Consider the following 56,884-nt stretch of genomic DNA (forward strand, 5'->3'; position numbering starts at 1 on the left):
GCTCGACCTTGATCACGTCCGCGCCGAAATCGGCAAGGGTCTGCGCGCACCACGGGCCCGCGAGCACGCGGGTGAGGTCCAGCACGCGGATATGGCTCAGGGCACCCATCGTCGAATCGTCTCCTTTCATGGCTGACCTGCCTTGTCGGGCAAGGCCGATTGGCATGCCGAGCATCTTAAGGCGAATCGGCCGCGCGGGTGGCCCAGCCGGGCCGTCCGGATGGCCGAGCCGCTTTGCCGGCGCTTTGCCCGGAAGCCGGCCCCGATCCCGTATAATCGATCGTTTCCGAATCCATGCCGTCGCGCGCCCGTCAAGGGCGCCGGCGTTTTGAAGCCGTCTTTGCCAGACTGTCCCCGCACGCCATGAAAGCTGCCGAAATCCGCGAGAAATTCCTCAAATTCTTCGAATCGAAGGGCCATACGATCGTCCGCTCGTCGAGCCTCGTGCCCGGTAACGACCCCACGCTGATGTTCACGAACTCGGGCATGGTCCAGTTCAAGGACGTCTTCCTCGGCACGGACCCGCGCCCGTACTCGCGCGCCACGACGGCGCAGCGCAGCGTCCGCGCGGGCGGCAAGCACAACGACCTCGAGAACGTCGGCTACACGGCGCGCCACCACACGTTCTTCGAGATGCTCGGCAACTTCTCGTTCGGCGACTACTTCAAGCACGACGCGATCAAGTTCGCGTGGGAGCTGCTGACCACGGTCTACCAGCTGCCGAAGGACAAGCTGTGGGTCACCGTCTACCAGGAAGACGACGAGGCGTACGACATCTGGGCGAAGGAAGTCGGCGTGCCGACCGAGCGCATCATCCGCATCGGCGACAACAAGGGCGCGCGCTACGCGTCGGACAACTTCTGGACGATGGGCGACACCGGCCCGTGCGGCCCGTGCACCGAAATCTTCTACGACCACGGCCCGGACGTGTGGGGCGGCCCGCCGGGGTCGCCCGAAGAAGACGGCGACCGCTACATCGAGATCTGGAACCTCGTGTTCATGCAGTTCAACCGCGACGCGCAGGGCAACATGACGCGCCTGCCGAAGCAGTCGGTCGACACCGGCATGGGCCTCGAGCGTCTCGCCGCCGTGCTGCAGCACGTGCACAGCAACTACGAGATCGACCTGTTCCAGAACCTGATCAAGGCCGCCGCGCGCGTGACCGAGATCAGCGACCTCACGAACAACTCGCTGAAGGTGATCGCCGATCACATCCGCGCATGCTCGTTCCTGATCGTCGACGGCGTGATCCCCGGCAACGAAGGCCGCGGCTACGTGCTGCGCCGGATCGTGCGTCGCGCGATCCGCCACGGCTACAAGCTCGGCCGCAAGGGCTCGTTCTTCCACAAGCTGGTGGCCGACCTCGTCGCCGAGATGGGCGTCGCGTATCCGGAGCTGAAGGAAGCCGAGCAGCGCGTGACCGACGTGCTGCGCCAGGAAGAAGAGCGCTTCTTCGAGACCATCGAGCACGGCATGTCGATCCTCGAAGCGGCGCTGGCCGACGTCGAGGCGAAGGGCGGCAAGGTGCTCGACGGCGAACTCGCGTTCAAGCTGCACGACACCTACGGCTTCCCGCTCGACCTCACGGCCGACGTGTGCCGCGAGCGCGGGATGACGGTCGACGAGCCGGCATTCGACGACGCGATGGCGCGCCAGCGCGAACAGGCGCGCGCGGCCGGCAAGTTCAAGGCCGCGCAGGGCCTCGAATACTCGGGCGCGAAAACCACGTTCCACGGCTACGAGGACATCGCGTTCGACGACGCGAAGGTCGTCGCGCTGTACGTCGACGGTTCGGCCGTCAACGAAGTGAAGGCCGGCCAGGATGCGGTCGTCGTGCTCGACCACACGCCGTTCTATGCGGAATCGGGCGGCCAGGTCGGCGACCAGGGCGTGCTCGCGAACGCCGCGACGCGCTTCGCGGTGGCCGACACGCTGAAGGTGCAGGCCGACGTGATCGGCCATCACGGCACGCTGGAGCAGGGCACGCTGAAGGTCGGCGACGTGCTGCGCGCGGAAATCGACGCGCATCGCCGTGCCCGCACGCAGCGCAACCACTCGGCCACCCACCTGATGCACAAGGCGCTGCGCGAAGTGCTCGGCGCGCACGTGCAGCAGAAGGGTTCGCTGGTCGACGCGGAAAAGACCCGCTTCGACTTCGCGCACAACGCGCCGATGACCGACGACGAAATCCGTCGCGTCGAGCAGATCGTCAACAACGAGATCCTGGCCAACGCGCCGGGCATCGTGCGCGTGATGCCGTACGACGAAGCGGTGAAGGGCGGCGCGATGGCGCTGTTCGGCGAGAAGTACGGCGATGAAGTGCGCGTGCTCGATCTCGGCTTCTCGCGCGAACTCTGCGGCGGCACGCACGTGCACCGCACCGGCGACATCGGGCTCTTCAAGATCGTCGTCGAAGGCGGCGTCGCGGCCGGCATCCGCCGCGTCGAGGCAATCACCGGCGACAACGCGGTGCGCTACGTGCAGGAGCTCGACGCGCGCGTGAACGAAGCGGCGGCCGCGCTGAAGGCGCAGCCGTCGGAACTCACGCAGCGCATCGCGCAGGTGCAGGACCAGGTGAAGTCGCTCGAGAAGGAGCTGGGCGCGCTGAAGTCGAAGCTCGCATCGAGCCAGGGCGACGAGCTCGCACAGCAGGCCGTCGAAGTCGGCGGCGTGTACGTGCTGGCCGCGACGCTCGACGGCGCCGACGCGAAGACGCTGCGCGAAACGGTCGACAAGCTGAAGGACAAGCTGAAGAGCGCGGCGATCGTGCTGGCGGCCGTCGAAGGCGGCAAGGTCAGCCTGATCGCGGGCGTCACGCCGGACGCGAGCAAGAAGGTCAAGGCCGGCGAACTCGTGAACTTCGTCGCGCAGCAGGTCGGCGGCAAGGGCGGCGGCCGTCCGGACATGGCGCAGGCGGGCGGCACCGAGCCGGCGAACCTGCCGGGCGCGCTGGCCGGCGTGAAGGGCTGGGTCGAAGAGCGGCTCTGATCGTCATGCGACCGGTGCGATGCCGTTGCGCTGACGGCATCGCGTGAATGAAACAACGACCCGATCGGCGGATGCCGGTCGGGTCGTTTCGTTTGCGCACGTCGATCGATGCGGCGACGCGCGCACCGGTCAGGCCGTCACGATCGCCGGCGGCTTCGTCGTGTCGCCGGCCGGCCGCGCGGCCTCGGTGAGCGCATCGCGCAGCGCGGCGAGCGCCGCCGACGCATAACCCTGTCGCCACGCGAGCAGCGTGTCGATGCCTTCGAGTTCGGGAATCGTGTGCGCGGCGATGTTGCCGGTTTCCGGCTGCAGGTCGAGCACCGAACGCGGCGCGACCGCGACGCCGGCGCCGGCCGCGACGCACGCGACGATCGCATGGTACGAGCCGAGTTCGAGCACGCGCGCGGGCTTCATCCCGTGCGCCGCATACCATTGCTCGACGTACTTGCGGTACGTGCAGCCGCGCTCGAACGCGATCAGCGTCGGCAGGATCACGTCGCGCGGCGTGCGCACCGGCGGATGGCCGCGCGGCGTCAGCAGCACGAGATCCTCGCGGAAGACCGGCACCGTCTCGAACGTGTCGGGCAGCCCGCCCGGTTCGGGCGGGCGCGCGAACAGCGCGGCATCGATCTCGAAGTCGCGCACCCGGTCGATCAGCCAGCCCGTCGTGCCCGTCACCAGTTCGAGCGACACGTCGGGCCACGCGTGGTGATAGCGCGCGAGGAGAGCCGGCAGTCGGCTCGCGGCCGTGCTTTCCATCGTGCCGAGCCGCAGCCGGCCGCGCGGCGTGTCCTCGCGCACCGCGTCGCGCGCCTCGTCGGCGAGCGCGAGCAGGCGCTCCGCATACGGCAGCAGCGTCTGCCCGGCCGGCGTCAGCACGAGCCGGCGTCCGTCGCGCACGAACAGCGCGGCGCCGAGTTCTTCCTCGAGCTGCTTGATGCGCGTGGTGACGTTCGACTGCACGCGATTGAGCTTGGCCGCCGCGCGCGTCACGCCGTTCTCGCGCACGACCGCCCGGAAAATCGCCAGCGCGGCCAGGTCCATGATTCTCTCCGAGGGATGAGTCGATTCTTGATTATTCATTTTTCAAGAACGTTTGGTCAAGCTACGATGGCCGCATTCCGGTTTCCGATCCGGCCGGCGCGCTCAGTGCCGGCCGTTGCCGCCATGTCCCGCTTCGATGCCTCGACCGCCGCTGCCGGCGTCCTTTCGTCCGACCAGGCCGACCGCCTTGCCCGCGCGGCCGCGCTGGCGTGCATGGTCGGCCTCGCGGTCGTGCTCGGCGTCGGCCGTTTCGCGTTCACGCCGCTGTTGCCGCTGATGCTCGCGGACGGCTCGATCGGCCTGAAAGCCGGCAGCTGGCTCGCGTCGGCGAACTACGCGGGTTACTTCGTCGGCGCGGTCAGTTGCGCGGCGCTGCGCATCGCGCCCGCGCGGATGGTCCGCTTCGGGCTCGCGGCCACCGTGCTGCTGACCGCCGCGATGGGCGTCGGCCACCTGCTGCCCGTGTGGCTCGCGGTGCGCTTCGTCGCGGGCATCGTCAGCGCGTGGACGTTCGTGTTCGTGTCGCAGTGGGGATTGCGGCGCCTGGCCGAACTGCACGCGCCCGAATGGAGCGGGGTGATCTACGCGGGGCCGGGCGTCGGCATCGTCGTGACGGGGCTGATCGGCAGCGCGCTGGCCGGCCAGCGCGCGGCGTCCGGCTGGCTGGGCTTCGCGGTGCTGTCGGCCGTGCTGTCGGTGGCGATCTGGCGCACGTTCGGCACGGTGCCGCCACCCGCGGCACCCGCGGCGGCTGCCGCGCCGCATGCGGCCGCGGGCGCGACGGCAGCCTCGACGGCGCCGGCCGCCGGCGAGCGAAGCCGGCGCCTCGATGCCGCGTGGCTCGTCGTGCTGTACGGCGCGCCGGGCTTCGGCTACATCATCACCGCGACGTTCCTGCCGGTGATCGCGCGCGCCGCGCTGCCGGCCGGCTCGCCGTGGCCGGACCTGTTCTGGCCGATGTTCGGCGCGGCGCTGATCGTCGGCGCGATCACGGCCGCGCGGCTGCCCGGCCACTGGGACAACCGGCTGCTGCTCGCGGCCGGCTGCGCGACGCAGGCGCTCGGCATCGTGGCCGGCATCGTGTGGCCGAACGCGGCCGGCTTCTCGGCGGGCAGCGCGTTGCTCGGCCTGCCGTTCACCGCGATCACGCTGTTCGCGATGCGCGAGGCGCGGCGGCTGCACGGCGAGCGCGCGGCCGGGCTGATGGGCTATGCGACCGCGTCGTACGGGATCGGGCAGATCCTCGGGCCGCTCGTCGCGGCGCCGCTGGCCGCGCGTTTCGGGTCGTTCACGCCGGCGTTGTGGGTCGCGGTCGCCGCGCTGCTCGCGGGCGCCGCCGGCTTCGCGGCGACCGCCGCGAGCGCGCGCCGGCAACCCTGACGCCGGCGGGGACGGATCGTCTGCGGCGCGGGCAAACTCGCTAGAATGAAGCCTTTCCCGCGCCGAGCGGGTGCGCGGGCAGCCGGGAGGCGGCCGTCCGGCGCTCGCCAGATCCTCACCGATGACCACCGCCGACTACCGCTTCTGCCCGCGCTGCGCGAGCCCGCTGACCGAGCGCGCCGATCCCGAACATGAAGGCGGCCGCATCCGCCAGGCGTGTCCCGACGACACTTGCGGCTATGTGCACTGGAACAACCCGCTGCCGGTCGTCGCCGCGATCGTCGAGCTCGACGGCCAGATCCTGCTCGCCCGCAACGCGGCGTGGCCCGAGGGGATGTTCGCGCTGATCACCGGTTTCCTCGAAAACGGCGAGACGCCCGAGGACGGCATCGCGCGCGAGGTGTTCGAGGAAACCGCGCTGAAGGCCGAGCACGTGTCGCTCGTCGGCGTGTACGAATTCATCCGCAAGAACGAGCTGATCATCGCGTACCACGTGCGGGCGTCGGGCACGGTGTCGCTGTCGCCGGAATTGCTCGAATACCGGCTCGTCGATCCGCCGCTGCTGCGCCCGTGGCGTGCCGGTACGGGCTTCGCGCTTGCCGACTGGATGCGCGCGCGCGGCCTCGATGTCGAGTTCGTCGACCGGCCGGGGCAGTGACGGGCCGGCCTGCCCGCAGGGTGTCATTCGCCGCGCCGCGCGCGATCGCGCCGCGGCGTGGCGCTTCATGCCGGCGTGCCGTGCCGCACGGCCGCCGCGCGTCGTCCTCACCGTTTCCATCGTCCTGACCGCCATCGCCATGTCCGACAAGCCGCAGCCGCGTCCGCGCGACGCCTATCGCCACTTCCTGCCGATCACGACCCGCTGGATGGACAACGACGTCTACGGGCACGTGAACAACGTCGTCTACTACAGCTACTTCGACACCGTCGTGAACGAGTACCTGATCCGCGCGGGCGTGCTCGACGTCGAGCACGGGCAGACGATCGGGCTGGTCGTCGAGACACAGTGCAACTACTTCGCGCCGCTCGTGTTTCCGCAGTCGGTCGACGCGGGGCTGCGCGTCGTGAAGCTCGGCACGTCGAGCGTGCGCTACGAGGTCGGGCTGTTCGCGCAAGGCGCTGCATCGCCCGCCGCGCAGGGCCATTTCGTGCACGTGTACGTCGATCGCGAGACACGCCGCCCCGTGCCGCTGCCCGATGCGCTGCGCGCCGCGCTCGAGCCGCTCACGGCCTGACGGTTCGCGGTGCACGCGTTCGCGCTCCAGGCCTTCAACGGCCTCAGCTACGGCTTGCTGCTGTTCATGCTGTCGGCCGGCCTCACACTGATCTTCAGCGTGCAGGGCGTGCTGAACTTCGCGCATGCGAGCTTCTACATGCTCGGCGCGTATGTCGGCTACAGCATCGCGGCCCAAGCGGGCTTCTGGCCCGCGCTCGTGCTCGCGCCGCTCGCGGTCGGGCTGCTCGGCGCCGGCTGCGAACGCACGCTGCTGCGCCGCGTGCAGGCGCGCGGCCATACCAGTGAGCTGCTGCTGACCTTCGGTCTCGCGTACCTGATCGGCGAGGGCGCGAAACTCGCCTGGGGCCTCGCGCCGCTGCCGGCGCCGGTGCCGCGGCTGTTCGACGGCGCGCCGGTGAGCGTGTTCGGCCTCGCGTTGCCGCGCTACCGGCTGTTCATGATGGCGATGTCCGCGACGATGCTGGTCGCGCTCGGTGCGCTGCTGCGCGCATCGCGCCTCGGGCTCGTCGTGCGCGCGGCGCTCACGCATCGCGCGGCCGTCGAGGCGCTCGGCTACGACGTGCCGCGCGTGATGACGGGCCTGTTCGGCGCCGGCACCGCGCTCGCGGCGCTGGCCGGCGTGATCGGCGCGCCGCTCGCGGTGATCGAACCCGCGCTGGCCGAGACCGTCGGGTCGGTCGTCTTCGCGGTCGTCGTGATCGGCGGCCTCGGCTCGCTTGGCGGCGCATTCGTCGCGTCGCTCGCGGTCGGCTTCGCGCAGACTTTCGCGGCCGCGAGCGACACGTCGCTGCGCGACCTCGCGCAATGGATCGGCATCGCGTTGCCCGACCGCGTGGCCGCGGTGTCGATCGCGCAACTCGCGCCGCTGGTGCCGTACCTGCTGCTCGTCGCGGTGCTGGTCGCACGGCCGCGCGGGCTGTTCGGCGAGCGCGCCGATGCCTAGCCGCGCGTTCGCCGGATTCGCGCGCTGGGCGCTGTTCGCCGCGTGCTTCGTGCTGCCCGCGTGGCTGTGGCCGCATGGCGCGGTGCTCGGCTATCTCGCGCAGACGGCCGCGCTCGTCGTGCTCGCGCTGTCGTACAACCTGCAGCTCGGCACGACCGGGCTGCTGTCGTTCGGGCACGCGGCGTTCGCGGGCCTCGGTGCGTTCGCCGCCGCGCACTGGTTCAACCATCTCGGCGGCCCGCTGCCGCTGCTGCCGCTCGTCGGCGGCGTGGCCGGCGCGGGTTTCGGCTGCGTCGCCGGGCTGCTCGCGACGCGTCGCTCCGGCACCGCGTTCGCGATGATCACGCTCGGGCTCGGCGAATGCGTCGCGGCGGCGGCGTGGAGCGTGCCCGCGTGGTTCGGCGGTCTCGGCGGCGTGCCGATCGATCGCGCGAGCGGCGCGCCGTGGGGCAACGGGCAATTCGGCGCACCGGCGCACGCGTATGCGGTGATCGCCGCGTGGTGCATCGTCTCGGCGTGGGCCATGCACGCGCTGACGCGCACGCCGCTCGCGCGGCTCGCGAACGCGGTGCGCGACAACCCGGCGCGCGTCGCCGCGCTCGGCACCGATCCGCGCCGCGTGCGGCTCGCCATGGTCACCTGCGCGTCGTTCTTCGCGGGCATCGCGGGCACGTTGACGCTGATCGACATCGAAATCGCAACGCCCGACAGCGTGTCGATGGCGCGCTCGGCGACCGTGCTGATCGCCGCGGTGATCGGCGGTACCGGCGCGTTCTTCGGGCCCGCGGCCGGCGCCGCGGTGCTGACCGCGCTGAGCATCGGTGTCGCGGGCGTGTCGCGCGCGTGGGCGCTGTATCTCGGCGTGCTGTTCGTCGCGATCGTCGTGGCCGCGCCGCGCGGGCTCGCGGGCATCGCGCAGGCGCTCGTGCATGCGATGCGGCGCGATGCGCCGGCGCCCGAGCGGTGGCGCATGCTGTGCGCGCTCGGCGCGTGCGTGTTCTGGGGCGTCGCGATCGTCTGCGCGGGCGAGCTCGGTTATGCGTGGCGCTTCGCGCAGGACGACGGCACGGGCCTCGCGTTCGGCGCATGGGGCATCGACGCCGATACGCCGGCCGGCTGGGCCGTCGCGTGCTCGGCGGCCGGCATCGGCACGCTGCTGTGGGGCTGGCGCGCGCGGTTCGCGCGGGACGCGCGGGCCGGCAAGCGGGAGGACGTGCGATGAACGGCAATGCGATCGCGCTGCAGGGCGTCGTGCAGCGCTTCGGCGCGCAGACCGTGCTCGACGGCGTCGAACTGAGCATCGCGGCCGGCGAGCGCCATGCGTTGATCGGGCCGAACGGCGCGGGCAAGTCGACGCTGTTCGGCGTGATTGCCGGTGCGGTACGGCCGACGCGCGGGCGTGTCGTGCTGCACGGCGTCGACCTGCGCGGGCGCGGGCCCGTCGTCGCGAGCCGCCTCGGCGTCGGCCGCAGTTTCCAGCAAACGAGCGCGTTCGCGCGGCTGACCGTGTTCGACAACCTGCGTTGCGCGGCGCTGCATGCGCCGGCCGAACGGCGGCGCTGGTGGAACCGGCTGCGCGAATCGGCGTCGATCGATCTCGCGGCCGCGCGCGTGCTGCGCGACATCGGGCTCGAGGCGCGGCGCGACACGCCGGCCGCCGAACTGAGCTACGCGGAACAGCGCGCGCTCGATCTCGGAATCGCGCTCGCGAGCGGCGCCCGCACGCTGCTGCTCGACGAGCCGACGGCCGGCATGAGCCGCGCGCAGGCGGCGCGGATGATCGCGCTGATCCGCGCGACGACGCAGGGCCGCACGGTGCTGATGATCGAGCACGACATGGATGCGGTGTTCGGTTTCGCCGAACGCATCACGGTGCTCGTCCGCGGCGCGGTCGTCGCGACCGGTGCGCCCGATACGATCCGCGCCGATCCGCGCGTGCGTGCCGCGTACCTGGGCGAAGGCCGCGCATGAACGCACTGCTCGACATTCGCGGCCTGCGCGCGTGGTACGGATTGCAGCCCGTGCTCGACGGCGTCGATCTCGCGCTCGCGCCGGGCGAGACGCTCGCGCTGCTCGGCCGCAACGGCTCGGGCCGCTCGACACTCGCGAAGGCCGTGATGGGGCTCGTGCGCACGGCCGGGTCGGTGCGCATCGCGGGCGCCGAATGCGCGGGCGCGCGTACGTTCGAGATCGCACGGCGCGGCGTGGCTTACGTGGCCGAAAGCCGTGACGTGTTCCCGCTGCTGACGGTACGCGACAACCTGCGGCTCGGATTGCGCGGCGCACGCGGCCCGGCCGAACGCGCGGCGCTCGACCGCCTGTTCGACCGCTTTCCGCTGCTGGCCGCACGCGCGGACGTGAAAGCCGGGCGGCTGTCGGGCGGCGAGCAGCAGGTGCTCGCGTTGGTGCGGGCCCTGGCCGGCCGCCCGCGGGTACTGATCGTCGACGAGCCGGCCGAGGGGCTCGCGCCGCTCGCGGTCGACGAGGTCGGTGCCTGCCTCGCCGCGCTGCAGGCCGACGGCGTCGCGATCGTGCTGATCGAGCAGCGCCTGCAGTTCGCGCCGCGGCTCGCGCGGCGGGTCGCGGTGATGGGGCGGGGACAGATCGTCTACGACGGCGCGCTCGACGGTCTGGGCGGCGAGGTCGCCGACGCATGGCTGAGTGCCGGCTGACCGCGCGCGATCGATTGTTCGGCAAACGCCGCCAGTCAATTCGTGTCGGGCCGCTTTATCGCCGCCGCGACGCGCCGTACATTGCCAGTCATGCCGGTCGCCGCGGCAACGCGGCATCGGCGCCCACCATCGAATGTCTTCTGACCGAGGAATGAAATCATGAGCAAGCTGGCAAACAAGGTAGCGATCGTCACGGGCGCATCGAAGGGCATCGGCGCGGCCATCGCGAAGGCACTGGCCGCGGAAGGCGCATCGGTCGTCGTCAATTACGCGAGCAGCAAGGCCGGCGCCGACGCGGTCGTGAGCGCGATCGTCGAGGCGGGCGGCCGCGCGGTCGCGGTCGGCGGCGACGTGGCGAAGGCCGCCGACGCGCAGCGCATCGTCGATACGGCGATCGATACGTACGGCCGTCTCGACGTGCTCGTCAACAATTCCGGCGTGTACGAATTCGCGCCGATCGAGGCGATCACCGAGGAACACTACCGCCGGCAGTTCGACACGAACGTGTTCGGTGTGCTGCTGACGACGCAGGCGGCCGTCAAGCATCTCGGCGAAGGCGCGAGCATCATCAACATCAGCTCGGTAGTGACCAGCATCACGCCGCCGGCGAGCGCCGTGTACAGCGGCACGAAGGGCGCGGTCGACGCGATCACCGGCGTGCTCGCGCTCGAACTCGGCCCGCGCAAGATCCGCGTGAACGCGATCAACCCGGGCATGATCGTGACCGAAGGCACGCACAGCGCGGGTATCATCGGCTCCGATCTCGAAAAGCAGGTGCTCGGCGAGACGCCGCTCGGCCGTCTCGGCGAGCCGAACGACATCGCGTCGGTCGCCGTGTTCCTCGCCTCGGACGATGCACGCTGGATGACCGGCGAGCACCTCGTCGTGAGCGGCGGGTTGAACTGATCGCGCCACGCGCGGCATCGGCCCGCACGGGCCGGCCGCGCGGTTACGCGATCATCGCCAGCGCGTTCGCGCCGACGTGCCAGCGCAGGCTCTCGACGACGAGCGCGTGGTTGCGTTCGGACTCGAGTCCGGCGATCGTCATCGCACCGACGATGCCGGCGCCGGCGACGCGTAACGGTACGCCGCCGCCGTCGAGCGCATAGTCGTCGTCCGACAGCCCCTGCGACTGCAGCGACCAGCCGGCGTGCCGGAAGCGCGCGCCGACTTCGAGCGAGCTCAGGCCGAAGCGCAGCACCGTGTTCTGCCGGCGGCGGATCGCGTCGTTGTCGCGCGCGCCGCTGCCGTCGAGCGCGCAGTAGAACAGCGGCGCCTTGCCGACGATGCCGACCGCGATCGGCAGCCCGCGGCGCGACGCGATGTTGACCGCGATTTCCCCGAGCCGGCGCGCGACGTCGGCGTTGAAGCGCGGCAACGCCGTTTCGCGCGCGCCTTCGTCGAAGGGCGCGTGATCGAGGCGCGGAAAGATCGTCACCATGGCGGCTCCGTGTCGTCGCAAATGCGGATTGCGCGCGGGTATCGCACCGCGACGGGCCGCGCGCTCGCCCGTCTTGCGTTCAGCGCTTCGGCGCCGCGTCGATCATCCATTCGTGCGCCGGATCGTTCTTGAACGCCCATGCGCGGCTCGGCCCGGCCATCACGTTCAGGTAGTACAGGTTGTAGCCGTGCGGCGCGACGACCGGGTGGTAACCGCGCGGCACCATCACGACGTCGTGGTTCTCGACCGCGCACGCTTCGTCGAGGCTGCGGTCGTCCGTGTACACGCGCTGGAACGCGAAACCCTGCGGCGGATCGATCCGGTGATAGTAGGTTTCCTCGAGCGACGTCTCGTCGGGCGCCGCGTCGCGATCGTGCTTGTGCGGCGGATAGCTGCTCGAATGGCTGGCAGGCGTGACGACTTCGACCACGAGCAGCCGGTCGGCCGCCGGGTTGTCGCCCATCAGGATGTCGCACACGTAGCGCGTGTTGGTGCCTTGCCCGCGCACCGAGCGGCGCATCCGTTCGCCGTCGAGGCGTTGCACGGGCTTGTCGCCGCTTGCGTAGGGCGCGGTGCACAACGCGATTTCCGCGTCGCGCGTCGCGACCAGCGTGACGGTCTTGCCGCCCGGCACGTACAGGGCGTCCGGCGACACCTCTTCGAAGACGCTGTCGCGCTTGCCGAGCGCATCGTGGGTTACGCCGTCGACTTCGGCGCGCACCGTGCCCGTCAGCACGACGACGCACAGCTCGCGCGTGCCGGTGTCGAGCGTTTCCGTGTCGCCGGCCTTCAGGCGCAGCGCGCGAAAGCCGACATGCTTCCAGCCGGCCGACTCGGGCGTGACGTTGCAGATTTCGCGGTCGGCGGATGCCTTGACCAGCAGGGGAGAAATCGTCATGGGGTGGGGCTCCGCAATGGAAGGGGGCTCAAGCGCTCACGCACTCAACCGGTCGACGATCGCGCGCAGCGACGTGTAGCCCTTTTTCGCATACGCATAGCTCGGCGCGACGGCCGGATCCTGCTCGGCCTCGACGACGAGCCAGCCTTCGTAGCCGGCGTCCTTCAGCGTGCACAGCGTCGCGTCGTAATCGAGCGCGCCGTCGCCCGGCACCGTGAACGTGCCGTTGATCACGCCGTTCAGGAAGCTCCAGCCGTCGTTGCGCGCCTGCGTGACGACCTGCGGCCGCACGTCCTTGCAATGCACGTGCGCGACGCGCGACACGTGCTTCTTCAGCAGCGCGACGGGGTCGGCCGCGCCGCCGAAATACGCGTGGCCGGTATCGAACAGCAGGAACACCTTCGTCGGGTCGGTCAGCGCCATCAGCCGGTCGACGTCGTCGGGCGACTCGACGTACGCGCCCATGTGGTGATGGTAGGCGAGCTTGATCCCGTACGTGTCGAGCAGGTGCGCGCCGAACGCGTCGAGGCGTGCCGCGTAGCGCCGCCAGGCGTCGTCGTCGACGAAACGCGGCCGTTTCGCGACCGGCGTGTCGATGCTGCCCTGGATCGTGCCCGCGCATTCGCCGTAGACCACGACCTTCACGTCGTTGAACTGCAGCTTCGTCAGGTGCGCGCGGCAGCGCTCGATTTCGGCCGCGACCGCCTCGGCGTCGCTCATGCCCGGTTCGACTTCCGCGAGGAAGCCCGAATACCAGCCGGACACGCACACGAGGCCGAATTCGGCGAGCTTCGCCTTCAGTTCGGGGCCCGTCTTCGGAAACTTGTTGCCGAGCTCGAAGCCCGCATAGCCGATTTCGGCGCCTTCCTTCAGCGCCGTTTCGAGCGGCGTCTCGCCGCCGAGCGACGGCAGGTCGTCGTTCATCCACGACAGGGGATTGATGCCGATGCGGACGTTCCAGCTCATGACTTGCTTCCTTGGTTCGGAGGGTGTTCTTGTCGGGTGCTTTAGCGGGCGGCGGGCGCGGTCAGCGCCGCTGCCGGTTTTTCGCGTCGAGATACGCGCGGTGCGCCGCGTCGACGCCGGCGCGTGCGGATACCTGCGGCACCGCGACTTCCCACCACGCGCCGCCGTCGTCGGTCGTGCGCCGGTGGGTGGTGTCGATCACGAGCACCTGGCTCTTCCTCGCCGCGCGGGCGCGCTTCATCTCGTGGCGCAATTCGACGATGTCGCGCACGTGCACGGCTTCGGCGCCCATCGCGCGCGCATGCATCGCGAAGTCGATCGTCGAGCGTTCGCCGCCTTCGGGCACGCAGTCGTCGAGCATGTTGTTGAAGCTCGCGCCGCCGCAGTTCAGCTGCAGCCGCTCGATGCAGCCGTAGCCGCGGTTGTCGAGGATCACGACGATCAGCTTGCGGCCGAGCATCACGGACGTCGCGAGCTCCGCGTTGAGCATCATGTACGAGCCGTCGCCGACGATCACGATCACCTCGCGCTCGGGCCGGGCGAGCTTCGCGCCGAGGCCGCCCGCCACTTCGTAGCCCATGCACGAGTACGCATAGTCCATGTGATAGTTGCCCGGCACGCCGCTGCGCCACAGCTTGTGCAGCTCGGCCGGCAGCGTGCCGGCCGCGCAGACGACGAGGTCGTCGCGTGCGCTGTCGCGTCCCGCGTCGGCCGCGGAGTCGCGCACCGCGCCGATCACTTCCGCGTCGTACGGCAGCGTGTCCTTCGGGATGCGCGTCGTCAGCTCGGTCACGCGCGCGTTCCACGCGGCGGCCTGGTCGCGGTTCGCGGCCGTCCACGCGGGATCGGCGTGCCAGCCGGCCAGCGCGCCCGACAGCTGGCCGAGGCCCGTGCGTGCGTCGGCGATCAGTTGCCGGCCGCGTTTCTTGCCCGCGTCGAACGGCTGCACGTTCAGGCTCAGCAGCGTCGCGTCGCCGTACAGCGCATGCGAGCCGGTCGTGAAATCCTGCAGCCGCGTGCCGACCGCGAACACGACGTCGGCCTGCGCGGCCGCGCGGTTCGCGGCGGGCGAGCCCGTCACGCCGATCGATCCGAGGTTCAGCGGGTGATCCCACGCGAGGCTGCCCTTGCCGGCCTGCGATTCGGCGACCGGCACGCCGTGCGTGTCGGCGAACGCGCGCAGCGCGTCCCACGCCTGGCTGTACAGCACGCCGCCGCCGGCCACGATCAGCGGTTTCTTCGCGGCCTTCAGCACGTCGAGGGCGTCGGCGAGTTCGAGCGCGTCGGCCGGCGGCCGGCGCATCCGGATCACCGGCGGCGCGAAGAAATCCTCGGGCCAGTCGTACGCGAAGGTCTGCACGTCTTGCGGCAGCGCGAGACAGACGGGGCCGCACTGCGCGGGATCGGTCATCACCTGGATCGCACGCGGCAGCGCGACGAGCAGTTGCTCGGGCGACGTGATGCGGTCGAAGTAGCGCGTCACGGGCCGGAAGCAGTCGTTCGCGCTGATGTCGCCCTGTTCGAAATCCTCGACCTGCTGCAGCACGGGGTCGGGCAGCCGCGACACGAACACGTCGCCGGGCAGCAGCAACAGCGGCAGCCGGCCGACGTGCGCGAGCGCGGCGGAGGTCAGCATGTTGGTCGCGCCGGGGCCGATGCTCGACGTCGCGGCCATCATCCGCTGGCGGAAATGCGCTTTCGCGAACGCGACGGCCGCGTTGGCCATCCCCTGTTCGTTGTGCGCGCGGAACGTCGGCAGCCGGTCCCGCTCGGCATGCAGCGCTTCGCCGAGCCCGGCCACGTTGCCGTGGCCGAAGATCGCGAATACGCCGCCGCAGTACGGCAGGATGTCGGTGCGGCCGTCGGGTTGGACGACTTCGGCACGCAGGGCGGCCAGGTAGCGCACGAGCGCCTGGCTGACGGTCAGTCTCACGGTGTGGGTCATCGTCGGTCGATAGAGAGGAGTCGGGTGGTCGTCACGGGCACGGGCATCAGGCCGCGGCGGCGGCGCGCGCGGCCGCACGGCGGCCCAGCCATGCGTCGACCAGTTGCGTGAAGTTGCCGGCGACTTCGTCGATCAGCGCCTGGTCGTCGATGCGGCCCGCGAACCAGTTCAGCGACGCGTCGGCCCACAGCGTGCGCCCGACCATGAAGCCCTTGACGATCGGGTTGGTCGCCGCGCGGAAGCTGTCGACGAGGTATTGCAGCGGCTGGTTCAGCCCGAGGATCACCGCGCCGCGGCAATGCGGGTCGCGCTCGGCGATCAGCGCGGCGAGCCGCGTCCAGCCGTCCGCGCTCAGCGGCGTGAGCTTCCACCATTCGGGCTTCACGCCGAGGTTGTAGAAGCGCGCGATCGTGCGCAGCACCGCGTCGTCCTCGGTGCCGGCCGGCGTGACCGCGCGCGGCGGAATCATCTCGAGCAGCAGCTCGTTGCCGCTGGCGCGGGTGGCTTCCCACAGTTCCAGCACGCGCTGCTCCTGCTCGACGCGCAGGTCGACGTCGTCGTCGGGGTGGTAGTGGACGAGGCATTTCACGACCTGTTCGGTCGGCCAGTGCGTGAGCGACGAGCCGACCGAGCGCGTCTCGTCGAACCGCAGCGGCCGCGAGCCCGGCAGCTCGACCGGGCGGCCGACCCACCAGCCGCGCCCGGTGGCCGACGCGAGCGCGTCGCTGCCGTAGGCGCCGCCGTCGATCAGCACGCCGACGTGGCCTTCGATCCGGCGCTCGCGCTCGACCTGCTCGACCGCGCGCACGAGCAGGCGCTTCAGCGTCCTGATGCGCGCTTCGTCCGCGCCGGCCTGCACCGCGAGTTCGTAGAACTGGCTGCGGTGGTCGAACGCCATCACGCACAGGTCGTCCCATTCGCGGCGCGGCACCGTCACGCGATGCAGGTGCGCGAGCGTGCGGTCGGCATCGACCGCCGGATTGCGGCTGCCGTCGAACCAGTGCGCGAGTTCGGCCGGCGTCGGCATCGCGGCCGAGCATGCGTGGCGCGACACGACGATCGCGCCGCACGCATTCGCGAGGCGCGTCGATTCGGCCCAGTCGCGGCCGCGCAGCAGTCCCGACAGCAGGCCCGACAGGAACGCGTCGCCCGCGCCGAGCACGTTGAGCACCTCGACGCGTTCGCCGACGAACGTCGGCGCGGCGTCGATGCCGGCCGGAATGTCGCCTTCGATCACGCAGCAGCCGAGTGCGCCGCGCTTGACGACCAGCGTCGCGTTCGTGATCGCGCGCACGGCCCGCAGCGACCCGATCAGGTCGTGCGGCACGCCGCCCGCGATCAGGAATTCCTCCTCGGTGCCGACCAGCAGGTCGAATTCGCCGAGCACCTGCTGCAGCTGCCGCGTGACCTGCGCGTCCGGCACGTAACGGTTCTCGCCCGCGCCGCGTGCGGTCAGCCCCCACAGCACGGGCCGGTAGTCGATGTCGAGGATCCGCACGACGCCGTGGCGGCGCGCGTAGCCGAGCGCGGTCAGCGACGCTTCGCGCGTGCCCGGCGTCGACAGGTGCGTGCCGGTGATCGCCAGCGCCCGGCAGCCGGCGATGAAGTCCTCGCGGATCTCGTCGGCGCGCACGGCCATGTCCGCGCAGTTCTCGCGCACGAACAGCAGCGGGAACGTGTCGCGATCCTTCAGCCCGAGCAGCACCAGCGCGGTGAGGCGCTCGCGGTCGGTCTGCAGCTGGCTCGTGTCGCAGCCTTCGCGCTCGAGCGTCTCGCGCAGGAAGCGGCCCATCTGTTCGTCGCCGACGCGCGAAATCATCGCGGTCTTCAGCCCGAGCCGCGCGACGCCGAACGCGACGTTGCCCGACGAGCCGCCGAGATACATCTGGAAGCTGCGGGCATCTTCGAGGCGGCTGCCGTATTGCTGCGCATAGAGATCCACGGCCACGCGGCCGAGGCAGGCGAGATCGATGGGGCGGTCACTCGGAAAGTTCAGCTGGCTCATATCACGTGTCACGCTCGCGGCCGGCGGTCGACGTTGCCGGCGGATTGGGGGACCGATCCTCTGGCCGCACGCCGTGACGTGCGCTGCACGACGCGGGACTGCCTGCCGCGGGGAATCGGGCTACGGACGCAGTCTAGACTTTTTGGAAATCCAGTTCCCTAGGTGAAATCACGTAGAAATAAATTTCCAAATGTTCGAGGAAGTGATCTACAGTTCCATCCGGATGCTTCAGTCCGTATCGGACTCGGCCCGGCGGCGCGCAACGCGCCGTCTTCCGCCCCCCGGAGATGAGGAGACAGATTGATCATGAAGACCAAGCTGATGGCCGTCGCGGCCGCCGCGATCCTGGCTGCGCCGCTCGCGCATGCCGAGAAGATCGGCGTGACGATGGCGTCGTTCGACGACACGTTCCTGACCATCCTGCGCAACAGCATCGCCGATTCGGCGAAGAAGGACGGCGTGACCGTGCAGATCGAGGACGGCGGCAACGACGTCGGCAAGCAGTTGAGCCAGGTCCAGAACATGATCGCGCAGAAGGTCGACGCGATCATCGTGAACCCGGTCGATACCGACGCGACGCCGAAGATCACGAAGATGGTGACGGCCGCGAAGATCCCGCTGGTCTACGTCAACCGCAAGCCGGTCGATTTCGACAAGCTGCCGGCCGGCGTCGCGGTCGTCGCGTCCGACGAAAAGCAGTCGGGCACGCTGCAGGCGCGCCAGGTGTGCAAGCTGCTCGGCGGCAAGGGCGACATTCTCGTGCTGATGGGCGAGCTGTCCAACGAATCGGCGCGTGCCCGCACCAAGGACATCGAGGACGTGATCGCGACCAAGGACTGCGCGGGCATGAAGATCGTCGACAAGCGCGAAGGCAAGTGGAGCCGCACGCAGGGCCAGGACATCACGATGAACTGGCTGAGCTCCGGGACCAAGTTCGACGCGATCGTGTCGAACAACGACGAGATGGCGATCGGTGCGATCAACGCGCTGAAGGCCGCGCGCAAGCTGACGCCGAAGACGGTCGTCGCCGGCATCGACGCGACGCCGGACGGGCTCGCGGCGATGAAGGCCGGCGAGCTGAAGGTGTCGGTGTACCAGAACGCGATCGGGCAGGGCGCGCAGTCGGTGGCCGCCGCGCTGAAGCTCGCGAAGAAGCAGCCGGTCGACCGCTACGTGAACGTGCCGTTCGAGCTCGTGACGCCCGAGAACATGAACCAGTACGCCAAGCACTGACCGGCGGTCCGTTGAACTGCGCGGGCCCGGCATTGCCGGGTTCGCGCGCGCTTTGTCGAGGAACGTCCATGTTTACAGCCAGGGTCGCGCGCCCGATGGCCGGCGGCGATGCACCGGCCGCCTCGTCCGGCGGGTCGTCCGCCGCGCCGGCTTCTTTCGCGGCCGACTGCGTGCTCGAGGTACGCGGCGTCGGCAAGTCCTTTCCCGGCGTCGTCGCGCTCGACGGCGTGCAGTTCCGCGTGCGCCGCGGCACCGTCCACGCGCTGATGGGCGAGAACGGCGCGGGCAAGTCCACGCTGATGAAGATCATCGCGGGCGTCTACACGCCCGACCAGGGCGAAATCCTGATCAACGGCGAACCGGTCGTGCTGAACGGCCCGCTCGATGCGCTCGAGCGCGGGATCGCGATGATCCACCAGGAACTCAACCTGATGCCGTACATGACGGTCGCGGAGAACATCTGGATCCGCCGCGAACCGAAGAACCGCTTCGGCCTGATCGATCACGCCGAGCTGCGCCGCCGCACGGCCGCGCTGTTCGAACGGCTGTCGATCGACATCGATCCGGAAACCGACGTGCGCACGCTGACCGTCGCGAGCCGCCAGATGGTCGAGATCGCGAAGGCCGTGTCGTTCGACTCCGACGTGCTGATCATGGACGAGCCGACTTCCGCGCTGACCGACAAGGAAGTCACGCACCTGTTCCGGATCATTCGCCAGCTGCGCGAGCAGGGCAAGGGCATCGTCTACATCACGCACAAGATGAACGAGCTGTTCGAGATCGCCGACGAGTTCTCGGTGTTCCGCGACGGCAAGTACATCGGTACGCATGCATCGAGCAACGTCACGCGCGACGACATCATCCGCATGATGGTCGGGCGCGAGATCACGCAGATGTTCCCGAAGGAAGCGGTGCCGATCGGCGACGTCGTGCTGTCGGTGAAGGATCTCTGCGTCGACGGCGTGTTCCGCGACGTGAGCTTCGAGCTGCGCGCGGGGGAAATCCTCGGCGTCGCGGGCCTCGTCGGCTCGGGGCGCTCGAACGTCGCGGAGGCGCTGTTCGGCGTCGTGCCGGCCACGTCGGGCGAGATCCGGATCGACGGCAAGCCGGTGCGGATCGCGACGCCCGCGCAGGCGATGAAGCACGGGATGGCGTTCCTCACCGAGGACCGCAAGGACAGCGGCTGCTTCCTGAATCTCGACCTGCTCGCGAACATGGAAGCGGCCGTGCTCAGCCACCGCTACGTGAAGTTCAATTTCGTGCAGCAGGCGCAGCTGAAGCGCGATTGCGAGGAAATGAGCCGGATGCTGCGCGTGAAGTCGCCGGGGCTGCACGAGGCAATCCAGAACCTGTCGGGCGGCAACCAGCAGAAGGTGCTGATCGGCCGCTGGCTGCTCACGCAACCGCGCATCCTGATCCTCGACGAACCGACGCGCGGCATCGACGTCGGCGCGAAGGCCGAGATTCACCGGCTCGTCAGCGCGCTCGCCGGCAAGGGCGTCGCGGTGCTGATGATCTCGTCGGAAATGCCGGAAGTGCTGGGAATGAGCGATCGCGTGATGGTGATGCACGAAGGGCGCATGACCGGCATCGTCGATCGCAAGGACGCCGACCAGGTCCGCATCATGGATCTCGCGTCGCGCTGAGCCGAAACAAGATTGGAGACAACTGAAATGGGCAACCTGAATCCGGTCGCGGATGCGCAGACCATCACACTCAAGTCGCGGCACACGAAGTGGCCGCCCGAGCTGAGCATCTTCCTCGTGCTGGTCGGCATCAGCCTGTTCTTCGAGATCGTCGGCTGGATCGTCGTCGGCCAGAGCTTCCTGTTCAACGCCGAGCGGCTCGAGATCATCGTGCTGCAGATGGCCGTGATCGGCATCATCGCGGTCGGCGTGAACCTCGTGATCATCACCAGCGGGATCGACCTGTCGTCGGGGTCGGTCGTCGCGGCCGCCGCCGTCGTGTCGGCGAGCCTCGCGCAGGTGTCCGACTTCCCGCGTGCGGTGTTTCCGCACCTCACCGACCTGCCGATCATCTGGCCGGTGCTGGCCGGCGTGTGCGTCGGGCTGCTGGTCGGCCTGCTGAACGGCACGCTGATCGCGATGACGGGCATCCCGCCGTTCATCGCGACGCTCGGCACGATGGTTGCCGCGCGCGGCTTCGCGAAGTGGTTCACCAACGGGATGCCGGTGTCGATGCTGACCGATCAGTTCGCGGCGATCGGCGCGGGTGCCAATCCGGTGATCATCTTTCTCGTGATCGCGGCGATCTTCCACGTCGTGCTGCGCTACACGCGCTTCGGCAAGTACACCTACGCGATCGGCGCGAACCGTCACGCGGCCGTCGTGTCGGGCATCAACGTCACGCGCCACCTGGTGTTCGTCTACGCGATCGCGGGCCTCTTGAGCGGGATCGCCGGCACCGTGACGGCCGCGCGCGCGATCTCCGGCCAGTCGGGCATGGGCGTGATGTACGAGCTCGATGCGATCGCGGCCGTCGTGATCGGCGGCACGTCGCTGTCGGGCGGCCTCGGCCGCGTGACGGGCACCGTGATCGGCGTGCTGATCCTCGGCGTGATGACGTCGGGCTTCACGTTCATCCGGATCGACGCGTATTACCAGGAGATGGTGAAGGGCGCGATCATCGTCGCGGCCGTGATCGCCGACCAGTACCGCAACAAGAAGAAGCGCCGCTGAGCGCGCGCGTGAGCCCGACATCCGCCTTCACGAAGGACGCCCGATGAAGATCGCACTCGACCCGTACATGATTCGCCACCTGCCGCTCGACCGGCTGCCGCATGCGGTAGCCGAACTGGGTTACGACCAGATCGAGCTGTCGCCGCGCAGCGACTTTCTCGACTGGTGGGTGATGCCGCGCGCGACGCGGGCGCGCATGGCCGGGTTCCGCCAGGCGATGCGCGCGAGCGGCGTCGGGCTCGCGTCGCTGCAGCCGATGTACCGCTGGGCGAGCCCGTTCGAGGACGAGCGGCAATGGGCCGTGCGCTGCTGGCGCAAGGCGATCGAGGTGGCGCTCGAGATGGAATGCCCGCTGATGGTGTCGGAATTCGGGCGCGGCGCGTCGCCCGAGCGTTCGGTCGGCGAGCGGCCGGGCGCGAACCCGAAGGAGCTGTGCGAAGCCGCGTGGTTCCGGTCGATGGACGAGCTGCTGCCGGTCCTCGAGCGCGAACGCATCGTGCTGTCGGTCGAGCCGCATCCCGAGGACTGGATCGAACAGCTGCAACCGGCGATCGACATCGTCACGAACCTCGGTTCGTCGTCGCTGAAGCTGTCGTATATCGCGCCGCACACGTTCTACTACGGCGACGACATGGCCGCGATGATCGCGCAGGCCGCGCCGATCCTCGCGCACGTGCGCGTGGCCGACACGTTCGACCACCGCAAGAGCAGCCAATTGCGCTACATCGTGAACCCGCCCGGCTCGAACCAGATCCGCGTGCACCAGCATCTCGACATCGGGCAGGGCGAGATCGACTGGGACGGGTTCTTCGGCGCGCTCGGCGCCGCCGGCTTCGACGGCGTGATGTCGTCGTGCGTGTTCGCGTGGGAAGACCGCGCGGAAGCCTCGTCGCGCTACATGCGCGACACGATCCAGCGCTACGTCGATCGCCATTTCGATCGCCGCGCGCGCTGACCGATTCCCGACCGGCGCGGCGGGGGCCGCGCCGCTGATGAACGACTGGAGACTTGTAGATGAGCTTGCAAATCGGCGTGATCGGCTGCGGCGCGATCGGCCAGGACCACATCCGCAGACTGACCCGCACGCTGTCCGGCGCGCGCGTCGTGGCCGTCAACGACATCGACCCGCAGCAGGCGCGCGACGCGGTGACGAAGTACGGGCTCGACGCCGAGATCTACGGCGACGGCCACGAAGTGGTCGCGGCCGCCGACGTACAGGCCGTGCTCGTCACGTCGTGGGGGCCGACGCACGAAGCGTTCGTGCTCGACGCGATCGCGCACGGCAAGCCGGTGTTCTGCGAGAAGCCGCTGGCCGTCACGGCCGACGGCTGCATGCGGATCGTCGAAGCCGAGGTCGCGCACGGCAAGCGGCTCGTGCAGGTCGGCTTCATGCGGCCGTATGACGAAGGCTATCGCGCGCTCAAGCGCGTGATCGACAGCGGCGAGATCGGCGCACCGCTGATGCTGCATTGCGCGCATCGCAACCAGTCGGTCGGTGAGCGCTACACGACCGACATGGCGATCACCGACACGCTGATCCACGAACTCGACGTGCTGCGCTGGCTGCTGGGCGAGGACTACACGAGCGCGCAGGTCGTCTATCCGAAGAAGACGCGGCACGCGTCCGCGCATCTCGCCGATCCGCAGATCGTGCTGCTCGAAACCGCGAGCGGCGTGCGCATCGACGTCGAGATCTTCGTGAACTGCCAGTACGGCTACGACATCCAGTGCGAAGTGGTCGGCGAGCAGGGCATCGCGAAGCTGCCCGATCCGCCGGCCGTCGGGCTCAAGCACGCGGCGCGGCGGTCGGTCGAGATCATGACCGACTGGAAGGAGCGCTTCATCGCGTCGTACGACGTCGAGCTGCAGGCGTTCATCGACGGCGTGCGGCAGGGCGCGCTGACCGGGCCGTCCGCATGGGACGGCTACGCGGCGGCGGTCGCGGCCGATGCGTGCGTGCGGGCGCAGAAGAGCGGCGCGGTCGAACCGATCGCGATGGCCGGCCGTCCCGCGTTCTATCGCGGCTGACCCGCGGCTGACCTGACGGAGCGATCGACATGACGATGAAGATTGGCTGCGCGCCCTGCTGCTGGGGCGTCGACGACGTGAAGAACCCGCACCTGCCGCCGTGGCGGCACGTGCTCGCCGAAGCCGCGCAGGCCGGTTACTCGGGCATCGAGCTTGGGCCGTACGGCTACATCCCGCTCGAACTCGACGTGGTCAGCGCCGAACTCGAGCGGCAACGCCTGAGCATCACCGCCGGCACGATCTTCGACGATCTCGTGTCGCCGGAGAACCTGCCGAACCTGCTGCGCCAGACGCGCGACATCTGCGCGCTGATCACGCGGCTGCCCAGGCTGCCGACGCAGGACGGCCAGCGCTACGCGGCGCCGTACCTGGTCGTGATCGACTGGGGCCACGAAGTGCGCGACTACGCGGCCGGCCACGGCGATCGCGCGCCGCGGCTGTCCGCCGAGCACTGGGCGCGGATGGTCGACCATATCCGGCAGATCGCGACGATCGCGCGCGACGAGTTCGGCGTGCGCGCGGTGATCCATCCGCATGCGGGCGGCTACATCGAGTTCGCGGACGAGATCGACCGGATCGTCGCCGACATTCCGGCCGAGACGGCCGGCCTGTGTCTCGACACCGGCCACCTGCATTACTCGGGCATGGACCCGGAAACCTGGCTGCGCCGCCATGCGGCGCGCCTCGACTACGTGCATTTCAAGGATATCGACGCGGCCGTGTACGACGCGGTGATGGGCGAGCACATCGCATTCTTCGCCGCCTGCGCACGCGGCGTGATGTGCCCGATCGGCACCGGCGTGCTCGATTACCGCGCGATCCGCCAGGCGCTCGACGAGATCGGCTACGCGGGTTACATCACGATCGAGCAGGAGCGCGACCCGCGCAACGCCGGCACGAGCCTGCGCGACGTCGCCGCGAGCCGCGCGTTTCTCGCGTCGGCCGGCTTTGCCTGACCCACCGAACCCGCACCAGGAACACCACCATCATGATTGACGGACAGATTCTGCTTGGACATTCGATTCGCTGGGGCATGGTCGGCGGCGGGCTCGGCAGCCAGATCGGCTACAGCCACCGCTCGGCCGCGCTGCGCGACGGCAGCTTCCAGCTGGTTGCCGGCGCATTCGACCTCGATCCCGAACGCGGCCGCCAGTTCGGCGTGAAGCTCGGCGTCGCGGCCGAGCGCTGCTATCCCGACTACGCGACGATGTTCGACGCCGAGGCGCGGCGCCCGGACGGCATCCGCGCGGTGTCGATCGCGACGCCGAACAACACGCACTTCGCGATCTGTCGCGCCGCGCTGAACGCGGGGCTGCACGTGGTCTGCGAGAAGCCGCTGTGCTTCACGACCGAGGAGGCCGAGGCGCTGCAGCGGCTGTCGGTCGAGAAGAACCGGATCGTCGGCGTCGCGTACGGCTACTCGGGACACCAGATGATCGAGCAGGCGCGCGAGATGATCGCGCGCGGCGAGCTCGGCGAGATCCGCATCGTGCAGATGCAGTTCGCGCACGGCTTCCACAGCGAAGGCGTCGAGGCCGCGAGCGCGGCCGCGCGCTGGCGCGTCGACCCGAAGTTCGCGGGCCCGAGCTACGTGCTCGGCGACATCGGCACGCATCCGCTGTATATCTCCGAGGTGATGGCGCCGGAACTGAAGATCCGGCGGCTGATGTGTTCGCGGCAGAGCTTCGTGAAGACCCGCGCGCCGCTCGAGGACAACGCGTTCACGATCATGGAGTACGACACCGGCGCGGTCGGCTACGTGTGGTCGAGCGCGGTGAACGCCGGCTCGATGCACGGCCAGAAGGTGCGCGTGATCGGCTCGAAGGCGAGCATCGAATGGTGGGACGAGCATCCGAACCAGTTGCGCTACGAAGTGCAGGGCCAGCCCGCGCAGGTGCTCGATCGCGGGATGGGCTACCTGCATCCGCAGGCGCTGCACGAGGACCGCATCGGCGCCGGGCATCCGGAAGGGCTGTTCGAGGCATGGTCGAATCTCTACGCGCGGTTCGCGCGTGCGATGGACGCGGCCGATCGCGGCGACGCCGACGCGTTGAAGCAGATCCGTTATCCGGACGTTCACGCCGGCGTCGAGGGCGTACGCTGGGTCGAGCACTGCGTGCGCTCCGCCGACGCGGGCGGCGTGTGGGTCGACTATCGGTGAGCGGGGCGGGCCGGCCGCGCGGGCTGCGTCACGTGCGCACCGGCGGCCGGCCCCGGTACTCGGTACACGCCCTAATCTTTACGACGCCGCGAGCGCGTTGGACAATCGCTTCCAGCCTTGCCGTGGAGCGTGTGCAAGTGATGATCGAGCGCGTGGGAGCGAGCGTGCGGCGCGGGCCGTGCCGCAAACGTGATTAAATTCGCCCTTCATGCATGTATCCAGGTGAGTTCCGGGCCGCGTCCGCCAGCATCGCGCGCGCATCGGGGCCGTCAACTTCGCGCTATCCGATGAGTTCATCCGAGAAACCTCCCGCCACCGTCGAGCAGTTCCTGCAGCATCTGACGCAGGAGTACGACGGCCTCAGCAATCGCCTGAAGGTGATCGCGCGCCACGTGGAAACGCACCGGGACCAGCTGGGCCTGGAAGGCATCCAGTCGCTCGCGGAGGCGTGCGGCGTCCAGCCGTCGGCCGTCGTCCGCTTTGCGAAGCACTTCGGCTTCTCCGGCTTCTCCGAGATGCAGCGGCTGTTCCGCGAAGGGCTCGCGCAGCAGATCGCGCCCGGGCGTGCGTACAACCTGCGGCTGCGCGACGTGATCGAAGCGGGCTCGTCGAGCCTGCAGCCCGAACAGATCGCCGACGAATTCATCAAGGGCAGCATCGCGGGCATGCAGCAATTGCGGCAGACGCTCGATTCTCGGGCGCTCGCGCAGGCCGTCGACCTGCTCGCCGATACGCAGGCGATCTGGATTGCCGGCTCGCGGCGCGCGTTTCCGATCGCCGTGTATCTCGACTACGCGCTGCAGCACACCGACAAGCGCATCGGCCTCTTCAGCGCGCTCGGCAGCATGCATCTCGGGCAGATCCGCTCGGTGCGCGCGGGCGACGTGATGATCGTGATCTCGTTCATGCCGTATGCGGAGGAAACCGTCCAGGTCGCGCAGCAGGCCGTGCAGCGCGGCGCGCGCGTGATCGCGATCACCGACAGCCGGATGAGCCCGCTTGCGCGGGAGGCCGAGGTGACGCTGATGGTGCAGGACAGCGAGACGTTCGGTTTTCGTGCGCTGACGGCCACGATGGGTCTCGCGCAGAGCCTGTTCGTCGCGCTCGCGTACCGGCTCGAGCTGTCGTACCGGCCGACCGCCGACGGCGCGCACGGCACCAAGGCCGGCTGACGTGTTGCGGCGGCGCACCGCCCGCGATCTCGATCGGCGGGCGGCGCGCCGGCCGGCTTACTTCGCGGTCGGCATCGCGAATTCGGCGCCCTTGCCGATGCTCGACGACCAGCGCTGCATCACCGATTTCTGGCGCGTGTAGAAGCGCACGCCTTCCTCGCCGTACGCGTGCATGTCGCCGAACAGGCTCTTTTTCCAGCCGCCGAAGCCGTGCCACGCCATCGGCACCGGGATCGGCACGTTGATGCCGACCATGCCGACCTGGATGCGCTGCGCGAATTCGCGCGCGATGCCGCCGTCGCTCGTGAAGCACGACACGCCGTTGCCGAACTCGTGCGCATTGATCAGGTCGACCGCTTCGCCGAAATCCTTCACGCGCACGCAGCCGAGCACGGGCCCGAAGATTTCTTCCTTGTAGATCCGCATGCCGGGCGTTACGTGATCGAACAGCGTGCCGCCGGTGAAGAAGCCTGACTCGCGGCCCGGCACGCGCAGCCCGCGGCCGTCGACCACCAGTTGCGCGCCTTCGTTCACGCCTTGCTCGATATAACCCTCGATGCGCTTCAGCGCCTCGCCGGTGACGATCGGCCCCATCTCGACTTCCGGCGACATGCCGTCGCCGATCACCAGCTTGCGGGCGCGCTCGGCGATGGCCGGCACGATCCGGTCGGCCACGTCGCCGACCAGCACTGCGATGCTGATCGCCATGCAACGCTCGCCGGCCGAGCCGTACGCGGCGCCGATCAGCGCGTCGACGGCCTGCTCGAGGTTCGCATCGGGCATCACGACCAGATGGTTCTTCGCGCCGCCGAGCGCCTGCACGCGTTTGCCGGACTGCACCGCGCGCTGCTGGACGTAGGCCGCGATCGGCGTCGAGCCGACGAAGCTGACGGCCTGCACGTCGGGGTGGTCGAGCAGCGCGTCGACCGCGCCCTTGTCGCCCTGCACGACGTTGAACACGCCGGCCGGCAGCCCGGCCTGCGTGAGCAGGTCGGCGATGAACAGCGCGGCCGACGGGTCGCGCTCGCTCGGCTTCAGCACGAACGTGTTGCCCGTCGCGATCGCGACCGGGAACATCCAGCACGGCACCATGCACGGGAAGTTGAACGGCGTGATGCCCGCGACGACGCCGAGCGGCTGGCGCATCGTCCAGTTGTCGATGCCGGTGCTGACCTGGTCGGTGAAGTCGCCCTTCAGCAGTTGCGGCACGCCGCACGCGAATTCGATGATGTCGATGCCGCGCGCGACTTCGCCCTGCGCGTCGGAGAACACTTTGCCGTGCTCGGCCGTGATGATCGCCGCGAGCGTGTCGCGGTGTTCGTTCATCAGCTGCAGGAAGCGGTGCAGCACGCGTGCGCGGCGGATCGGCGGCGTCGCGGCCCAGGCCGGGAACGCGGCATGGGCCGACGCGACGGCCCGCTGCACTTCGCTGGTGTCGGCGAGCGCGACGCGGCGCACCGCGCGGCCGAGCGACGGATTGAGGACGTCTTGGAAGCGGCCGCTGCGGCCGGCCGCGGGCGCGCCGTCGACATAGTGGCCGACGTCGGCGTCGGACGTGTAGGCGGGAACCGGATTCATCGTGTCTCCTGGGGATGAGGGGGGAACAGGGCCCAGTCTAGGGAAACCGGCAGGGCGGGAGAAGGCCGCGAAACTTGATTCACTGTTCAGAATTCTGAATAATCGGCGAATGAATCAGCAAAATGTCCAGGCGCTCTGGCCGCACATCCATTCGCTGACGGTGCTGGCCGCGGCCGGCAGTTTCACGGCGGCCGCGCAGCGGCTCGGCATCAGCAAGGCCGCGATGAGCCAGCGCATCGCCGATCTCGAAAAGGCGGCCGGCGTGCCGCTCGTGCGCCGCACGACGCGCAGCGTGCGGCTCACCGATGCGGGCCAGACGCTCGTCGACAGCACGCGCGATGCGTTCGAGTCGATCGGGCAGCACTTCGCGCGCGTGAAGGACTTGGCCGGCGAGCCGCGCGGCCTGCTGCGCCTGACGGTGCCGGTCGCGCTCGGGCGCCAGCAGGTCGTGCCGCACCTGCCCGATTTCCTGCGGCAGCATCCGGGCGTGCAGATCGAGCTCGACCTGTCGGATCGGCTGCATTCGCTGACGCAGGAGGGTTTCGATCTCGCGATTCGCCATACGACCACCGCGCCGCAGACCCACGTCGCGTGGAAGCTGTGCGACACGCGCTCGCTGCTGGTCGCGAGCCGCGACTATCTCGATGCGCGCGGCGCGCCGCGCCATCCGAACGAACTCGTCGACCACAGCTGCCTGTGCTACCTGCGCGACCACGAGCCGGCCGCGTGGAGCTTCGAGCTGCACGGCCGGCGGCGCGAGCGCGTGAGCGTGCCCGTGCGCGGCAGTTTCGCGGCGAACAACAGCGAGGCGATGCGCGAGGCCGCGCTCGGCGGGCTCGGCATCGCGCTGCTGCCGGATTTCAGCGCGCGGCGCGATCTCGACGCCGGCCGGCTCGTCGCGCTGCTCGACGGCTGGCGGCCCTCGGGCGCGTTCGGCGACCACATCTTCGCGATCCGGCCGTACAGCCCGGTCGTGCCGAGCGCGGTGCGCGCGCTCGTGCGGCACCTGCGCGAACGGCTCGCGGGCGGCTTCGCGGGCGCGTGAGCCTGGCACCCGCGCGCGTCGCGCCGCGGGCGGGGCGGGCAGGCGCGGCGGCGCTGCGGTAAAATCGCGGCTTCCTCCCGCGCCGCCTGTGGCGCGTCATTCGAAGGTCGACATCCGATGCAGATTCACAAGGAAGTGGACGCGCGCGGGCTCAATTGCCCGTTGCCGATCCTGCGTGCCAAGAAAGCGCTCGCCGATATGGAAAGCGGGCAGATCCTCAAGGTGCTCGCGACCGACCCGGGCTCGCAGCGCGATTTCGCCGCGTTCGCGAAGCAGACGGGCAACGAGATCGTCGAATCGACGACGCAGGACAAGACCTTCGTTTTCCTGATGCGCCGCCGCTGACGGCCCGCCTCGCCCGTGCCGCCGCGCCGGCCGGGCCTCTCTGACAATTCTTAAACCTCGTTGCGTGACGGGCTGCGTATACTGACCCGGCCGGTCGTCCGCTCCCAGCGACGCGCCGGCCACGGTACGTCGCAAGGCGGGCACGGGGGCCTTGCCTGACGCTACCGTCGTACAACGGGGAGAGGACATGTCCTTCAGACCAGGGACCCTTCGAAGTCCGTCCGGAGCGGAATGCATGGCGCCCGCACGCGCGTCGGAATTGAGCCGGATCGAGCTCGATCCGCGTCAGGATCGCCATGCGCGCGCCGCGCTGGAGGCTTATGCGGATTCGGCCGCGGCCGAGATGCCGTGGCTGGCCGAGTGGCTCGACGAACGGCTGCGCGATGCCGCGCAGGACGACGGCGCGGGCCTGACCTACTGCGGTGCGACGATCGAGCGCGTGTTCGATGTGGCGCAGGCGTGGGCGGCAGCCCAGCCCGACTACGCAGCGGCTGCGTGGGAGCGCGTGCGCGGCCAGCTGCAGCGGATGCTGGTTCAACCGCCGCTGTCCGAACGGCCGTCGCCACGCGCGCCGGCCGACGATGTTGCCCAGCCGGTGACCGGCATCGCGGGCGCGGATTAGGCGTCCGATTGCGCGACCGGAAGGATTATTCGAAGAAAGGACGGTAGTCCGCGCAATTTCTTGGCGAATTTCATACTACTATGATGAAATCGCCGGTTCGTCCGTGCCCCGTTTTTGAGATATTTGACCGGGGTCGCCGGTTTGCCCAGGCGGCGCGAACGGCCAACGACGGCTCGCCGGCCGATATCCGGACGCCGCGCACGTGGTGCGCGGCCGGGGTAGGCGCGGGAGTTGAATGGACGAATCGATTTCGATTTGCGGGGTGCTATGAGAATTGCTGTACTGGATGACGATCCGGCCCAGACGGATTTCGTCAGTCAAACGCTGACGGCCGTTGGCCACACATGCTACGCGTTCAAGGAAGGCAAGGCCCTGAAGAAGCGCCTGCAGCGCGAGACGTTCGATCTGCTGGTGCTCGACTGGAACGTGCCCGACATGTCCGGCGAGGAAGTGCTCAAGTGGGTGCGTGCGAACCAGACCGAGCACAGCCTGCCGATCATCTTCATGACGAGCCGCGACGACGAGGCGGGGATCACGCAGATCCTCAACGCCGGCGCCGACGACTACGTGGTCAAGCCCGTGTCCGGCCCGATCCTGCGCGCGCGCATCGGCTCGCTGCTGCGCCGCGCGTATCCGGTCAACGCCGAGGCCACCGTCCGCGAGTTCGATCAGTTCCGTTTCGACGTGAACCTGAAGCAGGCGTATGTCGGCGACAAGGCCGTGAGCCTCACGCAGAAGGAATTCGAGCTCGCGCTGCTGCTGTTCCAGCACCTCGACCGGCCGCTGTCGCGCGCGCACATCCTCGATCTCGTGTGGAAGCAGGCGACCGACATCCCGTCGCGCACGATGGACACGCACATCTCGATGCTGCGCACCAAGCTCGGCCTGCGGCCCGAGAACGGCTATCGCCTCGCGCCGATCTACGGCTACGGCTACCGGCTCGAACGGGTCGGCCAGGGAGAACCGGAGTGATGACGGGAATCACGCAGCGCACGGCGACCCTGCGCACGGCGGCGCTGCGCGCGGCCTGTGCGGTCGCGTGTGCGTTCGCCGCGCAGCACGCGGCGGCGCAGCCGCCCGCCGCTGCGGGCAAGACGGTCGTATACCGCACGCAGGCGGGCGACACGCTGTACGACGTCGCCGCGCGCTATCTGCAGGGCGCGGACGACTGGCAACTGCTCCAGCAGATCAACGGCGTGCCCGCGCCGAAGCACCTGCAGCCCGGCGTCGCGCTGAAGCTGCCGGTCGCGCGCCTGCGCAAGGAAAAGCTGACCGCACGCGTGATCGCGGTGCAGGGCACGGCCGAACGCGCGTCCGGCGGCGCTTTCACGGCGCTTGCAAACGACGCGACGCTCGCGGAAGGCGACCGCGTGCGCACGGGCCCGAACGGTTTCGTGACGATCGAGCTGGCCGATGGTACGCACATGAGCCTGCCGCCCGACAGCCAGCTCGACCTGAAGTCGCTGCGCCGCACCGTGCTGACCGGCACGCTCGATCGCGAGTTCGAACTCACGCGCGGCTCGGTCGACAGCGAAGTCACCCATTTGAAGAAACGCGACGACCGCTTCCAGATCCGCTCGCCGTCCGTCGTGGCCGGTGTGCGCGGCACGCGTTTTCGCGTGAACTACGACGCGGCCGGCAATGCGTCGACGCGTGTCGAAGTGCTCGACGGCACCGTCGGCGTCGCGGGTCACCGGCAGGCGGCCGACGCGACGCTCGTGCACGCGAATTTCGGCAGCGTGTCGACGGCGTCCGGCGCGGTCGGGGCGCCCGTCGAGCTGCTGGCCCCGCCCGCGCTCGCGCATCCGGACAAGGTGCAGGACGAGCCCGACGTCACGTTCGACGTCGCGCCGCTCGCGCAGGCACGCGGCTACCACGTCCAGCTCGCGCATGACGCGGGGTTGCTCGACCTGTTCCGCGAAACGCGCACCGATGCGCCGCGCGCGGTGTTTCGCGACGTGCCGAACGGCAACTACTTCCTGCGGATCGCCGCGATCGATGCGAACGGCCTCGAGGGGCTGCCGCGCACCTATGCGTTCGAGCGTCGCGTGATGGGGCTCGACGCGAGCGCGGCGCCCGGTGCCGGCGGCTACGCGTTCCGCTGGTCGCCGAACGGTTCGGGCAAGGATGCGCGCTACCGGTTCGTGCTGTCGCGCTCGAAGGACCTGAGCGCGCCGGTCGTCGACCAGGTCGGCCTGCAGGCGCGCCAGCTCACCGTCGCGCATCTGCCGCCGGGCGACTATTTCTGGGCCGTGACCGTCGAGGAGTTCGAAGGCGGCAAGTTCTACGAGAAGACCAGTCCGGTCAGCGCGTTCACGTTGTCGCGCTGACCCGCGGCGCATGAAACCCGATTCCGTGTCCCCGCGGCGGCGCCTCGGCCGCCGCTTCCTCATCGAATGGATCGCGATCGGCTGCCTCGGGATCGCGGTGATCCTCGCGTGCGCGCTCGGCCGCCTGTCGTCGAGCGTCGACGGGCTGATCTACGACCGGATGCTGATGCTGCGCAGCCTGCCGTTGTCGCCCGACGTCGTCGTCGTCGACATCGACAACCAGAGCGTGTCCGCGCTCGGCCGCTGGCCGTGGTCGCGCAACGTGCATGCGCGGCTGCTCGACACGCTGGCGCGCGCGCAGCCGGCCGCCGTCGTCTACGACGTGCTGTTCACCGAACCGTCGCCGGAGGATCGCGCGTTCGCGGACGCGATGAGCCGCGTGCCGACCTTCCTGCCCGTGCTGCTGAGCCCGGAGCAAGCGGACGGCACGCGCAGCGTCGATCCGCCGGTCGCCGCGCTCGCGGCGCGCGCGACGGGGCTCGGTCACATCAATCTCGAAGTCGATCGCGACGGCATCGTGCGCAGCGTGGCGCTGTTCGAAAGCGACGGCCGCGTGCGCTGGCCGCAACTGATGGTGCCCGTGTACCGCGCGATCCAGGCCGGCCGGCTGCATCCGGTCGGCGGCGTGCCGGGCGCGAACGCGCACGACCTGTCGCGCGATGCGGCCGGCGAGGGCCGCTATCTGATCCCGTTCAGCCGCAACACGCCGGCGTATCCGACGCTGTCGTTCGACGACGTGCTCGAAGGGCGCGTGAAACCCGATGCGCTGCGCGGCAAGATCGTCGTCGTCGGCGTGACGGCGTCCGGGCTGTACGACCGCTTCGCGACACCCGTGTCCGGCGAGTTCGGCCCGCTGGCCGGTGTGTACATCCATGCGAACGTGCTCGACATGCTGGCGACCGGCAGTGCGATCTCGCCCGCGTCGCGCGTGGGGTTGTTCGCCGCGTCGCTGCTGCCGCTCGCCGCGCTGCTCGGCGGTTTCCTGATGCTGTCGCCGTGGCGCGCGCTGTTGCTGACGATGAGTCTCGCCGCGCTTGCCGCGGTCGCGAGCCTGGCGCTGCTGTTCGAGGCGCGCATCTGGCTGACGCCGGCGCCGGCGATCTTCGGGCTGATCGCCGTCTACCCGATCTGGAACTGGCGGCGCCTGGAAATGACGATGTCGTACCTGCGCCGCGAGCTGCAGCGGCTCGCCGACGAGCCGCACCTGCTGCCCGAGGCGCCGCGCACGCGCAGCGTCGGCGGCGACGTGCTCGAGCGGCAGATGGCGCTGATGGCGCAGGCCGCGCAGCGTGTGCAGGACATGAAGCGCTTCGTGTGGGACAGCCTCGACAGCATGCCCGAGCCGATCTTCGTGACCGACCTCGCCGGCACCGTGCTGATCGCGAACCACGCGGCGAAGCGCTACGGGTCGCGGTTGTCGCTGCCGCTGCCGGAAGGGCGGCCGCTGCGCACCGCGCTCGGCGAGCTGACCTTCATGAAGACCGTCGACGGCAACGCCGAGCACGACGCGGCGATCCGCGAGCACTGGCCGGCCGCGCTCGACCCGACGCTCGAGGCCGAGCATGACGCGATGGCGCGCGGCATCGAGGTGCGCGATCGCGACGGCCTCGACCATCTGTTGCGCTACGCGGCCTGTACGAACGCGCAGGGCCGCGTGACGGGCTGGATCGCCGGCCTCGTCGACGTGACCGAGCTGCACGCGGCCGAGCGGCATCGCGAGGAAGCGCTGCACCTGCTGTCGCACGACATGCGCTCGCCGCAGGCGTCGATCCTCGCGCTCGTCGAGATCGAGCGCGACCGCGTCGACAGTGACGCGATGCGCGGGCTGCTCGCGCGGATCGAGCGTTATGCGCACCGCGCGCTGTCGCTCGCCGACGAGTTCGTGCAGTTGGCGCGCGCCGAGTCGCAGGCGTACCAGTTCGAGGTGACGAGTCTCGTCGACGTGCTGATCGACGCGAGCGACGAGGTGTGGCCGCAGGCGCAGGCGAAGCACATCCGCATCGACACCGAGGTCGGCACCGACATGTGCTGGGTGCGCGCCGACCGCTCGCTGATCACGCGCGCCTTCGTGAACCTGCTGAACAACGCGGTCAAATACAGTCCGTCCGACACCGTAATCACGTGTACGCTGACGGTCGAGCACGCATCGAAGCGGATGTTCTGTACGATTCGCGATCAGGGGTACGGCATTGCGCCGGAAGATCAGCGGCATCTGTTCGAGCGTTTCAAGCGATTCCATGCCGGCGAGCGGCCCGAGATCTCGGGTTCCGGGCTCGGCATGGCGTTCGTGAAGACGGTCGTCACGCGCCATGGGGGCAGCGTGTCGGTCGACAGCGAAGTGGGTGTCGGCACCGCGGTGACGGTGTCGCTGCCCGCGATCGACGAGCCGTCCGCCTGACAGGGCCGGGCACGACGGCAGGTATTTGGGGAAAGCCATGAGAAAGGAATGGGCAGCGACCGCACTGGCGGCGTCGCTGTTGACGGGTTGCGCCGGCGTGACGAGCGGCGTGAGTACGGTCGGGCAGCCGAACGCGTTTGCATCCGGTGCGCACGGCTACGATTTCATGCGGACGGCCGCGCAGGCGGGCGACACCGAATACCGGCAGATCGAGACGCTCGTGCGCGACGAACTCGCGCGCCGCGGCTTCGATGCGCGGCCGCTCAAGGACGCGCGCTACCGGCTGTCGATCGCGTACGCGACGCAGCCGGCGTCGGTCGCGGCAATCGCCGACCGGTGCGGTGCCGCGAGCAGCGCGTGCGTGACGGTCGACGGGCCGGCGCCGTTCGCGCTGCCGTTCATGGGCACCGTGTATCGCCACGTGCTCACGCTGCGTTTCGTCGACGCGCGCTCGGGGGCCGACGTGTACCGTGTATCGGCCGCGCTGCGCGATCGCGATCCCGGCACGCAGCAGGCCGCGCCGGCGCTCGTGAAGAGCGCGCTGGCGAAGCTGCCGTTCGACGACGCCAGCGGCTGGCTCGTCAAGACGAAAAAAGACGACGCGGGCGGGATGCCGGGCGTCGTCTCGGTGAAGCCTGCCGACACGCGCTGAGCGCCGGCCGGCGAGGTGAGGGCGGGCTCGCCGTGGCGAGCCCTTGCCGCGGTCAGGCGGCCGGTTGCATGCCGCGCGTGCGCAAGTACGCGTCGAACTCGGTGCCGACTTCCGGGTGGCGCAGCGCGAATTCGACCGTCGCCTTCAGGTAGCCGAGCTTGCTGCCGCAGTCGTAGCGCGTGCCCTGGTACTTGTAGGCCAGCACCTGTTCGTCGGCGAGCAACGCCTGGATCGCGTCGGTGAGCTGCAGTTCGCCGCCCGCGCCCGGCTTCAGCGCGCGCAGGTGCTCGAAGATCCGCGGCTTCAGGATGTAGCGGCCGACCACGCCGAGGTTCGACGGCGCGACTTCCGGCGCCGGCTTCTCGACGATCGCCGACATCTTGACGATCGACTCTTCCCACTCCTTGCCGTCGACGATGCCGTACGACTTCGTTTCCGACGGCGGGATCTCTTCCACGCCGATCACCGAGCTGTGATAGTGGTCGAACACGTCGACCATCTGCTTCATCACCGGCGGGTTGCCGTCGAGCAGGTCGTCGGCCAGGATCACCGCGAACGGGTTGTCCGCGACCAGCTTCTCCGCGCACAGCACCGCGTGGCCCAGACCGAGCGCTTCCGGCTGGCGCACGTAGAAGCAGTCGACATGGCTCGGCTTGATGCTGCGCACGAGCTCGAGCAGCTTTTCCTTGCCGCGCGCCTCGAGTTCGGCCTCGACCTCGTACGACTTGTCGAAGTGATCCTCGATCGCGCGCTTGCTGCGTCCGGTGACGAAGATCATCTCGGTGATGCCCGCGGCGATCGCTTCCTCCACCGCGTACTGGATCAGCGGCTTGTCGACAACCGGCAGCATTTCCTTCGGGCTCGCCTTCGTTGCCGGCAGGAACCGCGTGCCGAGGCCGGCGACGGGGAATACTGCCTTGGTGACTTTCAACATGATCGAACCTTTATTCCTGTAATCGACTTGTCAGACGGCTTATGTTCACGTTCGCATTATAGTGAACGCAAACGACCTTACCGTTTGTTACGCAGGCAACCGATCGAGCTGCGCGCGCAGCTTTTCGAGCGTGCTCTGGAATTCCGCGACCCGCTTCTGCTCCTGTTCGACCACGGCCGGCGGCGCTTTCGCGACGAAGGCCTCGTTGCCGAGCTTCGCGTTGCACTTCGCGATCTCGCCCGTCAGGCGCGCGATTTCCTTCGACAGGCGCTCGCGTTCGGCCGCGACGTCGATTTCCACCTTCAGCACCAGCTTGTTCGGGCCGACGATCGCGATCGGGGCGCCGTGCGCTTCCTTGTCGAGCGTCGCTTCGTCCGCGAGGATCTGCACGTCCGACAGGCGCGCGAGCGCCTGGACGTACGGCGCGAACGAGCGCAGGCGTTCGGCGTCGCCGGCAGCCAGCAGCGGCACCTTGGTCGCCGGCGACAGGTTCATCTCGCCGCGCAGGTTGCGGCAGGCGTCGACGATCGCCTTCAGGTCGGCCGCCCATTGCTCGGACGCCTCGTCGATCTTCTGCAGGTTCGCCAGCGGATACGCCTGCGTCATCAGCGACGCTTCGCCCTCGGCCTTGCCCTGCGGATAACGGCCGGCGAGCGGCGCGACCTTCTGCCAGAGCGCCTCGGTGATGAACGGGATGACCGGGTGCGCGAGGCGCAGCACCGTTTCCAGCACGCGCAGCAGCGTGCGGCGCGTCGCGCGCTGCTGTTCCGGCGTGCCGTTCTGGATCTGCACCTTCGCGAGTTCGAGATACCAGTCGCAGTACTCGTCCCACACGAACTTGTAGATGCTGCTGGCGATGTTGTCGAAGCGGTAATCGGCGAAACCCTTCGCGATGTCGGCCTCGGTACGCTGCAGCAGCGACACGATCCAGCGGTCGGCCGCCGAGAAGTCGAGGTAGCCGCCGGGGCCGCAGTCGCCCGCGCCGCACACTTCCGGCTTGTCGGTGCCGCAGTCGTGGCCTTCGCAGTTCATCAGCACGAAGCGCGTCGCGTTCCACAGCTTGTTGCAGAAGTTGCGGTAGCCTTCGCAGCGCGCGAGGTCGAAGTTCACGTTGCGGCCGAGCGTGGCCATCGACGCCATCGTGAAGCGCAGCGCGTCGGTGCCGAACGCGGCGATGCCGTCCGGGAACTCCTTGCGGGTCTTCTTCTCGATCGTCGCGGCCTGCTTCGGGTTCATCAGGCCCGTCGTGCGCTTCGCGACCAGCGTCTCGAGGTCGATGCCGTCGACGATGTCGATCGGGTCGAGCGTGTTGCCCTTGCTCTTCGACATCTTCTGGCCTTCCGCGTCGCGCACGAGGCCGTGCACGTAGACGGTATGGAACGGCACCTTGCCGGTGAAGTGCGTGGTCATCATCACCATCCGGGCGACCCAGAAGAAGATGATGTCGAAGCCCGTGACGAGCACCGACGACGGCAGGAAGTGCTGCAGTTCGGGCGTTTCGTTCGGCCAGCCGAGCGACGAGAACGGCACGAGCGCCGACGAGAACCACGTGTCGAGCACGTCCTCGTCGCGCTTCAGCGCGCCCGCATAACCCTTCGCGGCGGCCTGCGCGCGCGCTTCTTCCTCGTTGCGCGCGACGAACACCTCGCCGTTCTCGCCGTACCACGCGGGAATCTGGTGGCCCCACCACAGCTGGCGCGAGATGCACCAGTCCTGGATGTTCTCGAGCCACTGGTAGTAGGTGGTCGTCCAGTTTTCCGGCACGAACTTGATCTGGCCGTTGCGCACCACGTCAAGCGACGTTTCGGTGATCGACTTGCCCGGGTTGAACGTGCCTTCCGGCGCCGGCTTCGTCATCGCGACGAACCACTGGTCGGTCAGCATCGGCTCGATCACGACGCCCGTGCGGTCGCCGCGCGGCACCATCAGCTTGTGCGGCTTCACGGAATCGAGGAAGCCCTGCGCGTCGAGGTCCGCGACGATCGCCTTGCGCGCGTCGAAGCGGTCGAGGCCGCGATACTGCTCGGGGCCGTTGTCGTTGATCTTCGCGTCGAGCGTCAGGATCTCGATCGGCGCGAGGTGGTGGCGCAGGCCGACCTGGTAGTCGTTGAAATCGTGCGCGGGCGTGACCTTCACGACGCCCGTGCCGAACGCGCGGTCGACGTAGTCGTCGGCGATCACCGGGATCTCGCGGCCCGTCAGCGGCAGCGTGACGAGCTTGCCGATCAGGTGCGCATAACGCTCGTCTTCCGGATGGACCATCAGCGCGACGTCGCCGAGCATCGTCTCGGGGCGCGTGGTGGCGACCGTCAGCGAGCCCGAGCCGTCGACGAGCGGGTAGCGGATGTGCCACAGGTGGCCGTTTTCCTCTTCGCTCGCGACTTCGAGATCCGACACGGCGGTGAGCAGCACCGGATCCCAGTTGACGAGGCGCTTGCCGCGGTAGATCAGGCCCTGTTCGTAGAGCGTGACGAACACGTCGCGCACGGCGGCCGACATCTTGTCGTCCATCGTGAAGTACTCGCGCGACCAGTCGGTCGACGCGCCGAGGCGGCGCACCTGGCCCGTGATCGTCGAACCGGATTTTTCCTTCCATTCCCACACGCGCTCGACGAACTGCTCGCGGCCGAGATCGTGGCGCGAGACGCCCTGCGCGTCGAGCTGGCGCTCGACGACGATCTGCGTGGCGATCCCCGCGTGGTCGGTGCCGGGCACCCACAGCGTGTTCTCGCCGAGCATCCGGTGGTAGCGGGCGAGGCCGTCCATGATCGTCTGGTTGAACGCGTGGCCCATGTGCAGCGTGCCCGTCACGTTCGGCGGCGGCAACTGGATCGCGAAATCGGGGCGGGACGGATCGAATGCCGGGGCGGCATAACCGCGTTTCTCCCACTCCGGCCCCCATTGGGACTCGATGGTATGGGGCTCGAAGCTCTTCGCAAGCGTGTTGTCGCTCATGTTGGAAATCTGCCGAAAAATGCGTGAATTGGATGCCGAATCCGACAATTATAAATGGATGCCCATCGCCCAGCCATCGCCTTGCCCGCACGGGCCCGTCGCGACGGGCCCGCCACGCGTGCGCAACATGCGGCCGAACGGATCGGGAACGGCATCGCGCGGCCGACTTATAATGTCGGGTCCGCATTTTTCTTGCCCGTCTCAGCTGCCGCTCCATGCCCGATCTGCTCGCCAATCTGAACCCCGAACAACTCGCCGCCGTCACGTTGCCGAACGAACCGGCGCTGATCCTTGCAGGGGCGGGCAGCGGCAAGACCCGCGTGCTGATCACGCGCATCGCGTGGCTGATCCAGCAGGGCTACGCATCGCCGCCCACCGTGCTCGCCGTCACCTTCACGAACAAGGCCGCGCGCGAGATGATGGCGCGCCTGTCGGCCATGATGCCGATCGACACGCGCGGGATGTGGATCGGCACGTTCCACGGCCTGTGCAACCGGATGCTGCGCACGCACTGGCGCGACGCCGGCCTGCCGCAGACGTTCCAGATCCTCGACACGGCCGACCAGCTGTCCGCGATCAAGCGGCTGATGAAGGCCGCGAACGTCGACGACGAAAAGTATCCGCCGAAGAACGTCCAGTACTTCATCAACAACGCGAAGGAGCAGGGGCTGCGCCCCGACAAGGTCGACGCGACCGACAACTTCAACCGCAAGTTCGTCGAGCTGTACCAGGCGTACGACCAGCAGTGCCAGCGCGAGGGCGTCGTCGATTTCCCCGAGCTGCTGCTGCGCTGCTACGAGCTGCTCGCGTACAACGCGCCGTTGCGCGCGCACTACCAGGCGCGCTTCCGGCACATCCTCGTCGACGAGTTCCAGGACACCAACAAGCTGCAGTACGCGTGGCTCAAGATGCTCGCGGGCGGCGAGAACGCGATCTTCGCGGTCGGCGACGACGACCAGTCGATCTACGCGTTCCGCGGCGCGAACGTCGGCAACATGCGCGACTTCGAAGACGAATTCCGCGTGCGCAACCTGATCAAGCTCGAGCAGAACTACCGGTCGCACGGCAACATCCTCGACGCGGCGAACCAGCTGATCTCGAACAACGCGCACCGCCTCGGCAAGAACCTGCGTACCGACGCCGGCCACGGCGAGCCCGTGCGCGTGTACGAGGCGAGCACCGATTCGCAGGAAGCCGGCTGGATCGTCGAGGAAATCCGCTCGCTGATCAACACCGGGATGGCGCGCAGCGAAGTGGCCGTCCTGTACCGCAGCAACGCGCAGTCGCGCTCGATCGAGCACACGCTGATGTCGTCGGGCATCCCGTACCGCGTGTACGGCGGCCTGCGCTTCTTCGAGCGGCAGGAAGTGAAGCACGCGCTCGCCTACCTGCGCCTGATCGACAACCCGAACGACGATACCGCGTTCGCGCGCGTCGTGAACTTCCCGACCCGCGGGATCGGCGCGCGCTCGGTCGAGCAGCTCGCCGACGCCGCGCGCCTGTACGGCTGCTCGATGGCCGCCGCGATTCCGTACGTGACGGGCAAGGCCGGCACGAGCCTCGGCGGGTTCGCGAACCTGATCGCGAAGATGCGCGCCGATACGCAGCACATGAACCTGCCCGACACCGTCGAGCACATCGTGCGCGCCAGCGGTCTCGCCGATTTCTACCAGGGCGAGCGCGAAGGCCAGGACCGCCTCGAGAACTTGCAGGAACTCGTGAACGCGGCCACCGCGTTCATCGCCGAGGAAGGTTACGGGCTCGACACGCCGGCCCGCTCGATCCCGCTGCGCGCGGGTGCGATCGCGGCGCCCGAGCTTGGCACCGCGACGGACGATCCGGCGCTCGACGTGCTCGATCCCGCATCGCCCGCCGACCCGGCGCAGAACCCCGACACGATGACGCCGCTCGCGGGCTTCCTGTCGCACGCGTCGCTGGAGGCCGGCGACAACCAGGCGCAGGCCGGCCAGGACGCCGTGCAGCTGATGACGGTGCACGCGGCGAAAGGGCTCGAATTCTCGGCCGTGTTCATCACGGGCCTCGAGGAAGGGCTGTTTCCGCACGAGAACAGCGTGCTCGAATCCGACGGCCTCGAGGAAGAGCGCCGGCTGATGTACGTCGCGATCACGCGCGCGAAGGAGCGCCTCTACCTGTCGTTCGCGCAGAGCCGGATGCTGCATGGCCAGACCCGCTACAACGTGCGCTCGCGCTTCTTCGACGAACTGCCGGAGCACGTGCTGAAGTGGTTGACGCCGAAGGTCGAGGCCGGCTCGCGCTGGGGCGGGCGTTCGGACAACGCCGGGTACGGGCGCGACTGGTTCGCGCGGCCGGGCGGCGGCAGCCGCGAGCAGATCGTCGACGCGGCCGTATCCGCGCCGCTGCCCGCGTTCGCGAACAAGCAGCGCGCGGCCGACACCGGCTTCCGGGTCGGCCAGCAGGTGTTTCATACCAAGTTCGGCGAAGGCACCGTCACCGCGCTCGAAGGCAACGGCACCGACGCGAAGGCGCAGGTGAAGTTCAAGCGGCATGGCGAGAAATGGCTCGCGCTCGCGGTCGCGAAACTGCAGGCGGTGGAATGATGGGCATCGACGGAGCGTTCACGCCTTCGGCTCGCCCGCTCGGCATTCTCGCCGCGCTGCCCGAGGAGCTCGGCGACCTGATCGCCGCGATGCGCGCCGAGGGCGCGATGAAGACGGTCACGCTCGGGCGCCGCGACTATCACGTCGGCACCGTGCACGGCGCGGCCTGCGTCGTCACGCTCGCGCGGGTCGGCAAGGTCGCGGCCGCCGCGACGGTCAGCGCGCTGATCCACGTGTTCGGCGTGTCGGGCGTCGTGTTCACCGGCGTCGCGGGCGGCGTGTCGCGCACGGTGCGGGTCGGCGACGTCGTCGTGGCCGATACGTTGCTGCAGCACGATCTCGACGCGTCGCCGCTCTTTCCGCGTTACGAGGTGCCGCTGCTCGGCATCACGCGCTTCGCGACCGACGCGGCGCTGACGGCGCGCCTGCGCGACGCCTGCACGCTGTTCGTCGCGGACGAGGGCGCGCGGTTCGCCGAGCGCTTCGGGCTCGCCGGCGCGGCGCTGCACGCCGGGCTCGTCATCAGCGGCGACCGCTTCGTGTCGAGCGAGCGCGAGGTCGTCGCGCTGCGCGACGCGCTGCCGGACGCGCTCGCGGTCGAAATGGAAGGCGCCGCGATCGCGCAGGTGTGCGCGGAACACGACGTGCCGTTCGCGCTCGTGCGCACGATCTCCGACACGGCCGACGATCACGCGACGCAGTCGTTCTCGCACTTCCTGTCGGCGATCGCGAGCAGCTATTCGTCCGGCATCCTCAAGCGTTTCCTGACGCTGCATGCGACGACGGCGGCCTGAAGCCGCCGTCGTATTGCCCCTTCGAGCCGGTTGACCGGCCGCGGCGCGCACGCCGCGGCCGGCGCGTCACGCCTGCTTGCGCCGGCTGCTTTCGAGGTTCGGCAGGAAAACCGTCAGCACGCCGATCAGCGGCAGGAACGAGCACACCTTGTAGACGAACGGGATGCTCGTCGCGTCGGCGAGCTGGCCGAGCACCGCCGCGCCGACGCCGCCGAGGCCGAACGCGAAGCCGAAGAACAGGCCCGCGACCATGCCGACCTTGCCGGGCATCAGTTCGGTGGCGTAGACGAGGATCGCGGCGAACGCCGACGCCAGCACGACGCCGATGATCACGGTCAGCACGCTCGTCCAGAACAGGTTCGCGTACGGCAGCAGCATCGTGAACGGCGCGACGCCGAGGATCGATACCCAGATCACGTACTTGCGGCCGATCCGGTCGCCGACGGGCCCGCCGATCAGCGTGCCGGCCGCCACGGCCGCGAGGAACACGAACAGGTGGATCTGCGCGGCCTGCACCGACAGGTGGAACTTGTCGATCAGGTAGAACGTGAAATAGCTGTTGATGCTCGCGAGGTAGAAGTACTTCGAGAACACGAGCAGCACCAGCACGCCGATCGCACCCATCACGCGGCCGCGCGACAGCGTCGGATGGCCGGCCGACACGGCCTTCTTCTTCATCGACGGATGCTTCTTGTACCAGTGGCCGATCTGCGTGAGCACGATCATCGCGACGAGCGCGGCGGCCGAGAACCACGCGATGCTGTGCTGGCCGTGCGGGATGATCACGAGCGCGGCGAGCAGCGGCCCGAGCGCCGAGCCCGCGTTGCCGCCCACCTGGAACACCGACTGCGCGAGCCCGTGCTGGCCGCCCGACGCCATCCGCGCGACCCGCGACGACTCCGGATGGAACACCGACGAGCCGCAGCCGACCAGCGCCGCGGCCACCAGCAGCATCGGGAAACTCGATGCGACCGACATCAGCAGCAGCCCGGCGAGCGTGAAGCCCATGCCGACCGGCAACGAATACGGTTTCGGACGCTTGTCGGTATAGAGGCCGACGAGCGGCTGCAGCAGCGACGCGGTGATCTGGTAGGTGAGCGTGATCAGGCCGATCTGCGCGAACGACAGCGCGAACTGGCTCTTGAGCATCGGATAGATCGCGAGGATCAACGACTGGATCATGTCGTTGAGCATGTGCGAGAAGCTGATCGCGCCGAGCACCGGGTAGACGGTGCGCGGCGCGGGCGGGGCGGACGGCTGGGCGGCGGCTGCGCCGGCGGTTCCCGTGTCGAGGCTGGTTTCCATGTGAGCTGAGCGAGTTGAGGTGACGGGCGCGCTCTGATGGGGATCGGCGCGTTTTCAATCGTTGTTGCGTCAAAGAAGTGTAATTTGGCGCATCGAGAATGTCCTGCCAAGTTTTGTCGTGATTCGGACATTCGTCCGATGGATCGGCCGGTATCCGCTTTTTTGGCCGGGTATAACGCAGGCGGCGCGCTCGCTCCGTCGGCGGGGGCGCGAGTCCGGTCGGTGTTTCATCGGACTCAAGAAACGGCGGTGGCAGCCGTAGAACGACGTAACGACAACAGGCGCGCTTGGCGCCCGGCACCGGCTACCCGCCGGGCGGGCTCGGGACGCGCGGCATGGCCAGCCATCGCGGGAATGCCGGGACCGACCTTTCCGGCTGCGTGATCCATACGGGGATAGTTCGATGAAAGCAGCATCTTTGCATCCACAGCCCGGTGCGGCGGCCGCCGCACCCGACGTTGCCGCCGGTCGCGCCGCACGACGCGCGCATGCGGCGCGGCGTGAGCGCCGGCCGTGGACCGTCAAGGCGACGTTGCGCGCCGCATTCGCGATCCTGCTGGCCGGCACGCTCGTGATCGGCGTGTTTTCGCTGTGGCAGATCAGCCGCCTGAACGCGTCGATCGCGTCGGTCTACGAGCAGGGGCACGTCGCGAGCCGCGCGGCACAGGAGGTTCGGGCCGAGGTGCTGCGCGCGAGCCGCGCACAGAAGATGCTGCTGACCGCCACCACCGCGAAGGAGCGCGACGACCTTGGCGCCGACGTCGGTGCGGGGCTCGCGTCGATCGGCCAGGCGCTCGGCACGCTGCAGCGCTACGCGGATCCGGCCGACGCCGACGATTCGGCGCGGCTGCGCGCATTTTCGACGGCCGTCGGCACGTGGAGCACGCATTTGCGTGATTTCGTCACGCTCGTGCGCGCGCAGCCGCTCGACCTGTCGCAGATGAACTGGCAGGTCGGCACGCAGGACGTATCGCTGCTGGTCGAGACCGGCAAGCTCGAGAAACTCGTCGCCGACCTCGTGAAGACGCGCGGCGAGAAGTCGAAGGCGACGCTCGATGCGTCGGCCACGATCTTCTCGTCGTCGTTCGCGATGATCGCCGCGATGACGGCCGCGCTGATCGTGCTCGCGATCGTGATCGCCGAGCGTGTCGTGCGGCGCCTCGCATCGCAGCTCGGCGGCGAGCCCGCGCACGCGAAGGCGATCGCCGCGGACATCGCGCGCGGCGACCTCACGCGACCGATCACGCTCGGCCGGCACGATCGCGACAGCATGGTGCGCGCGCTGGCCGACATGCAGACGGGGCTTGCGGCGACCGTCGGCGAGATCGCCGTCAGCGCCGAGGCCATCGCGGCCGCGTCCGGCGAGATTTCGACCGGCAACCTCGACCTGTCGCGGCGCACCGAACAGCAGGCCGTCGCGCTCGAGCGCACCGCGGCCAGCATGGAGCAGCTCACGTCGACCGTGCGGCAGAACGCCGAGAACGCGCGGCAGGCGAGCGCGCTCGCGGCCAATGCGTCGTCGGTGGCGGAAACGGGCGGGGAAGTCGTCGGGCGCGTGGTCGCGACGATGAGCGAGATCGACGACAGCGCGAAGAACATTCGCGACATCATCGGCACGATCGAGGGGATCGCGTTCCAGACCAACATCCTGGCGCTGAACGCGGCGGTCGAGGCCGCGCGCGCCGGCGAACAGGGGCGCGGCTTCTCGGTGGTCGCGGGCGAGGTGCGCCTGCTCGCGCAACGCTCGGCAACCGCGGCGAAGGAGATCCGCGAACTGATCGGCGCATCGGTCGAGCGCGTCGCGAACGGCGCGGCGCTCGCGCACGACGCCGGCCGCACGATGGGCGACGTCGTGCGCGCGGTCAAGCGCGTGACCGACATCATCGGCGAGATTTCGGCGGCGTCGGACGAGCAGAGCGCCGGGATCGACGAGATCGGCCGCGCGGTCACGCAGATGGACGCCGGCACGCAGCAGAACGCGGCGCTCGTCGAGCAGGCGGCCGCTGCCGCCAACGCGCTCGACGAGCAGGCCCAGGCATTGAAGCGGCTGGTCGGGCGGTTCCGCCTCGCGGCCTGAGCGCCGCGCGGCGCGCGGCGGTTACGACTTCTTCTGCTTGTCCGGATCGATGATGACCGTGCAGGTCGTGCCCGCCGACAGCACCACGTCGGCCGGTACTTCGTCGATCCGGATGCGTACCGGCACGCGCTGCGCGAGGCGCACCCAGTTGAAGGTCGGGTTCACGTCCGCGACGAGGTCGCGGCTTTGCGGGTTGTCGCGATCGTAGATGCCGCGCGAGATGCTCTCGACGTGGCCCTTCATCACGCCGCCGCTCATCAGCCGCATCTCGGCCGGCGCGCCGATCTTCACGCGCGGCAGCTTGGTTTCCTCGAAGTAGCCGTAGACCCAGAACGAGTGGCTGTCGACGATCGCGAGCTTCGCCTGGCCGGCCACCGCATAGTTGCCCTTGAACGTCTGCAGGTTCGTGATGTAGCCGTCGACCGGCGCGACGACGCGCGTGCGCTCGAGGTTGAGCTTCGCGGCGTCGAGCGCGGCGATCGCCTGCTGGTACTGCGCATCGGCGCTCGACGCGCTGTGCGCGGCATTCTCGCGGTTTTCCTTCGACACGACGAGCGCATCGAGGTCCGCGCGGCGGGCCGCGTCGTCGCGACGCATCTGCAGTTCCGCGCGGCGGGCGGCGACGGCCGCCTGCGCCTGCTCGACCGCGATCTGGTAGTGCGACGGGTCGATCTGCATGATCAGGTCGCCTTTTTTCACGAGCTGGTTGTCATGCACGGGCAGCTCGACGATCGCGCCCGACACGTCCGGCGCGACGTTGACGATCTCGGCGCGCACGCGCCCGTCGCGCGTCCACGGATCGTCCATGTAGTGCACCCACAGCGAGCGCCCGATCAGGATCGCGACGAGAAGGATGACGGCGGTCGCGACGAAGCCGAAGAGTTTTCTGAGAATCATGATGGTTCGGAATCAACGGTAAACGGCGAGACTCAGTCCGCCGCAAATGCAGACGAGAAGGCAGGCCCGGAACAGCGACGGGTGCCAGACGAGGCGGTAGAGGCCCGTATAGGCGAGCAGGCGGTCGACGGCCCAGGTCGCGAGCGCGCCCAGGACGAACATCAGCACCACCGTGGGCATGTAGGCATCGAGAATGGCGATTTCACGCGGCATCATGACGAGGCTCCTGGTTGGGGACGCACGGGGCGGTTGCGGTGAAGCGGCTCGAGCGGCGATTCCGGATCGAGCAGCGCGGTACGCACGAAATGCAGGTGGCTCAGGATGCGCTGCAGCCGGTGGCGCTCCTCGCGCGACGGCTCGAACGCATCGAGCGTCTGCCGCGTCGCGTCGATCGCCGCATTGGTCGCGGCGAGCGTCGCGTCGAACCGCGCGGCGTTCGGCTTCGAGAACAGCGCGGCCAGCGCGGTGCGCATCGTCTCGATCGCACGGCGCCACGGCATCGCCGGCGCATAGCGCGGGTCCGGCGGCAGCGTCGCCAGCTCGTGGCGCAGGTCGATCGTCGCGTTGCCGGCTTCGAGCACCGCGAACATCCAGCGCAGCGCATCGCGCTGCACGTCGGGCTGGTCGGCCGACAGCGTGTGCGCCTGGTACATCAGGTCGCGCGCGCCGCTTTCGAAGCGCGTGCGCAAGCCGGCGAGCCGTGCATGACCGGCCGCGACGGCCTGGTGGCGGAGGTCGGCGAACAGCCGCTTCTTCAGCCACGGCGCGGTCGGCGGGAACAGCACCGCGAACGCGATCGCCGACACCAGCATCGACAGCACGAGCGCGAGCGCATCGTTCATGAAGCTGGTCGGATCGTAGTGCGTGATGTTGTCCGGACCGGCGAGGAAGCTGAAGAAAATCAGGTAGCCCATTCCATACCCGGCGAGCTTCGGCTTCAGCGTCATGAAGATGCCGATCGCGAGCAGCGGCGCGAGCGCGACGCACAGCAGCGGGAACCCGTCGATGTGCGGATAGATGCCGAACGTCAGCAGGAAGCCGGTGCAGACGGCGAGCGCCGTGCCCATGCCCATCTGCGCGGACATCGCGGTCGGGCGCGGCGTCGACGACGCGAGGGCGCAGGTGGCCGCCGCCGTCAGCGTGAGCGTCACGCCGCTCGGCCACGCGGTCTCGATCCAGAACCAGCCGAGCACGAGGATCACGGTCGCGGTGCGGATCGCCGCGATCACCATCGCGGTCAGGTTGGTGCGCGGCTCGTAGCGCTCGATCCAGCGTTCGCGCTCGTGCGTCGCGGTCGACAGCGACGCGTAGGTGGCCGCGTACTCGTGCAGGTCGGTGATGAAGCGGTACAGCAGCTCGGCGGCCGTGTCGAAGTCGAGCAGCGGAAAGTCCGGCTGCGTTTCGAGCGTCGCGCGCGTCGCACGGATGCGGCGCGGCAGCGCGTCGCGCCAGGCGAGCAGTTGCTCGGCCGCGTGGCCCGCGTCGGCCGCCGTGCGCACCGGTTCGCCGGCGTGCGTCAGCAGCAGCGGCGCGATTTCGCGGAAATACGGCTCGATCGCGTCGATCGCGGCCTGCGCGCCGGCCGCATGCAGCCGGTTCATCAGCTGGTGCAGCGCATGGAAGCGGCTCGACGCGCTCATGAATTCGCTGTTCAGTCGCGCGAGGCGGCCGCTGCGCATCCGCGTGTCCGGATCCTCGAACACGGCCATGCTGCGCGCGGCCTCGAACCCGACCACGTCGGCGACGAAGCGCGTATGGATGGTTTCGATATGCGCGCGATCGAGCTTGCCCGACAGCGCCGACGCAACGTAGTCGACGAAGCTGCCGAAGCGCTTGCGTACCGTCGTGCGCATCTGTTCGCCGGTGGTCTGCGGAAACACGAGCGCGCTGACCACACCGGCCGACACGATTCCGACCATGATTTCGGCCACGCGCGTCATCGCGCTCATGAACGCGCCGTCCGGGTGCTGCGACGCGGGCAGTCCGATCAGCGCGGTCGTATAGCCGGCCAGCAGGAAGCCGTAGCTGCGGAAGTTGCGGTTGCGCGCGGCGCCGGCCGTGCACAGCGCGACCCACAGCGCGACGGCCAGCAGGAACAACTGCGGTTGCTGCGGGAACAGCCCGACGAACGTGAGCGTCGCGATGAGCCCGAAGATCGTGCCGGCGACGCGGTAGAAGCTCTTCGCGAGCACCGCGCCGCTTTGCGGCTGCATCACGATGAACACCGTCGTCATCGCCGTTTTCGGCGCGGGCAGGTCGAGCCGCATCGACACGCCGGTCGCGATGAACGCGGCGAGCAGCGCCTTGAACAGATAGAGCCACGCGGCGCCGTCGGTGCGGGCCCAGTCGCCGAACGCGGCGGACCAGGCCGCGAACGGGCCGCCGGCGGGCGTGGAAGCGGGGGAGGAGGCTGACATGGCGGTTGCTCCGCGTTACCGCGCGGCCGGCGAGCCGGACGTGCCGGTCGTCGCGACCGTTGCGGGCCGCGCGACGGCCGCCGACGGTTTCGTGGCCGGTGCGCCGGAAGGCGCTTGCGTGCCGCCGTTTTTCGGCGTGCCGGCGGCCGGCGTTTCGTCGTGCGGCACATCCTCGCCCGTCTCGACGCCGCCGCCGAGCGCGGCCATCAGCTGCGCATGCGCGGCGAGGCGTTCCGCGTCGATGCGGGCGGCCGTTTCCTGCGCGCGCAGCAACTGCTGTTGCGCGACCAGCACGTTCACGTAATCGGTCAGCCCGCGACGGAAGCCTTCGCGCGACAGCTGGTAGCTGCGGTCGTTGGCCGCCACCGAGCGCGCGGCGTCCTTCTTCTGCGTATCGAGCGAACGGATCCGCACGACCTGGTCGGCGATGTCCTTGAGCGCGCCGACGATCGTCTGGTTGTAGCGCTCGACCGCCTGGTCGTAGCCGGCGTTCGCCGCGCCGAGCTGCGCACGCAGCCGGCCGCCTTCGAAGATCGGCAGTGACAGCGCGGGGCCGGCCGTCCAGCCGCCGTTCATCGCGCGCAGGAAGTCGGTGAACGGCGCGGTCACGCCGAACCCGCCGACCGTCGCGAGCAGGTCGATGTTCGGGTAGAACGATGCCTTCGCGACGTCGATGCCGCGTGCCTGCGCATCGACCGTCCAGCGCGCCGCGACGACGTCGGGGCGGCGGCCGAGCAGGTCGGCCGGCAGCGCCGACGGCAGCCCGGCCGGCGCATCGAGCGACAGTCGCGGCCGCTTGATCGCGTCGCCGGCGCCCGGGCCCTTGCCGGCCAGTGCGGCGAGCTGGTGGCGCGCGAGCTGGATCGCTTCCTCATAGCTGTCGATCTGGCGCTCGTAGTCGGGCAGCGTCGATTCCGCCTGGCTCACTTCGAGCTGCGTGCCGAGGCCCGCCTGCAGCCGCTTGCGCGCGAGATCGGCGAGCGAACGCTGGCGTTCGAACGTTTCATGCGCGAGGTCGAGCAGCGCGTAGTTCATCGACATGCCGACATACGCGCGCACCACGTTGACTTCGAGTTCGAGCTTCGCCGCACGCGCGTCGGCGGCGGTCGCATGTGCGGTGTCGAGCGCGCGCTCGGTCGCGTTCTTGTCCTTGCCCCACAGGTCGAGGTGGTACGACAGGCCGAGGGTGCCGGTATTGTTCCAGGTGTCGGTGTTCGCGAGCGGGCCCGGGCCGTAGTACACGTTGTCCGGCCAGTGCTGGCGCATCAGCGACAGATTGCCGTTGATCTGCGGCAGTTCGGCCGACCGGGCGACGCGCGCCATCGCCTGCGCTTCGCGCACGCGGGCCTCGGCCGCCGCGAGGGTCGGATTGCCGGCCTGGGCGGTGGCGATCCATGCATCGAGCTGCGGGTCGCGGTACGCGCGCCACCAGTCGGCGGCGGGCCAGCCGGCGTCGCGGTCGGCCGCGCGGATGGCCGCGCCTGCGTCGAGCGTGTTCGCTTCGATACGCGTGGACTGGGTCTTGTTGTCGCCCATGCTCGCACAACCGGCCATTATTAATGAGACTGCAAGAACCGCCAGTGCGAGCGTCCCTTTTGTCGCCGGAGACTGCACGATTTTCTCCCTTTCGGATATAGATGAGTCGGAAGCGATTATATTTTTCAGTGATTCCTGAATAAATGGACAACGGTGCAAGTCATTTTTACGAATCCTGAGATAATATTTGTTGGCCCCTGTGCAACAATCCCTCCGGATTCAAACGGGTAATGGGATGGATACGCTACAAAACATGCGGGTGTTCGTCCGCGTGGTGGACGCGGGAAGCTTTACCGCGGCCGCCCAGCAGATGAATTCGACCACCGCCTACGCGTCGCGCGCGGTCTCGGATCTCGAGGCGCACTTGCGCACGCGTCTCCTGAACCGCACGACGCGCCGGATCGCGTTGACCGAAGCCGGCGAGCGCTATCTGCAGCGCTGCGAGCAGATCCTGGCGTACGTCGACCAGGCCGAAGCCGAGGCCGGCGACGCGCACGCGCGCCCGTCGGGCAAGCTGAAGGTCCATTGCTTCACCAGCCTCGGCCAGCACTACCTGGTGCCGGCGATCGCGCGCTACCGCGAGCGTTATCCGGACGTGCACGTCGAGCTGACGCTCGCGCAGCGGATGCCCGACCTGCTCGACGAGGGGTACGACGTGGCGATCGTCGTCGGCCGCGACCTGCCCGATTCGGGGCTCGTGTCGCAGCGGCTCGGCGAGAGCTACAGCGTCGTGTGTGCGTCGCCCGGCTACGTCGAGGCGCATGGCGTGCCGCAGCGGCCGGCCGATCTCGCGCAGCACGTGTGCCTCGGGATGGTCGCGCCGGGCTTTCACTTCGACGAATGGGCGCTGGCGGGGCCGAACGGCGACGAGGTCGTCCCGATCGCGGCGCCGCCGTTTCGCGTGAACGTCGCCGAGGCGCTTGCGGTGGCCGTGCGGGAGGGGATGGGGATCGGCGGGCTGCCGCTCTATTCGGCGATCGGCTGGCTGCGCAGCGGGCACATCGTGCGCGTGATGCCGGAGTACCGGTCGCACGTGATGAACATCTACGCGCTGTACCCGTCGCGCCAGTACCTCGACGCGAAAATCCGCACCTGGGTCGATTTCCTGCGCGACGAGTTGCCGGTCACGCTCAAGGCCGACGAGGCCGCGCTCGAGCAATACACGCGTGCGACATGACGGCGCGGTTGGCCGCCATCTGACGAGATTTGTCCTTCACGCAACATTTTTTTACGAACGCGTGTCAGACAGTTTGATACTGTAGGGATTAACGAGATACGCAACCCCGGAGTAGCGATGGATACGCACCTGATGATCGGCCTTGGCGTCCTGCTGGGCGCAGCCGCTGCCGCCGCGGCGACCCGCGACCTGCTGCGTGCGATGAAGGCGAAGGCGCAGATGAAGCCGGTTCCGGTACGGGTGCGCGAGCCGCGCCGCCCCGGCCGCTGATCCTGCCGTACGCGCGGGGAGGCGGGCAGGCCGCGCAAGGCGGCCTGGCGAGCCGGTGTTCAGCCGAGCTCGACCACCTTGTCCCACGCGAACGCGGGATTTTCCCGTTCGCCGGTACGACGGTGAAGGTAGCCGCGCGGGTTGCACACCACGCGCGTGCCGCCGTCCGCAACGTAGTCGAATGACGTATGAGTGTGGCCGTGGAGCCACAGATCCACCGGCGGCCGCACCAGTTCCGCCATGTCCGTCACGAACCCCGCCGAAGCGAGATCCGTCGCATAACGTTCCGCCAGCGAGCGCCGATGTGGCGCATGATGGGTGACGACGATCGTCTTGCCCGCGAACGGTGTCGCGAGCCGCGTTTCCAGCCAGGTCCGGCTTTGCCGGTGCAGCGCGATCGCGTCGGCCGGCGAGAAATCCCGTTCAGGCGCACCCGGCGCCGCATGCAGCGCCGCGTCGTGCGGCCACGTCACCTGGATCAGTCCCTTGAAATCGAGCATCACGCGCAGCGCGGCCTCGATTGCGCCGGCCTGGCTGGCTTCGTCTTGGCCGAACAGCGAAAAATCGGCCCAGAGCGTCGTGCCGAGCACGCGGAAGCGTTGCCCGGGATCGACGTAGACGCCGTTGTTCAGGTAATGCAGGTTGTCGAGCGAGTGCGCGGCGTCACGCATCGCCGTCTCCAGCGCGCCGAATTCCCCGTCGTAGTACTCGTGGTTGCCCGGCACGTAGATCACGGGCACGGCAGGGTCGAACGTTTCGGCGGCCCAGCGCAGGCCTTCCGCGTGATTGTGGATGTCGCCGGCCAGCACGACGAGATCCGCGTCGGCGTGCGGGATCGCATCGGGCAGGTTGCTTTCGAGATGCAGGTCGGACAGGACGCGGATTTTCACGGGCGGGGCTCCGAAGTGGGCGGCTTCAGTGCAGGATCTTGCCGGGATTCATCAGGCCGCGCGGGTCGAGCGCGGTCTTCAGCGTGCGCATCAGCGTCGTTTCGACTGGCGACTTGTAGCGCTGCGCGTCGTCGATCTTCAGCTGGCCGATCCCGTGCTCCGCGCTGATCGTGCCGTGGTGGCGGTGCACGTTGTCGTAGACGATCCGGTTGATCGGCGCCTGGAACGCCGCGAGGAACGCCTTCGCGTCGCCGCCTTCGGGCATCTGTACGTTGTAGTGGAGGTTGCCGTCGCCGAGGTGGCCGAACGTGACCATCCGCGCGCCCGGCGCGGCCTGCTGGATCGCCGCGTCGGTCTCGTCGATGAAGCGCGCGATCGACGAGATCGGCACCGCGATGTCGTGCTTGATGTTGAGCCCTTCGTCGGCCTGCGCGAGCGGGATGTGCTCGCGCAGGTCCCAGAACGCGCGCGACTGCGCGAGATTCTCGGCGACCACCGCGTCGACCACGAGCCCGGCCTCGAACGCTTCTTCCATCAGTTTCTCGAACAGCGCGCGCGCATGCGCTTCGCTTTCGTTGTCGGACAGCTCGAGCAGCACCGTCTGCGCGTGCGTCTGCGCGAACGGGTAGCGCAGTTGCGGGTAGTGCTTGCCGACCAGTTGCATGCAGAAATCCGACATCAGCTCGAAGCCGGTCAGGAGCGGCCCGGCCGCGCGCTGCGCGAGCGACAGGAAGTCGAGCGCCGCGTGCGGCGATTCGAGCGCGGCGAGTGCCGTGACCTGCGCGGCCGGCAGCGGATGCAGCTTCATCACGGCCGCCGTGATGATCCCGAGCGTGCCTTCCGCGCCGATGAACAGGTCGCGCAGGTCGTAGCCCGTGTTGTCCTTGCGCAGTCCGCGCAGGCCGTCCCAGATCTCGCCCTGCGGCGTCACGACCTCGAGCCCGAGGCACAGCTCGCGCGCGTTGCCGTAGCGCAGCACCGCGGTGCCGCCCGCATTGGTCGACAGGTTGCCGCCGATCGTGCAGCTGCCCTCCGCCGCGAGGCTCAGCGCGAACAGCCGGCCGCCTTCGCGGGCGCGCGCCTGCACGTCGGCGAGGATCACGCCGGCCTCGACGGTGATCGTATTGTTGTGCGGATCGAGCGCCCGCACGCGGTTCAGGCGCGCGAGGCTCAGCACGGCCTGGCTGCCGCTCGCATCGGGTGTGGCGCCCCCGGCGAGGCCCGTGTTGCCGCCTTGCGGCACGAGCGCGACGCCGTGCGCGTTGGCCAGCTTCACGAGCGCGGCGACTTCGGCCGTGTTCGCGGGCTTCAGCACCGCGCACGCGGCGCCCTTGTAGCGGCGTCGCCAGTCGGTCAGGAACGGTTCGGTATCGTGCGGATCGGTCAGCACGTGGTCGGTGCCGAGCGCGTCGCGGCACGCGGAAACGAAAGCTTCGGAAGACATCATCACCTTGTCGCGTAAGGGTCAGGACGCGGCGCGCGACTTTTTTGCCGCGCGCTTGTACGGCGCGACATAGGCCAGCGCCGCCACGAAGAAGCCGACGGCAAGCGCGGTCTCGCACCAGCCGAGCGTGGCGGACAGCCCGCGATCGGACATGCCGCGCACGATGCCTTCGGCCAGATAGACGAGGCTGAGCATGCTCGCCCACTGCATCGTATAGATGTTACGCCGCCAGACGCCGGGCAGCGCGAGCGCGAGCGGCACGGCCTTGAGCATCAGCGCGGAGCCGCCCGGGCGCAACGGCGCGAGCCACAGCTCCCACGCGAGCGACAGCGCGATCAGCGCGACGAGGCACGCGGCGGCGGCCAGCGCGTAGCGCGGCCGGGCCGCGACGGCGGGGCGGGCGGGGGTGTTCATGCGGTCTCGGCAGCCTGCGCGGCCGACAGCGCGGCGGCCGCGCGCGCCAGCCGCACGCCGAGCGCGGCGGCGAGCGCCTTTTCGTCCGCGGACAGCCCGCCGGGCGCGCTACGGTCGTGCTGCGCGACATGCGACGCGCCGTACGGCGTGCCGCCGGTGCGCGTCGTGCTGAGCGCCGATTCGGTGTACGGGATCCCGACGATCATCATCCCGTGATGCAGCAGCGGCAGCATCATCGACAGCAGCGTCGATTCCTGGCCGCCGTGCAGGCTGCCCGTCGACGTGAATACGCTCGCCGGCTTGCCGGTCAGCGCCCCCGACAGCCATTGCGGCGTCGTGCCGTCGAGGAAATACTTGAGTGCCGCGGCCATGTTGCCGAAGCGCGTCGGCGAGCCGAGCGCGAGGCCCGCGCATTCCTCGAGGTCGCGCAGTTCCGCGTACGGCGGGCCGTCGGCGGGGATGTCGGGGGCGGTGGTTTCGCAGACGGTCGACACGGGCGGCACGGTGCGGATGCGCGCCTGCATGCCCGGCACGCTGTCGATGCCGTTCGCGATCGCGAGCGCGAGATCGCGCGTGGCGCCGTGACGGCTGTAATAGAGGACGAGGATGTCTTTCATGGGCGACGGAGCCGCATGCGGCCGCGCGCGTGCCCGGTGCAGTCGGCCCCTGCTGGAATCGAGCGGCTATTATAGGGGCTGAAGCCGTCGCGCAGCGCGGCGGCGGCGCGCCGAGAGGCGCGCGGCATCAAGAAGGAGAAGCCGTTTGCCGAAGTTGAGCGTCGATCTCGACACCCTCAAGCGCCTCGCGCAGTTCGCGGCCCGGCGCAGCGCCGAGGATCGCATCCCGCAAGTGGCGGGCAGCCTGACCTTCACGACGATGCTGGCCCTCGTGCCGCTCGTGACGGTCGCGTTCGCGCTGTTCACCGCGTTCCCGATGTTCGCGTCGTTCCAGATCTCGCTGCAGGGGTTCCTCGCGGATCACCTGATGCCCGCGCAGTTCAACATCCAGATCTTCAAGTACCTGAACCAGTTCGCGTCGAAGGCCAAGGGGCTGACCACGGCCGGCCTGATCGTGCTGGTCGTCACGTCGGTGATGACGATGATGACGATCGAATCGGCGTTCAACCTGATCTGGCGGGTACGCAAGCCGCGGCCGTTCGCGCAGCGCGTGCTCGCGTACTGGGCGCTGATCACGCTCGGGCCTTTGTTGTTCGGCGTGAGCCTGTCGATCTCGTCGTACCTGTTCACGCAGTCGCTCGCGTTCACCGGCGCGGCGCCGACCACCTCGATCGTCGAATGGCTGCTCGCGCTCGCGTCGCTGCCGCTGACGGTGCTCGCGTTCACGCTGCTGTACGTGTACCTGCCGAACTGTACGGTCGCCTGGCGCGACGCGGTGATCGGCGGGCTGTTCGCA

At 69.1% G+C, this 56,884-nt stretch carries 49 protein-coding genes (2 of these 49 only partly in view); 30 read left to right on the forward strand and 19 right to left on the reverse strand.

Annotated elements, in window-relative coordinates:
- Positions 1-109, reverse strand: the beginning of a protein-coding gene (locus tag WJ12_RS06950; protein ID WP_069245622.1) for a CaiB/BaiF CoA transferase family protein. 1,112 nt of this gene lie to the left of the window's left edge; 109 of the gene's 1,221 nt are visible here — the first part of the coding sequence; the start codon lies at positions 107-109; its stop codon lies off the left edge, out of view.
- 254 nt (positions 110-363) lie between these two features.
- On the opposite strand from WJ12_RS06950, the gene alaS reads away from it, so the two are divergent.
- Positions 364-2,988 carry an alanine--tRNA ligase gene (gene alaS, locus WJ12_RS06955; protein ID WP_034191197.1) on the forward strand — a complete coding sequence of 875 codons (2,625 nt, stop codon included), beginning with the start codon at positions 364-366 and terminating at the stop codon, positions 2,986-2,988.
- 129 nt (positions 2,989-3,117) lie between these two features.
- Here alaS and WJ12_RS06960 read toward each other — a convergent pair whose 3' ends face one another.
- Complete coding sequence (locus WJ12_RS06960) at positions 3,118-4,032, reverse strand: LysR family transcriptional regulator (protein ID WP_059556996.1); 915 nt, start codon at positions 4,030-4,032, stop codon at positions 3,118-3,120.
- 123 nt (positions 4,033-4,155) lie between these two features.
- On the opposite strand from WJ12_RS06960, the gene WJ12_RS06965 reads away from it, so the two are divergent.
- The 8 genes from WJ12_RS06965 (at position 4,156) to WJ12_RS07000 (ending at position 11,170) form a co-directional block, all read left to right on the forward strand.
- Positions 4,156-5,412, forward strand: coding sequence for a YbfB/YjiJ family MFS transporter (locus WJ12_RS06965; RefSeq protein ID WP_156444743.1), 1,257 nt, complete (start codon positions 4,156-4,158; stop codon positions 5,410-5,412).
- 121 nt (positions 5,413-5,533) lie between these two features.
- The gene (locus WJ12_RS06970) at positions 5,534-6,070 is read left to right on the forward strand and encodes an NUDIX domain-containing protein (RefSeq protein WP_034191194.1); all 537 of its coding nucleotides are present in this window, start codon (positions 5,534-5,536) and stop codon (positions 6,068-6,070) included.
- Positions 6,071-6,209: 139 nt separating this feature from the next.
- On the forward strand, positions 6,210-6,647 hold the full coding sequence (locus tag WJ12_RS06975) for an acyl-CoA thioesterase (RefSeq protein WP_034191208.1): 438 nt from the start codon (positions 6,210-6,212) through the stop codon (positions 6,645-6,647).
- A gap of 9 nt (positions 6,648-6,656) precedes the next feature.
- A complete protein-coding gene (locus WJ12_RS06980) occupies positions 6,657-7,592 on the forward strand; it encodes a branched-chain amino acid ABC transporter permease (protein ID WP_034191193.1) in 936 nt (311 codons plus the stop codon).
- The gene (locus WJ12_RS06985) at positions 7,585-8,814 is read left to right on the forward strand and encodes a branched-chain amino acid ABC transporter permease (RefSeq protein WP_059556994.1); all 1,230 of its coding nucleotides are present in this window, start codon (positions 7,585-7,587) and stop codon (positions 8,812-8,814) included. Before WJ12_RS06980 ends, WJ12_RS06985 begins: the two co-directional genes overlap by 8 nt.
- Positions 8,811-9,563 carry an ABC transporter ATP-binding protein gene (locus WJ12_RS06990; RefSeq protein ID WP_034191191.1) on the forward strand — a complete coding sequence of 251 codons (753 nt, stop codon included), beginning with the start codon at positions 8,811-8,813 and terminating at the stop codon, positions 9,561-9,563. Before WJ12_RS06985 ends, WJ12_RS06990 begins: the two co-directional genes overlap by 4 nt.
- Positions 9,560-10,264: an ABC transporter ATP-binding protein gene (locus WJ12_RS06995; RefSeq protein ID WP_059556993.1), complete on the forward strand. Its 705-nt coding sequence runs from the start codon at positions 9,560-9,562 to the stop codon at positions 10,262-10,264. Before WJ12_RS06990 ends, WJ12_RS06995 begins: the two co-directional genes overlap by 4 nt.
- 159 nt (positions 10,265-10,423) lie before the next feature.
- A complete protein-coding gene (locus WJ12_RS07000) occupies positions 10,424-11,170 on the forward strand; it encodes an SDR family NAD(P)-dependent oxidoreductase (protein ID WP_034191189.1) in 747 nt (248 codons plus the stop codon).
- Between the two features lie 43 nt (positions 11,171-11,213).
- On the opposite strand, the gene WJ12_RS07005 is transcribed toward WJ12_RS07000, so the two are convergent.
- The 5 genes from WJ12_RS07005 to WJ12_RS07025 all read right to left on the reverse strand — a co-directional run bounded on the left by WJ12_RS07005 (position 11,214) and on the right by WJ12_RS07025 (position 17,519).
- A complete protein-coding gene (locus tag WJ12_RS07005) occupies positions 11,214-11,705 on the reverse strand; it encodes a heme-degrading domain-containing protein (protein WP_034191188.1) in 492 nt (163 codons plus the stop codon).
- A 79-nt stretch (positions 11,706-11,784) separates the two neighbouring features.
- Positions 11,785-12,603 (reverse strand): 5-deoxy-glucuronate isomerase, encoded by an 819-nt coding sequence (iolB, locus tag WJ12_RS07010; protein ID WP_059556992.1) that lies wholly within the window; start codon positions 12,601-12,603, stop codon positions 11,785-11,787.
- 36 nt (positions 12,604-12,639) lie between these two features.
- On the reverse strand, positions 12,640-13,569 hold the full coding sequence (iolE, locus tag WJ12_RS07015; RefSeq protein ID WP_059556991.1) for a myo-inosose-2 dehydratase: 930 nt from the start codon (positions 13,567-13,569) through the stop codon (positions 12,640-12,642).
- Positions 13,570-13,630: 61 nt separating this feature from the next.
- Positions 13,631-15,514: a 3D-(3,5/4)-trihydroxycyclohexane-1,2-dione acylhydrolase (decyclizing) gene (gene iolD, locus WJ12_RS07020; protein ID WP_059556990.1), complete on the reverse strand. Its 1,884-nt coding sequence runs from the start codon at positions 15,512-15,514 to the stop codon at positions 13,631-13,633.
- A gap of 46 nt (positions 15,515-15,560) precedes the next feature.
- A complete protein-coding gene (locus WJ12_RS07025; RefSeq protein ID WP_059556989.1) occupies positions 15,561-17,519 on the reverse strand; it encodes a bifunctional 5-dehydro-2-deoxygluconokinase/5-dehydro-2-deoxyphosphogluconate aldolase in 1,959 nt (652 codons plus the stop codon).
- A 306-nt stretch (positions 17,520-17,825) separates the two neighbouring features.
- Between WJ12_RS07025 and WJ12_RS07030 the strand changes: the two genes are divergently transcribed.
- The 8 genes from WJ12_RS07030 (at position 17,826) to WJ12_RS07065 (ending at position 26,812) form a co-directional block, all read left to right on the forward strand.
- Entirely contained in the window at positions 17,826-18,752 is a 927-nt protein-coding gene (locus tag WJ12_RS07030) for a sugar ABC transporter substrate-binding protein (RefSeq protein ID WP_034191183.1), read from the forward strand.
- Between the two features lie 68 nt (positions 18,753-18,820).
- Positions 18,821-20,398, forward strand: coding sequence for a sugar ABC transporter ATP-binding protein (locus tag WJ12_RS07035; RefSeq protein ID WP_059556988.1), 1,578 nt, complete (start codon positions 18,821-18,823; stop codon positions 20,396-20,398).
- A 27-nt stretch (positions 20,399-20,425) separates the two neighbouring features.
- Positions 20,426-21,451: an ABC transporter permease gene (locus WJ12_RS07040; RefSeq protein WP_034191181.1), complete on the forward strand. Its 1,026-nt coding sequence runs from the start codon at positions 20,426-20,428 to the stop codon at positions 21,449-21,451.
- Positions 21,452-21,494: 43 nt separating this feature from the next.
- Positions 21,495-22,406 (forward strand): sugar phosphate isomerase/epimerase family protein, encoded by a 912-nt coding sequence (locus WJ12_RS07045; RefSeq protein ID WP_059556987.1) that lies wholly within the window; start codon positions 21,495-21,497, stop codon positions 22,404-22,406.
- Between the two features lie 59 nt (positions 22,407-22,465).
- Complete coding sequence (gene iolG / locus WJ12_RS07050) at positions 22,466-23,479, forward strand: bifunctional inositol 2-dehydrogenase/D-chiro-inositol 1-dehydrogenase (protein ID WP_034191179.1); 1,014 nt, start codon at positions 22,466-22,468, stop codon at positions 23,477-23,479.
- A 29-nt stretch (positions 23,480-23,508) separates the two neighbouring features.
- Positions 23,509-24,435, forward strand: coding sequence for a TIM barrel protein (locus tag WJ12_RS07055; RefSeq protein WP_034191178.1), 927 nt, complete (start codon positions 23,509-23,511; stop codon positions 24,433-24,435).
- 32 nt (positions 24,436-24,467) lie between these two features.
- Complete coding sequence (locus WJ12_RS07060; RefSeq protein ID WP_049036399.1) at positions 24,468-25,640, forward strand: Gfo/Idh/MocA family protein; 1,173 nt, start codon at positions 24,468-24,470, stop codon at positions 25,638-25,640.
- 287 nt (positions 25,641-25,927) lie between these two features.
- A complete protein-coding gene (locus WJ12_RS07065; RefSeq protein ID WP_034191176.1) occupies positions 25,928-26,812 on the forward strand; it encodes a MurR/RpiR family transcriptional regulator in 885 nt (294 codons plus the stop codon).
- Positions 26,813-26,869: 57 nt separating this feature from the next.
- On the opposite strand, the gene WJ12_RS07070 is transcribed toward WJ12_RS07065, so the two are convergent.
- On the reverse strand, positions 26,870-28,390 hold the full coding sequence (locus WJ12_RS07070; RefSeq protein ID WP_059556986.1) for a CoA-acylating methylmalonate-semialdehyde dehydrogenase: 1,521 nt from the start codon (positions 28,388-28,390) through the stop codon (positions 26,870-26,872).
- A gap of 109 nt (positions 28,391-28,499) precedes the next feature.
- Here WJ12_RS07070 and WJ12_RS07075 point away from each other — a divergent pair, with 109 nt between their 5' ends.
- The 7 genes from WJ12_RS07075 to WJ12_RS07105 all read left to right on the forward strand — a co-directional run bounded on the left by WJ12_RS07075 (position 28,500) and on the right by WJ12_RS07105 (position 35,782).
- Positions 28,500-29,435: a LysR family transcriptional regulator gene (locus WJ12_RS07075; protein ID WP_034191174.1), complete on the forward strand. Its 936-nt coding sequence runs from the start codon at positions 28,500-28,502 to the stop codon at positions 29,433-29,435.
- 117 nt (positions 29,436-29,552) lie between these two features.
- Complete coding sequence (locus WJ12_RS07080; RefSeq protein WP_006402122.1) at positions 29,553-29,780, forward strand: sulfurtransferase TusA family protein; 228 nt, start codon at positions 29,553-29,555, stop codon at positions 29,778-29,780.
- Positions 29,781-29,967: 187 nt separating this feature from the next.
- Complete coding sequence (locus WJ12_RS07085; protein WP_034191173.1) at positions 29,968-30,402, forward strand: hypothetical protein; 435 nt, start codon at positions 29,968-29,970, stop codon at positions 30,400-30,402.
- A gap of 267 nt (positions 30,403-30,669) precedes the next feature.
- Positions 30,670-31,374 carry a response regulator transcription factor gene (locus WJ12_RS07090; RefSeq protein WP_006490421.1) on the forward strand — a complete coding sequence of 235 codons (705 nt, stop codon included), beginning with the start codon at positions 30,670-30,672 and terminating at the stop codon, positions 31,372-31,374.
- Positions 31,371-32,732, forward strand: a complete 1,362-nt coding sequence (locus WJ12_RS07095) for a FecR family protein (protein WP_059556985.1) — start codon at positions 31,371-31,373, stop codon at positions 32,730-32,732. Before WJ12_RS07090 ends, WJ12_RS07095 begins: the two co-directional genes overlap by 4 nt.
- Positions 32,733-32,742: 10 nt before the next feature.
- Positions 32,743-35,130, forward strand: coding sequence for a CHASE2 domain-containing protein (locus tag WJ12_RS07100; RefSeq protein ID WP_034191171.1), 2,388 nt, complete (start codon positions 32,743-32,745; stop codon positions 35,128-35,130).
- A 37-nt stretch (positions 35,131-35,167) separates the two neighbouring features.
- Entirely contained in the window at positions 35,168-35,782 is a 615-nt protein-coding gene (locus tag WJ12_RS07105; RefSeq protein ID WP_059556984.1) for a DUF4136 domain-containing protein, read from the forward strand.
- A 52-nt stretch (positions 35,783-35,834) separates the two neighbouring features.
- On the opposite strand, the gene galU is transcribed toward WJ12_RS07105, so the two are convergent.
- Positions 35,835-36,716, reverse strand: coding sequence for a UTP--glucose-1-phosphate uridylyltransferase GalU (gene galU / locus WJ12_RS07110; protein WP_034191169.1), 882 nt, complete (start codon positions 36,714-36,716; stop codon positions 35,835-35,837).
- 87 nt (positions 36,717-36,803) lie between these two features.
- On the reverse strand, positions 36,804-39,671 hold the full coding sequence (locus WJ12_RS07115; RefSeq protein ID WP_034191168.1) for a valine--tRNA ligase: 2,868 nt from the start codon (positions 39,669-39,671) through the stop codon (positions 36,804-36,806).
- A gap of 215 nt (positions 39,672-39,886) precedes the next feature.
- Between WJ12_RS07115 and WJ12_RS07120 the strand changes: the two genes are divergently transcribed.
- Both WJ12_RS07120 and WJ12_RS07125 read left to right on the forward strand, forming a co-directional pair.
- Positions 39,887-42,250: a UvrD-helicase domain-containing protein gene (locus WJ12_RS07120; RefSeq protein ID WP_034191167.1), complete on the forward strand. Its 2,364-nt coding sequence runs from the start codon at positions 39,887-39,889 to the stop codon at positions 42,248-42,250.
- On the forward strand, positions 42,250-43,044 hold the full coding sequence (locus tag WJ12_RS07125; RefSeq protein WP_367189530.1) for a 5'-methylthioadenosine/adenosylhomocysteine nucleosidase: 795 nt from the start codon (positions 42,250-42,252) through the stop codon (positions 43,042-43,044). Before WJ12_RS07120 ends, WJ12_RS07125 begins: the two co-directional genes overlap by 1 nt.
- Positions 43,045-43,110: 66 nt before the next feature.
- Here WJ12_RS07125 and WJ12_RS07130 read toward each other — a convergent pair whose 3' ends face one another.
- Positions 43,111-44,349, reverse strand: coding sequence for an MFS transporter (locus WJ12_RS07130; RefSeq protein ID WP_034191165.1), 1,239 nt, complete (start codon positions 44,347-44,349; stop codon positions 43,111-43,113).
- A 403-nt stretch (positions 44,350-44,752) separates the two neighbouring features.
- On the opposite strand from WJ12_RS07130, the gene WJ12_RS07135 reads away from it, so the two are divergent.
- On the forward strand, positions 44,753-46,426 hold the full coding sequence (locus tag WJ12_RS07135) for a methyl-accepting chemotaxis protein (protein ID WP_034191164.1): 1,674 nt from the start codon (positions 44,753-44,755) through the stop codon (positions 46,424-46,426).
- Positions 46,427-46,447: 21 nt separating this feature from the next.
- Here WJ12_RS07135 and WJ12_RS07140 read toward each other — a convergent pair whose 3' ends face one another.
- Genes WJ12_RS07140 through WJ12_RS07155 form a run of 4 tightly spaced genes read right to left on the reverse strand, consistent with a single transcriptional unit; the run spans position 46,448 to position 51,354 of the window.
- Positions 46,448-47,323 carry an efflux RND transporter periplasmic adaptor subunit gene (locus WJ12_RS07140; RefSeq protein WP_014897260.1) on the reverse strand — a complete coding sequence of 292 codons (876 nt, stop codon included), beginning with the start codon at positions 47,321-47,323 and terminating at the stop codon, positions 46,448-46,450.
- Between the two features lie 12 nt (positions 47,324-47,335).
- Positions 47,336-47,539: a DUF1656 domain-containing protein gene (locus tag WJ12_RS07145; RefSeq protein WP_011351756.1), complete on the reverse strand. Its 204-nt coding sequence runs from the start codon at positions 47,537-47,539 to the stop codon at positions 47,336-47,338.
- The gene (locus WJ12_RS07150; protein ID WP_059556982.1) at positions 47,536-49,740 is read right to left on the reverse strand and encodes an FUSC family protein; all 2,205 of its coding nucleotides are present in this window, start codon (positions 49,738-49,740) and stop codon (positions 47,536-47,538) included. Before WJ12_RS07150 ends, WJ12_RS07145 begins: the two co-directional genes overlap by 4 nt.
- Before the next feature lie 15 nt (positions 49,741-49,755).
- Positions 49,756-51,354: an efflux transporter outer membrane subunit gene (locus tag WJ12_RS07155; protein ID WP_082744657.1), complete on the reverse strand. Its 1,599-nt coding sequence runs from the start codon at positions 51,352-51,354 to the stop codon at positions 49,756-49,758.
- A gap of 157 nt (positions 51,355-51,511) precedes the next feature.
- On the opposite strand from WJ12_RS07155, the gene WJ12_RS07160 reads away from it, so the two are divergent.
- Complete coding sequence (locus tag WJ12_RS07160; protein ID WP_034191161.1) at positions 51,512-52,453, forward strand: LysR family transcriptional regulator; 942 nt, start codon at positions 51,512-51,514, stop codon at positions 52,451-52,453.
- A 117-nt stretch (positions 52,454-52,570) separates the two neighbouring features.
- Complete coding sequence (locus tag WJ12_RS36335) at positions 52,571-52,723, forward strand: hypothetical protein (protein ID WP_006476208.1); 153 nt, start codon at positions 52,571-52,573, stop codon at positions 52,721-52,723.
- A gap of 59 nt (positions 52,724-52,782) precedes the next feature.
- On the opposite strand, the gene WJ12_RS07165 is transcribed toward WJ12_RS36335, so the two are convergent.
- From WJ12_RS07165 to wrbA, 4 genes are read right to left on the reverse strand one after another with little or no spacing between them, the layout of a single operon-like run.
- The gene (locus WJ12_RS07165) at positions 52,783-53,613 is read right to left on the reverse strand and encodes a metallophosphoesterase (RefSeq protein WP_059556980.1); all 831 of its coding nucleotides are present in this window, start codon (positions 53,611-53,613) and stop codon (positions 52,783-52,785) included.
- A gap of 25 nt (positions 53,614-53,638) precedes the next feature.
- Positions 53,639-55,060: an FAD-binding oxidoreductase gene (locus WJ12_RS07170; protein WP_049032386.1), complete on the reverse strand. Its 1,422-nt coding sequence runs from the start codon at positions 55,058-55,060 to the stop codon at positions 53,639-53,641.
- Positions 55,061-55,078: 18 nt separating this feature from the next.
- Positions 55,079-55,471 (reverse strand): DUF2069 domain-containing protein, encoded by a 393-nt coding sequence (locus tag WJ12_RS07175; protein WP_034191158.1) that lies wholly within the window; start codon positions 55,469-55,471, stop codon positions 55,079-55,081.
- On the reverse strand, positions 55,468-56,088 hold the full coding sequence (gene wrbA, locus WJ12_RS07180; protein ID WP_034191157.1) for an NAD(P)H:quinone oxidoreductase: 621 nt from the start codon (positions 56,086-56,088) through the stop codon (positions 55,468-55,470). The genes WJ12_RS07175 and wrbA overlap by 4 nt, the downstream gene beginning before the upstream one ends.
- Positions 56,089-56,233: 145 nt before the next feature.
- On the opposite strand from wrbA, the gene WJ12_RS07185 reads away from it, so the two are divergent.
- Positions 56,234-56,884 carry the start of a YihY family inner membrane protein gene (locus WJ12_RS07185; RefSeq protein ID WP_034191156.1) on the forward strand. 681 nt of this gene lie beyond the right edge of the window, so only the first 651 of its 1,332 coding nucleotides appear in the window; its start codon is at positions 56,234-56,236; its stop codon lies off the right edge, out of view.

The organism is Burkholderia seminalis, assembly GCF_001718535.1.
In the GTDB taxonomy this organism is placed as follows: domain Bacteria; phylum Pseudomonadota; class Gammaproteobacteria; order Burkholderiales; family Burkholderiaceae; genus Burkholderia; species Burkholderia seminalis.

Excerpts from the sequence above, each read along its gene's own strand:
- WJ12_RS07085 (WP_034191173.1), top strand. The coding sequence starts at position 29,968 with ATGTCCTTCAGACCAGGGACCCTTCGAAGTCCGTCCGGAGCGGAATGC.
- WJ12_RS07105 (WP_059556984.1), top strand. The coding sequence starts at position 35,168 with ATGAGAAAGGAATGGGCAGCGACCGCACTGGCGGCGTCGCTGTTGACG.
- WJ12_RS07090 (WP_006490421.1), top strand. The coding sequence starts at position 30,670 with ATGAGAATTGCTGTACTGGATGACGATCCGGCCCAGACGGATTTCGTC.
- WJ12_RS07130 (WP_034191165.1), bottom strand. The coding sequence starts at position 44,349 with ATGGAAACCAGCCTCGACACGGGAACCGCCGGCGCAGCCGCCGCCCAG.
- WJ12_RS07065 (WP_034191176.1), top strand. The coding sequence starts at position 25,928 with ATGAGTTCATCCGAGAAACCTCCCGCCACCGTCGAGCAGTTCCTGCAG.
- WJ12_RS07060 (WP_049036399.1), top strand. The coding sequence starts at position 24,468 with ATGATTGACGGACAGATTCTGCTTGGACATTCGATTCGCTGGGGCATG.
- WJ12_RS07170 (WP_049032386.1), bottom strand. The coding sequence starts at position 55,060 with ATGATGTCTTCCGAAGCTTTCGTTTCCGCGTGCCGCGACGCGCTCGGC.
- WJ12_RS07000 (WP_034191189.1), top strand. The coding sequence starts at position 10,424 with ATGAGCAAGCTGGCAAACAAGGTAGCGATCGTCACGGGCGCATCGAAG.
- WJ12_RS07055 (WP_034191178.1), top strand. The coding sequence starts at position 23,509 with ATGACGATGAAGATTGGCTGCGCGCCCTGCTGCTGGGGCGTCGACGAC.
- iolB (WP_059556992.1), bottom strand. The coding sequence starts at position 12,603 with ATGACGATTTCTCCCCTGCTGGTCAAGGCATCCGCCGACCGCGAAATC.
- WJ12_RS07040 (WP_034191181.1), top strand. The coding sequence starts at position 20,426 with ATGGGCAACCTGAATCCGGTCGCGGATGCGCAGACCATCACACTCAAG.
- iolD (WP_059556990.1), bottom strand. The coding sequence starts at position 15,514 with ATGACCCACACCGTGAGACTGACCGTCAGCCAGGCGCTCGTGCGCTAC.
- WJ12_RS07120 (WP_034191167.1), top strand. The coding sequence starts at position 39,887 with ATGCCCGATCTGCTCGCCAATCTGAACCCCGAACAACTCGCCGCCGTC.
- WJ12_RS36335 (WP_006476208.1), top strand. The coding sequence starts at position 52,571 with ATGGATACGCACCTGATGATCGGCCTTGGCGTCCTGCTGGGCGCAGCC.
- WJ12_RS06985 (WP_059556994.1), top strand. The coding sequence starts at position 7,585 with ATGCCTAGCCGCGCGTTCGCCGGATTCGCGCGCTGGGCGCTGTTCGCC.
- WJ12_RS07160 (WP_034191161.1), top strand. The coding sequence starts at position 51,512 with ATGGATACGCTACAAAACATGCGGGTGTTCGTCCGCGTGGTGGACGCG.
- WJ12_RS06970 (WP_034191194.1), top strand. The coding sequence starts at position 5,534 with ATGACCACCGCCGACTACCGCTTCTGCCCGCGCTGCGCGAGCCCGCTG.
- WJ12_RS07100 (WP_034191171.1), top strand. The coding sequence starts at position 32,743 with ATGAAACCCGATTCCGTGTCCCCGCGGCGGCGCCTCGGCCGCCGCTTC.
- WJ12_RS07045 (WP_059556987.1), top strand. The coding sequence starts at position 21,495 with ATGAAGATCGCACTCGACCCGTACATGATTCGCCACCTGCCGCTCGAC.
- alaS (WP_034191197.1), top strand. The coding sequence starts at position 364 with ATGAAAGCTGCCGAAATCCGCGAGAAATTCCTCAAATTCTTCGAATCG.
- WJ12_RS07175 (WP_034191158.1), bottom strand. The coding sequence starts at position 55,471 with ATGAACACCCCCGCCCGCCCCGCCGTCGCGGCCCGGCCGCGCTACGCG.
- WJ12_RS07030 (WP_034191183.1), top strand. The coding sequence starts at position 17,826 with ATGAAGACCAAGCTGATGGCCGTCGCGGCCGCCGCGATCCTGGCTGCG.
- WJ12_RS06975 (WP_034191208.1), top strand. The coding sequence starts at position 6,210 with ATGTCCGACAAGCCGCAGCCGCGTCCGCGCGACGCCTATCGCCACTTC.
- WJ12_RS07125 (WP_367189530.1), top strand. The coding sequence starts at position 42,250 with ATGGGCATCGACGGAGCGTTCACGCCTTCGGCTCGCCCGCTCGGCATT.
- WJ12_RS06965 (WP_156444743.1), top strand. The coding sequence starts at position 4,156 with ATGTCCCGCTTCGATGCCTCGACCGCCGCTGCCGGCGTCCTTTCGTCC.
- iolE (WP_059556991.1), bottom strand. The coding sequence starts at position 13,569 with ATGAGCTGGAACGTCCGCATCGGCATCAATCCCCTGTCGTGGATGAAC.
- wrbA (WP_034191157.1), bottom strand. The coding sequence starts at position 56,088 with ATGAAAGACATCCTCGTCCTCTATTACAGCCGTCACGGCGCCACGCGC.
- iolG (WP_034191179.1), top strand. The coding sequence starts at position 22,466 with ATGAGCTTGCAAATCGGCGTGATCGGCTGCGGCGCGATCGGCCAGGAC.
- galU (WP_034191169.1), bottom strand. The coding sequence starts at position 36,716 with ATGTTGAAAGTCACCAAGGCAGTATTCCCCGTCGCCGGCCTCGGCACG.
- WJ12_RS07005 (WP_034191188.1), bottom strand. The coding sequence starts at position 11,705 with ATGGTGACGATCTTTCCGCGCCTCGATCACGCGCCCTTCGACGAAGGC.
- WJ12_RS07080 (WP_006402122.1), top strand. The coding sequence starts at position 29,553 with ATGCAGATTCACAAGGAAGTGGACGCGCGCGGGCTCAATTGCCCGTTG.
- WJ12_RS07150 (WP_059556982.1), bottom strand. The coding sequence starts at position 49,740 with ATGTCAGCCTCCTCCCCCGCTTCCACGCCCGCCGGCGGCCCGTTCGCG.
- WJ12_RS07025 (WP_059556989.1), bottom strand. The coding sequence starts at position 17,519 with ATGAGCCAGCTGAACTTTCCGAGTGACCGCCCCATCGATCTCGCCTGC.
- WJ12_RS07075 (WP_034191174.1), top strand. The coding sequence starts at position 28,500 with ATGAATCAGCAAAATGTCCAGGCGCTCTGGCCGCACATCCATTCGCTG.
- WJ12_RS07115 (WP_034191168.1), bottom strand. The coding sequence starts at position 39,671 with ATGAGCGACAACACGCTTGCGAAGAGCTTCGAGCCCCATACCATCGAG.
- WJ12_RS07145 (WP_011351756.1), bottom strand. The coding sequence starts at position 47,539 with ATGATGCCGCGTGAAATCGCCATTCTCGATGCCTACATGCCCACGGTG.
- WJ12_RS07140 (WP_014897260.1), bottom strand. The coding sequence starts at position 47,323 with ATGATTCTCAGAAAACTCTTCGGCTTCGTCGCGACCGCCGTCATCCTT.
- WJ12_RS06990 (WP_034191191.1), top strand. The coding sequence starts at position 8,811 with ATGAACGGCAATGCGATCGCGCTGCAGGGCGTCGTGCAGCGCTTCGGC.
- WJ12_RS06995 (WP_059556993.1), top strand. The coding sequence starts at position 9,560 with ATGAACGCACTGCTCGACATTCGCGGCCTGCGCGCGTGGTACGGATTG.
- WJ12_RS07035 (WP_059556988.1), top strand. The coding sequence starts at position 18,821 with ATGTTTACAGCCAGGGTCGCGCGCCCGATGGCCGGCGGCGATGCACCG.
- WJ12_RS07070 (WP_059556986.1), bottom strand. The coding sequence starts at position 28,390 with ATGAATCCGGTTCCCGCCTACACGTCCGACGCCGACGTCGGCCACTAT.
- WJ12_RS06960 (WP_059556996.1), bottom strand. The coding sequence starts at position 4,032 with ATGGACCTGGCCGCGCTGGCGATTTTCCGGGCGGTCGTGCGCGAGAAC.
- WJ12_RS07135 (WP_034191164.1), top strand. The coding sequence starts at position 44,753 with ATGAAAGCAGCATCTTTGCATCCACAGCCCGGTGCGGCGGCCGCCGCA.